The sequence below is a fragment of the Ancylobacter polymorphus genome (assembly GCF_030813495.1).
GTDB lineage: Bacteria > Pseudomonadota > Alphaproteobacteria > Rhizobiales > Xanthobacteraceae > Ancylobacter > Ancylobacter polymorphus.
The window spans coordinates 619172-665151 of record NZ_JAUSUI010000002.1 but is presented as its reverse complement, the minus strand read 5'-3'; the positions used below and the strand labels follow the sequence as shown (position 1 = coordinate 665151).

General features: G+C 68.1%; 42 protein-coding genes and 1 riboswitch (1 of these 43 cut by a window edge). Of the genes, 18 read left to right on the top strand and 24 right to left on the bottom strand.

The genetic code is table 11. The features are described from left to right. The 4 genes from J2S75_RS07330 to J2S75_RS07315 form a co-directional block, all read right to left on the bottom strand. The coding region (locus tag J2S75_RS07330; protein WP_307019141.1) for a con-10 family general stress protein at nt 1–278 on the bottom strand (278 nt) is incomplete at its 3' end. A gap of 216 nt (nt 279–494) precedes the next feature. After that, the gene (locus J2S75_RS07325; RefSeq protein WP_307019140.1) at nt 495–1373 is read right to left on the bottom strand and encodes an efflux RND transporter periplasmic adaptor subunit; all 879 of its coding nucleotides are present in this window, start codon (nt 1371–1373) and stop codon (nt 495–497) included. After that, entirely contained in the window at nt 1370–1603 is a 234-nt protein-coding gene (locus J2S75_RS07320) for a DUF1656 domain-containing protein (RefSeq protein ID WP_244378850.1), read from the bottom strand. Before J2S75_RS07320 ends, J2S75_RS07325 begins: the two co-directional genes overlap by 4 nt. Beyond that, entirely contained in the window at nt 1600–3696 is a 2097-nt protein-coding gene (locus J2S75_RS07315; protein ID WP_307019139.1) for an FUSC family protein, read from the bottom strand. The genes J2S75_RS07320 and J2S75_RS07315 overlap by 4 nt, the downstream gene beginning before the upstream one ends. A gap of 272 nt (nt 3697–3968) precedes the next feature. Between J2S75_RS07315 and J2S75_RS07310 the strand changes: the two genes are divergently transcribed. The 5 genes from J2S75_RS07310 (at nt 3969) to J2S75_RS07290 (ending at nt 9720) form a co-directional block, all read left to right on the top strand. Then, entirely contained in the window at nt 3969–4886 is a 918-nt protein-coding gene (locus J2S75_RS07310; protein ID WP_307019138.1) for a ubiquinol oxidase subunit II, read from the top strand. Next, complete coding sequence (locus tag J2S75_RS07305; protein WP_307019137.1) at nt 4883–7012, top strand: cbb3-type cytochrome c oxidase subunit I; 2130 nt, start codon at nt 4883–4885, stop codon at nt 7010–7012. The genes J2S75_RS07310 and J2S75_RS07305 overlap by 4 nt, the downstream gene beginning before the upstream one ends. Further along, entirely contained in the window at nt 7009–7641 is a 633-nt protein-coding gene (locus tag J2S75_RS07300; protein ID WP_307019136.1) for a cytochrome c oxidase subunit 3, read from the top strand. The genes J2S75_RS07305 and J2S75_RS07300 overlap by 4 nt, the downstream gene beginning before the upstream one ends. After that, complete coding sequence (cyoD, locus tag J2S75_RS07295) at nt 7638–7982, top strand: cytochrome o ubiquinol oxidase subunit IV (RefSeq protein WP_307019135.1); 345 nt, start codon at nt 7638–7640, stop codon at nt 7980–7982. Before J2S75_RS07300 ends, cyoD begins: the two co-directional genes overlap by 4 nt. Before the next feature lie 70 nt (nt 7983–8052). Next, complete coding sequence (locus J2S75_RS07290; RefSeq protein ID WP_307019134.1) at nt 8053–9720, top strand: alpha-amylase family protein; 1668 nt, start codon at nt 8053–8055, stop codon at nt 9718–9720. 110 nt (nt 9721–9830) lie between these two features. Here J2S75_RS07290 and J2S75_RS07285 read toward each other — a convergent pair whose 3' ends face one another. After that, on the bottom strand, nt 9831–11429 hold the full coding sequence (locus J2S75_RS07285) for an alpha-amylase family glycosyl hydrolase (RefSeq protein ID WP_307019133.1): 1599 nt from the start codon (nt 11427–11429) through the stop codon (nt 9831–9833). A gap of 31 nt (nt 11430–11460) precedes the next feature. Further along, nucleotides 11461–12453 (bottom strand): TIGR03885 family FMN-dependent LLM class oxidoreductase, encoded by a 993-nt coding sequence (locus J2S75_RS07280; protein ID WP_307019132.1) that lies wholly within the window; start codon nt 12451–12453, stop codon nt 11461–11463. Between the two features lie 205 nt (nt 12454–12658). On the opposite strand from J2S75_RS07280, the gene J2S75_RS07275 reads away from it, so the two are divergent. The 5 genes from J2S75_RS07275 (at nt 12659) to J2S75_RS07255 (ending at nt 16797) form a co-directional block, all read left to right on the top strand. Continuing rightward, nucleotides 12659–12886, top strand: a complete 228-nt coding sequence (locus tag J2S75_RS07275) for a cysteine rich repeat-containing protein (RefSeq protein ID WP_307019131.1) — start codon at nt 12659–12661, stop codon at nt 12884–12886. Between the two features lie 98 nt (nt 12887–12984). Beyond that, a complete protein-coding gene (gene osmF, locus J2S75_RS07270; protein WP_307019130.1) occupies nt 12985–13908 on the top strand; it encodes a glycine betaine ABC transporter substrate-binding protein OsmF in 924 nt (307 codons plus the stop codon). Next, entirely contained in the window at nt 13905–15107 is a 1203-nt protein-coding gene (locus J2S75_RS07265) for an ABC transporter permease (protein WP_307019129.1), read from the top strand. Before osmF ends, J2S75_RS07265 begins: the two co-directional genes overlap by 4 nt. Beyond that, nucleotides 15104–16039 carry an ABC transporter ATP-binding protein gene (locus tag J2S75_RS07260; RefSeq protein WP_307019128.1) on the top strand — a complete coding sequence of 312 codons (936 nt, stop codon included), beginning with the start codon at nt 15104–15106 and terminating at the stop codon, nt 16037–16039. Before J2S75_RS07265 ends, J2S75_RS07260 begins: the two co-directional genes overlap by 4 nt. Continuing rightward, on the top strand, nt 16036–16797 hold the full coding sequence (locus J2S75_RS07255; RefSeq protein ID WP_307019127.1) for an ABC transporter permease: 762 nt from the start codon (nt 16036–16038) through the stop codon (nt 16795–16797). Before J2S75_RS07260 ends, J2S75_RS07255 begins: the two co-directional genes overlap by 4 nt. An 8-nt stretch (nt 16798–16805) precedes the next feature. Here the strand turns inward: J2S75_RS07255 and J2S75_RS07250 are convergent, their stop codons facing one another. Then, nucleotides 16806–17096: a hypothetical protein gene (locus tag J2S75_RS07250; protein WP_307019126.1), complete on the bottom strand. Its 291-nt coding sequence runs from the start codon at nt 17094–17096 to the stop codon at nt 16806–16808. 199 nt (nt 17097–17295) lie between these two features. On the opposite strand from J2S75_RS07250, the gene J2S75_RS07245 reads away from it, so the two are divergent. Then, a complete protein-coding gene (locus tag J2S75_RS07245; protein WP_307019125.1) occupies nt 17296–18771 on the top strand; it encodes a methyl-accepting chemotaxis protein in 1476 nt (491 codons plus the stop codon). Between the two features lie 9 nt (nt 18772–18780). Here J2S75_RS07245 and J2S75_RS07240 read toward each other — a convergent pair whose 3' ends face one another. The 4 genes from J2S75_RS07240 to J2S75_RS07225 all read right to left on the bottom strand — a co-directional run bounded on the left by J2S75_RS07240 (nt 18781) and on the right by J2S75_RS07225 (nt 23242). Continuing rightward, nucleotides 18781–19611 (bottom strand): ABC transporter permease, encoded by an 831-nt coding sequence (locus tag J2S75_RS07240; protein WP_307019124.1) that lies wholly within the window; start codon nt 19609–19611, stop codon nt 18781–18783. Nucleotides 19612–19773: 162 nt separating this feature from the next. Next, nucleotides 19774–20625, bottom strand: coding sequence for an ABC transporter permease (locus J2S75_RS07235; RefSeq protein WP_307019123.1), 852 nt, complete (start codon nt 20623–20625; stop codon nt 19774–19776). Nucleotides 20626–20788: 163 nt separating this feature from the next. Continuing rightward, nucleotides 20789–22096, bottom strand: coding sequence for an ABC transporter substrate-binding protein (locus J2S75_RS07230; protein WP_307019122.1), 1308 nt, complete (start codon nt 22094–22096; stop codon nt 20789–20791). Nucleotides 22097–22147: 51 nt separating this feature from the next. After that, nucleotides 22148–23242, bottom strand: a complete 1095-nt coding sequence (locus J2S75_RS07225; protein ID WP_307019121.1) for an ABC transporter ATP-binding protein — start codon at nt 23240–23242, stop codon at nt 22148–22150. Between the two features lie 331 nt (nt 23243–23573). Between J2S75_RS07225 and J2S75_RS07220 the strand changes: the two genes are divergently transcribed. Then, nucleotides 23574–24548: a Bug family tripartite tricarboxylate transporter substrate binding protein gene (locus J2S75_RS07220; protein ID WP_307019120.1), complete on the top strand. Its 975-nt coding sequence runs from the start codon at nt 23574–23576 to the stop codon at nt 24546–24548. A gap of 139 nt (nt 24549–24687) precedes the next feature. Here the strand turns inward: J2S75_RS07220 and J2S75_RS07215 are convergent, their stop codons facing one another. Further along, nucleotides 24688–25914, bottom strand: a complete 1227-nt coding sequence (locus J2S75_RS07215) for a URC4/urg3 family protein (RefSeq protein WP_307019119.1) — start codon at nt 25912–25914, stop codon at nt 24688–24690. Between the two features lie 136 nt (nt 25915–26050). Continuing rightward, the gene (locus J2S75_RS07210; protein ID WP_307019118.1) at nt 26051–27319 is read right to left on the bottom strand and encodes a GTP cyclohydrolase II; all 1269 of its coding nucleotides are present in this window, start codon (nt 27317–27319) and stop codon (nt 26051–26053) included. Between the two features lie 215 nt (nt 27320–27534). Between J2S75_RS07210 and upp the strand changes: the two genes are divergently transcribed. The 4 genes from upp (at nt 27535) to hemA (ending at nt 31721) form a co-directional block, all read left to right on the top strand. Beyond that, entirely contained in the window at nt 27535–28197 is a 663-nt protein-coding gene (upp, locus tag J2S75_RS07205) for a uracil phosphoribosyltransferase (protein WP_307019117.1), read from the top strand. A 100-nt stretch (nt 28198–28297) separates the two neighbouring features. Next, nucleotides 28298–28409, top strand: a riboswitch (guanidine-I (ykkC/yxkD leader). A 94-nt stretch (nt 28410–28503) separates the two neighbouring features. Then, complete coding sequence (locus J2S75_RS07200) at nt 28504–29709, top strand: agmatinase family protein (RefSeq protein WP_307019116.1); 1206 nt, start codon at nt 28504–28506, stop codon at nt 29707–29709. Nucleotides 29710–29844: 135 nt separating this feature from the next. Continuing rightward, complete coding sequence (locus tag J2S75_RS07195; protein ID WP_307019115.1) at nt 29845–30360, top strand: hypothetical protein; 516 nt, start codon at nt 29845–29847, stop codon at nt 30358–30360. Between the two features lie 134 nt (nt 30361–30494). Beyond that, nucleotides 30495–31721 (top strand): 5-aminolevulinate synthase, encoded by a 1227-nt coding sequence (gene hemA / locus J2S75_RS07190; RefSeq protein ID WP_307019114.1) that lies wholly within the window; start codon nt 30495–30497, stop codon nt 31719–31721. A gap of 93 nt (nt 31722–31814) precedes the next feature. On the opposite strand, the gene J2S75_RS07185 is transcribed toward hemA, so the two are convergent. Then, on the bottom strand, nt 31815–32924 hold the full coding sequence (locus J2S75_RS07185; protein WP_307019113.1) for an AbrB family transcriptional regulator: 1110 nt from the start codon (nt 32922–32924) through the stop codon (nt 31815–31817). Between the two features lie 122 nt (nt 32925–33046). On the opposite strand from J2S75_RS07185, the gene hemN reads away from it, so the two are divergent. Next, the gene (gene hemN / locus J2S75_RS07180) at nt 33047–34369 is read left to right on the top strand and encodes an oxygen-independent coproporphyrinogen III oxidase (protein ID WP_307019112.1); all 1323 of its coding nucleotides are present in this window, start codon (nt 33047–33049) and stop codon (nt 34367–34369) included. Nucleotides 34370–34600: 231 nt separating this feature from the next. On the opposite strand, the gene J2S75_RS07175 is transcribed toward hemN, so the two are convergent. The 10 genes from J2S75_RS07175 to mscL form a co-directional block, all read right to left on the bottom strand. After that, nucleotides 34601–35242, bottom strand: a complete 642-nt coding sequence (locus tag J2S75_RS07175; RefSeq protein ID WP_307019111.1) for a Crp/Fnr family transcriptional regulator — start codon at nt 35240–35242, stop codon at nt 34601–34603. Between the two features lie 132 nt (nt 35243–35374). After that, nucleotides 35375–35722 carry a response regulator gene (locus tag J2S75_RS07170; protein ID WP_307019110.1) on the bottom strand — a complete coding sequence of 116 codons (348 nt, stop codon included), beginning with the start codon at nt 35720–35722 and terminating at the stop codon, nt 35375–35377. Between the two features lie 112 nt (nt 35723–35834). After that, nucleotides 35835–36452, bottom strand: a complete 618-nt coding sequence (locus tag J2S75_RS07165) for a response regulator transcription factor (protein ID WP_307019109.1) — start codon at nt 36450–36452, stop codon at nt 35835–35837. Nucleotides 36453–36464: 12 nt separating this feature from the next. Further along, the gene (locus J2S75_RS07160; protein ID WP_307019108.1) at nt 36465–37640 is read right to left on the bottom strand and encodes a two-component system sensor histidine kinase NtrB; all 1176 of its coding nucleotides are present in this window, start codon (nt 37638–37640) and stop codon (nt 36465–36467) included. Between the two features lie 78 nt (nt 37641–37718). Next, entirely contained in the window at nt 37719–38933 is a 1215-nt protein-coding gene (locus J2S75_RS07155) for a pyridoxal phosphate-dependent aminotransferase (protein WP_307019107.1), read from the bottom strand. A gap of 110 nt (nt 38934–39043) precedes the next feature. Further along, entirely contained in the window at nt 39044–39916 is an 873-nt protein-coding gene (rfbA, locus tag J2S75_RS07150) for a glucose-1-phosphate thymidylyltransferase RfbA (protein ID WP_307019106.1), read from the bottom strand. Between the two features lie 21 nt (nt 39917–39937). After that, on the bottom strand, nt 39938–40825 hold the full coding sequence (gene rfbD / locus J2S75_RS07145) for a dTDP-4-dehydrorhamnose reductase (RefSeq protein ID WP_307019105.1): 888 nt from the start codon (nt 40823–40825) through the stop codon (nt 39938–39940). Next, nucleotides 40822–41901 (bottom strand): dTDP-glucose 4,6-dehydratase, encoded by a 1080-nt coding sequence (rfbB, locus tag J2S75_RS07140; RefSeq protein ID WP_307019104.1) that lies wholly within the window; start codon nt 41899–41901, stop codon nt 40822–40824. The genes rfbD and rfbB overlap by 4 nt, the downstream gene beginning before the upstream one ends. A 4-nt stretch (nt 41902–41905) precedes the next feature. Then, nucleotides 41906–42481, bottom strand: coding sequence for a dTDP-4-dehydrorhamnose 3,5-epimerase (rfbC, locus tag J2S75_RS07135; protein WP_307019103.1), 576 nt, complete (start codon nt 42479–42481; stop codon nt 41906–41908). A gap of 93 nt (nt 42482–42574) precedes the next feature. Next, complete coding sequence (gene mscL / locus J2S75_RS07130) at nt 42575–43003, bottom strand: large conductance mechanosensitive channel protein MscL (RefSeq protein WP_307019102.1); 429 nt, start codon at nt 43001–43003, stop codon at nt 42575–42577. 169 nt (nt 43004–43172) lie between these two features. On the opposite strand from mscL, the gene J2S75_RS07125 reads away from it, so the two are divergent. Further along, nucleotides 43173–45980 carry the 5' portion of a PAS domain-containing hybrid sensor histidine kinase/response regulator gene (locus J2S75_RS07125; protein ID WP_307019101.1) on the top strand. The gene runs 732 nt beyond the window's last position, so only the first 2808 of its 3540 coding nucleotides appear in the window; it begins with the start codon at nt 43173–43175; its stop codon lies off the right edge, out of view.

Below are 45980 nucleotides of genomic sequence, written 5' to 3'. Positions count from 1 at the left end.
GTGGAACCGCCGTGCTGGCGCTGATCGCCGCCGGACTGGCTGTGCTGCCCGGAATGCGAATTCTCGCCACCCTTGCGGCCGGCTTCGCTCGCCTTCTCACGATCATTGGCGAAGTTGCCGGGATTGTCAGTGGAACCGCCGTGCTGGCGCTGATCGCCGCCGGACTGGCTGTGCTGCCCGGAATGCGAATTCTCGCCACCCTTGCGGCCGGCTTCGCTCGCCTTGTCGCGATCATTGGCAAAGTTGCCGGAACCGCCGCTGTGCTGCTGGTTCGCCATGGGGAAATCTCCTTCCTGGATTTCGCCCCCCGCTGAACCAACCGAAGCCCCGCACCCTTGTTCCAAGGTAAAATCCGCCCCGCCGTGGGCGCCGGTCAGCGCCTTCAAGGCGGGCTAAGCAGGTTCGGTGAATTCACATTCATCGGACCTGCTCTAGCTCTCTGACTCTGCGCAATTCCGGTCGCAAAACCGCTCTGCGCTTTTGCGGGAATTGCTTCAGGGCGCCGCTTCCGCCGGCTTTATCACCACCGTCGCCGACATGCCGGCGGCGAGGCGCACATCGGGCGGCAGCGCTTCAAGTTTGATCCGCACGGGAAGACGTTGGGCCAGACGGATCCAGCTGAACTGCGGATCGACCCGCGCCAGCAGGCCGGCCGCATCGTCGGGATTGGCGATGGCGCGCGCCATTCCTTCCACCACCCCGTCCAGCACAAGGTTCCCCGCCATCAGCTCCACCTTGGCCGGGGCGCCTATCCTGATCTGCGGAACCTTGGTTTCCATGAAGTAGCCATAGACATAGAAGGAGCTGGAATCGACGATCGCCAGCACCCCCTGCCCCGCCGTGGCGAAGTCGCCGGCGACGGCGGTCAGGTTGGTGACATAGCCGCTCACCGCCGCATGCACGCGGCTGCGGCGCATGTTGATTTCCGCGATGGTCAGCTCAGCCTGCGCCACACGCAGCGCCGCCGCCGCCTCGGCGGCGCGGGTCTGCATGCTTTCGCCGGCCTCGATGGAAAAGCCCGGGCTGTCCTCGCGCTGCAGTGTCTGGAAGCGGCGGGCATTTTCCTGCGCCAGCGCTGCCGCTTCCGCCTTCATCGCCACATCGGCGCGGGCGAGGTTCAGCGCGGCCTGAAACCGCTCCGGGTCGATCTCGAACAGGAGGTCGCCTTTCTGCACCGTCTGGTTGTCGCGCACATGGATGGTGCTGATGAGGCCCGACACATCGGGCGCCACGCGCAGCACATCGGCCAGCACCCGCGCGTCGCGGGTCCAGGGCGAGAGCAGGTAATAGGTCCAGAACTGCCACCCGGCGAAGGCGGCGACGGCGACGGTGGCCACCGTCACCGCGACACGGATCACGCTGCGCCCGCTCATGCCGGCCCTCCTGTCAGCAGCGGCAGCCCGAGGGTGAGGGCCACCAGGACGATCACATAAAGTGCGGCATCGAACAGCGGACGATGCCAGACGAAGGCGTAGAGCCCGCATGCCTGCGCCAGCCGGCTCAGGGCGAAGAAGGGCAGCAGGGCCACCAGCGCCCAGAGCAGCACCGGCGGCAGGTAGAAGCCGAAGAGATCGAGGGTGTGAAACAGCGGATTCCACGTCATGCGCGTTCCTCGCCAAAGACGAAGGCGCGGAAGGCGTGGTCGCGACTCAGCCGGTCCTCCAGAAAGCACAGGCTGGCCGCCGCCTCCACCAGCAGCGGCGAGGCCGGGCCTTCCGGCCACGCCTCCCCCGCCAGCGCGGACCTGATCCGCGCCAGAGCCTCTTCAGCCGCCAGAGGCGGCCCGCCGGGAGCGGCGGCGAAAATGGCAAGTCCGTCGCGCATGGTCCCGCGCAGCCGCTCCGGCAGAGCCGGGCTGTCCGCGATCCGCCTCAACCGCCCGAGTTCCCACGCGCTGGCGGCGCTGGCGAGAAGGCCGCGCGCCAGCATGTCGTGAGCGGGGCGCGCCAGCGACATCTGCGGCAGCAGCGCGCCGAGCGATTCCAGTATCTCGCGCGACGCCGGCGCGGCGGGCCGCAGGCCGCGTGCCACGTCGGGAAGAAGCGCCGCGCGCGTGCGCGCCGCCACGCGGCGGCGGGCGCCCTCCGCCGTCACCGGCACGAGGCGCGCCACCATGAGGCAGACGAACATGCCGAAGGCGAGGGCGAAGCAGAAATTGGCGAAGGCCAGCGGGTCGGGGGTGAAGACATTCCCCGTCGCTGCCGCCGCGACATAGAAGATGGTGAACGTGCCCGCCGCGCGGGCATAGCGCGGCGTGCCGATGAGCAGCCCCGCCGGCACCAGCACCGCCAGCAGGAACAGCGCCAGCGCCGCGAAGCCTTCGAGCCAGGGATAGATGAAGCCCATCGTGGCATAGGCGGCGAGGCACGCCGCCGCCACCGCCCGCAAATAGGGCCAGCCGAGCTTGGCCGGATCGTCAGTGTTCACGCATTGATAGTTCATCAGCGCGAGGCCGGTGATGCCGGCAAGGCCCTGGTCCCATTGCGTGGCGTACCAGATGGCACAGAACACCAGCAGCGCCAGCGCGGCCCGGGCGCCCTGCATGACAGCGGAGGCCTGGGCGCTCCGCCGCGCCTCCTTGCTCGGCGCAGCGCCGGCGGGCTGCGGCCGAAACACCGCGCCTTCGGCCACGAACAGCAGCGCGAGGCCGCGCAGCATTTCCGCCGCCTGCCGGCAGATCAGCACCGCCTCCGCCCGCGCCTCGAACGGCAGGCCGTGCTCCGTCTGCGCGATCTGGCGGCCGAGGGCGGCGAGGTCGCGGCGCAGGCGGGACAGTTCGGCGCAGCCTGCGCGGTTCTCCGGCAGGGCAGGCGCCGCCGCGCGGCGCTCCAGCACCGCCGCCGCCCGCTCCAGCGCCGCCCGCATCGGGGCAAGCTCCGGCGTGTCGGCCATGCCGCCCCCGGCGAGCCGCAGATGCAGCAGGCGCGCCTGCGCCAGTACGCCGAGAAAGCGGCGCGTGACCTCGTCCATGCGGGCGCGGTCGGCGCGCATCTCCACCGCCTCGAAGCGGCTATAGGAGCGCAGCGCGTCGAACTTCACCAGAAGCGGCAGCAGGGCGTTGCGATCGTCGATCACCCGCGCGCCGGGGCTCGCCGCCCGCAGGGCGAGGGCGCAATGGGCGGCAAGGGCGCGGCGCGATGTGGCCATCAGCCCACGCAGCTGCGTGCCGGCATGGTCCGGCACCACCAGCGCGCCGGCGAGCGTGGCGCAGGCAATGCCGATGCTGATCTCGCTCACCCGGTCCAGCGCCACCAGCCAGGCCGCATCCGGCGCAGCCGCACCCTGAAAGATCACCAGCAGCCCGGTGAAACCCGCGAGCATGAAGCCATAGGCGGTGAAATTGCGCGCCCGCGCGGCGCCGTAATAGCACAGGAAGGTCCAGCCCATCGCGCTGCCGACGAGGAGAAGCGGGTCCTGCGAGAACAGTTTGACGGCCGTGAGGCCATAGAGCGCGGCGAGGATGGTGCCGAGGAAGCGGAACGCCCCCTTGGCCAGCGCCGCCCCGGTCGAGGACTGGGTGAGCAGGTAGACGGTCAGGATCGCCCATTGCGGCTCCTGAAGCTCAAGCCAGTAAGCAAGGGCGAGCGCGACGATGGCTGCCACCGCGAGGCGCGAAGAGAACAGAAGAGTGCGCCAGTTCGGATTCAGTAAAAATCCGGGTCTATTGTCACGCGGCAAAGAGTGACTAAGTCGCACCTAGAACCTGCCTTCAACGTGACGCTGCGTCGCGCGATTATAGCCATCCTGTCCGGATTGAACAGTCGCCCTTCCCCCGCCGGAGCGAGCGAGCCGCCCCCTCGGCCACGTCCCCGCCATCCGGCGGTCATGACTTTTCCGCAATCTGCTCCGCGGGGGACGGTGAATTCCGTCGCCTTTCGTGCTTTTCTGCAAGCGGGGAACGGGTCGATGTCTTCACATGAGAGGCGCGCGACAGTCGCAAGGGGGCCGTGTTGAGGTTGAGGGGATTGATGGCCGGAGTAACGGCCCTGGCCATGCCATGCGCGGCCTCCGCCGCGGGCTTTCTCGAACCCGCCGGGCCGGTGGCGGCGGCGCAGCTCTCGCATTTCGGCACGATCAGCGCGCTGATGCTCATCGTCATCGTGCCGATGTTCGTCGCCCTGCCCCTCGTGCTGCTGCGCTACCGGCGCGGCGGCAAGGGCACCTACCGCCCGGACTGGGAGTTCAACTGGGGGCTGGAACTGCTCATCTGGGGCATTCCGGTCGCGCTGGTGGCCGCGCTCGGCACGGCACTGTGGAATCACACGCTGAAGAACGACCCCTACCGCCCGCTCGGGCCCGCACCGCTGGTGGTGGAGGTGATCGCGCTCGACTGGAAATTCCTGTTCCTCTATCCCGAACAGGGCGTGGCGACGCTCGATCTGCTGGTGCTGCCGAAGGACCGGCCGGTGACGCTGAAGCTGACCAGCGGCACGGTGATGCAGTCCTTCATCGTTCCGCGCCTCGCCGGCCAGATCTACGCCATGGCCGGCATGCAGACCCAGCTCAACCTCATCGCCGACGCGACCGGCGACTTCACCGGGCGCAACACCCAGTATAACGGCCTCGGCTTTGCCACCCAGTCCTTCACCACCCGCGTGGTGAGCGCGGAGGATTTCGCCAGCTGGGTGACTGGCGCCAAGGCGCAACCGGCCGGCCTCGACGCCGCCGGCTACAAAGCGCTGCTGCCGCCTTCCGTGGTGAACGAGCCCGTCATCTATGGCCGGTTCACGCCGGGCCTGTTCGACCAGATCATCGCCAGCTTCGCGCCCGGCATGGCCGGGGGCCATCAGGGCCACGAAGCGCCGGCGGGAACGGGCACGCCCGCCGCCGCTGCGCCGGCCGCCGCCCATCAGCATGACGCCCACACGCCGGAGGCCGCACAATGAATTGGGAGCTGATCTTCGGCCAGATCAAGTGGACCTCCTTCGTCTTTGCCGGGATGATCGAGAATCCCTCGCTCAGCGAGGCCATCGCCTCGGGCGCCGGCTCCATCGCCGTGCTCGGCGCGCTGGGCACGGTCGTCCTGCTTACGGTGAAGGGCTGGTGGGTGCCGCTGTGGCGCGACTGGCTGACCAGCGTCGACCATAAGAAGGTCGGCATCATGTACATCGTCCTCGCGCTGGTGATGTTCGCCCGCGCGGTGATCGAGGCGGCGCTGATGCGCGCCCAGCAGCTTGCCGCCACCGATGGCGGCGGCTTCCTCTCGGCGGATCATTTCGGCCAGCTGTTCAGCACCCATGGCACGATCATGATCTTCTTCGTCGCCATGCCGTTCATCACCGGGCTGATGAACTATGTCATGCCGCTGCAGATCGGCGCGCGCGACGTGTCCTTCCCGCTGCTCAACGCCATCTCGCTGATGCTGACCATGGCGGGCGCGGTGCTCATCATGGTGTCGCTGGTGGTGGGCCAGTTCTCCACCGGCGGCTGGAGCGCCTATCCGCCCTTCACCGGCATCGAGTTCAGCCCGGGAGAGGGCGTCGACTACTGGATCTGGGCGGTGTCGCTCGGCTCCATCGGCTCGACGCTCACGGGTCTCAACTTCGCCGTCACCATCTACAAGAAGCGCTGCCCCGGCATGTCGCTGTTCCGCATGCCGCTGTTCACCTGGACGACGCTATGCACGTCGATCCTGATGATCTTCGCCATGGCGCCGCTGACCGCCGCCACCATCATGCTCGCCCTCGACCGCTATGCCGGCTTCCATTTCTTCACCAATGGCGACGGCGGCAACATGATGAACTACGCCAATCTGTTCTGGCTGTTCGGCCACCCCGAGGTCTACATCCTCATCCTGCCGGCCTTCGGCGTGTGGTCGGAAGTGGTGGCCACCTATTCCAGCAAACGCATCTATGGCTACACCTCGCTGGTCTACGCCACCATGTGCATTGCCGTGCTGTCCTTCGCGGTGTGGCTGCACCACTTCTTCACCATGGGCCAGAGCGCCAATGTGAACGCCATTTTCGGCATCGCCACGATGATTATCGGCGTACCGACGGGGGTGAAGGTCTATGACTGGCTGCTCACCATGGTGGGCGGGCGCATCCGCCTCACCACGGCGATGCTGTTCCACATCAACTTCCTGCTCACCTTCATCCTCGGCGGCATGACCGGGGTGCTGCTGGCCAATCCGGGCATCGACTTCCAGGTCCACAACACGCTGTTCCTGGTGGCGCATTTCCACAACATGATCATCCCCGGCGTGCTGTTCGGCATGTTCGCGGCGGTGCAGTTCTGGTTCCCCAAGGCGTTCGGCTTCCGGCTGCATGAGGGGCTGGGCCGCGCCTCCTTCTGGTGCTTCGCGCCCGGCTTCCTGCTGGCCTTCTTCCCGCTCTACTGGCTCGGGATGATGGGGGCGACGCGGCGCACCTTCACCTGGTCCAACCCCGACTATCTGCCCTGGTTCGCCCTTGCGATGCTCGGCGCGGCGCTGATCCTCGCCGGCTTTGCCTTCATGGTGATGCAGATCGTCGTGTCGGTGCGCCGGCGGGCCGAACTCGCGGCGCCGCTGGGTGACCCCTGGGACGGGCGGGCGCTGGAATGGTCGATCCCCTCCCCGCCCCCGGCCTGGAACTTCGCCGTGCTGCCGCAGGTGACGGCGCGCGACGCCTTCTATGAAGCCAAGAAGGACGGCACCGCCTATCGCTCCCCGGCGGCCTATGAGGATATCGAGGTACCGCGCAACACCGCGACCGCGCCGCTTATCGGCCTGTTCGCCTGCGCCTGGGCCTTCGGCCTCGTCTGGCACATCTGGTGGCTGGTGATCGTCTCCTTCGTTCTCATCTGGGCAGTGGTGATCGCCCGCTCCTTCGCCACGCACACGGAAGAGATCGTGCCGGCAGCGACGGTGAAGGCGGCGAACGAGGCCTTCCTCGCCGCCGTGCGCGCCACGCCGGGCGTGACCCGCGATCAGGAAATGACGGCGGCGAACCGGGGCCGTGCCATCCCGGAAAGCCTGGAAGCAAGCGCCGGCGCCCTCGCCGCCGGCGCAGCCGTGGAGGTGACGCGATGAGCCTTTCCGAACGCCTCCATCCCGGCATCAATCTCGCCGGCACCGATCCCGAAAGCCACGAAGCCGCCGAAGAGGTGCTGTTCGGCTTCTGGATCTTCCTGATGAGCGATCTGGTGCTGTTCGCAGTGCTGTTCGCGACCTATGCCGCGATGAGCGTGCAGGGCATCGCCGAAGGCCCCCGGCCCGCCGAGGTGTTCGACCTCACCGCCGCCTTCCTGGAGACGCTGCTGCTGCTGTTCTCCAGCTTCGCCTTCGGCTTCGCCATGCTGGAGATGAAGTACCGCGAGAACCGGCGCGGCGTGCTCGGCTGGCTGCTCGTCACCGGCCTGCTCGGCGCCGGCTTCGTGGGCATGGAGCTGCACGATTATTACGTGATGGTCACCGCCCACGGCGCCACGCCGCAGACCAGCGGTTTCCTCTCCGCCTATTACCTGCTCACCGGCACCCATGCGCTGCATGTCTCGTCGGGGCTGGTGTGGATGGCGGTCATGGCGGTGCAGGTGGTGGTGTTCGGCCTCAGCCCGGCGGTGAAGCTGCGGCTGATGCGGCTCGCTTTGTTCTGGCACATGCTGGACGTGGTCTGGATCGGCATCTTCACCTTTGTCTACCTCTACGGGGTGGTGTCATGAGCAACCGCGCTCCCGCCAACTTGCCGGCCAGCGACATCGAGGACGAGGGCCATGAGCGCCGCTCCTATGTGATCGGCCTCGTTCTCGCGCTGGTACTGACCACCGGCGCCTTCGCCGTGGTGTGGTTCGATCTGTTCAGCGGCGCCGCCGCCCTCGCCGCTTTGGGGCTGCTCGCCGTGGTGCAGGCGGTGGTGCATCTGCGCTACTTCCTGCACATCGACCTTCAGCGCTCGCACCGCGACGACCTCCTGCTCATCCTGTTCACCGTGCTGATCCTGCTCATCATGGTGTCCGGCACCATCTGGATCCTCTACGACCAGCACATGCGCATGATGCCCTGACGGCGCGCGAGGAACGCTTGCGCCGCATGAAACGTTGCGCCCCGGGACTTTCTTTCCGGGAGCGCCGCGCGTGATCACCGATCTCTGGTACAAGAACGCCATCGTCTATTGCCTTTCCGTCGAAGGCTTCATGGATTCGAACGGCGATGGGACAGGCGATTTCCGCGGCCTGATGCGGCGGCTCGATTATCTCCACGGCCTCGGCGTCACCGCCATCTGGCTCATGCCGTTCCAGGTCTCGCCCGGCGGCGACGACGGCTATGATGTCGCCGATTATTACGGCATCGATCCGCGCTACGGCACGCTGGGGGATTTCGTCGAATTCACCCACGCCGCCCGGCAGCGCGGCATGCGGGTGCTGATCGACCTCGTGGTCAACCACACCTCGAACCAGCATCCCTGGTTCAAATCCGCCCGCTCGGACCCCAACTCGCCCTATCGCGACTGGTATGTGTGGTCGAAGAAGAAGCCGAAAAACGCCCATGAGGGCATGGTCTTCCCCGGGGTGCAGAAAACCACCTGGACCTATGACAAGGTGGCTAAGGAATATTATTTCCACCGCTTCTACGATTTCCAGCCCGACCTCAACACCGCCAATCCCGACGTGCAGGCGGAAATTCTGCGCATCATGGGCTTCTGGCTGCAGCTCGGCGTGTCCGGCTTCCGCATGGACGCGGTGCCGTTCGTGATCGCGGAGAAGGGGGCGGAGGTCGGCGGCACGCCGGTCGAGCATTTCAACATGCTGCGCACCTTCCGCGAATTCCTGCAGTGGCGGCGCGGCGACGCGATCATTCTCGCGGAAGCCAACATCCTTCCCGAAGACGACAAGAAATATTTCGGCGAGGACGGCGACCGCATGCACATGATGTTCAATTTCCAGGTCAACCAGTCGCTGTTCTACGCGCTCGCCAGCGCCGACATGAAGCCGCTGGTCAAGGCGCTCAATGCCACGCGGCCGGACTATGCCACCGCGCAATGGGGCCTGTTCCTGCGCAATCATGACGAACTCGACCTCGGCCGGCTGACCGAAAAGCAGCGGGAAGAGGTGTTCGCCGCCTTCGGGCCGGACAAGTCGATGCAGCTCTATGACCGCGGCATCCGCCGCCGGCTGGCGCCGATGCTCAAGGGCGACCGCCGGATGATGGAACTGGCCTACAGCCTCATGCTCTCGCTGCCCGGCACGCCGGTGCTGCGCTATGGCGACGAGATCGGCATGGGCGACGATCTCAGCCTGCCCGAGCGCTACTGCGCCCGCACGCCCATGCAATGGTCGAACGAGAAGCAGGGCGGCTTCAGCTCGGCGGAAAAGACCTATCTGCCGGTCATTTCCGAGGGCGTCTATGGCTGGGAACAGGTCAATGTCGCCGACCAGCGGCGCGACCCGGACTCCTTCCTCAACTGGATGGAGCGGATGATCCGCACCCGGCAGGAGACGCAGGAAATCGGCTGGGGCGCGTTCGAGGTGGTGGATGTCGGCCACGACGCCGTGCTGTGCCTGCGCTATGAGTGGCGCAACAACGTCGCCGTGTTCCTGCACAATTTCCACCCCGAGGGGGTGACCGTCCGCTTCTCCCTGGTGGCGCCGGAAGGCGAGCCGAACCGGCTCGTCAACCTGCTCTCGGAAGACCACGCCCAGGGCGACGCCAAGGGCCGCTACGAGCTCACCCTGGAACCCTATGGCTATCGCTGGTTCCGCATGGGCGGGCTCGACTATGCCTATCGGCGCACGGAGCTTTAGAGTGCGATCCGATCAGATTGAATCAATCTGATCGGTAAATCGCCCTCTAACTCTAAGATAGAGAACGCGTTATCCGATCAGCTTGCGATGCAAGCTGATCGGCGCGTGCTCTAGCCCCGCGCGTCGAGCGCGACGATGACGCCTTCATAGGGCCGCAGGGAGAGGTGGCCTTCCACCCGCTCGGCGCGGCCCGGCTCGGTGGAGAGCAGCACCTGCCCCTGCGTGTCGGGCGGCAGGGGAATGTCGTCCTGCGCATTGCCGGCGAGGTTGAGCGCCACCAGCACGCATTCCGCCGCGCTCTCGCGCAGGAACACCAGCACATCCCCCAGCGCGGTGATCTTGCGATAGGTGCCTTCATGCAGCACCGGATGGGCGCGGCGCAGCGCGATGAGGTCGCGGTAAAGGTTCAGCAGCGAGGTCGGCTGCTGCATCTGCACGGCGACATTGCGGGTGGCGAAGTCCGCCGCCAGCGGCAGCCAGGGGCGGCCATTGGTGAAGCCGGCATGGGGCGAGGCGTCCCATTGCATCGGCGTGCGTTCAGGGTCGCGGCCGAGGCCGAGGCCCGGCTCGTTCTTCTCCCAGGGGTCGTGAGCGTCCTCGGTGGCGATCGGCACATTCTCCATGCCGATCTCGTCGCCATAATACAGGGTCGGCGTGCCGCGCAGGGTCAGCAGCAGCATCGCCGCCACCCGTGTGCGCGCCGCGCCGATGCGCGAGGCGATACGCGGCTGGTCGTGATTGCCCAGCACCCAGTTCGGCCAGCCGCCCTCCGGCACCGCCGCGTCATATTCGGCGATCAGCGCCGCGAGTTGCGGGGCGGTCCAGCTGGCATGGATCAACTGGAAGTTGAACGGCAGATGCGCGCCTTCCAGGTTCTCGCCGTAATAGGCCACCAGCCGGTCGATCGGCAGGTAGATCTCGCCGATCAGCACCCGGTCCTCGAACTCGTCGATGACGGCGCGCAGCTCGGCGATGATGTCGTGAACATCGGGCTGGTCGGTGGAACGGGTCTGCAGGAAGCGGCGGATGTCGCCGTCGCCGGGCGCATATTCCGGGTTGGGTGGGTTGTCGCGGAATTCCGGGTCCTTCATCAGGTGCCAGATCACGTCGACGCGGAAACCGTCGACCCCGCGCGCCATCCAGAAGCGCAGCACGTCGTGCATCGCCGCCCGCACGGCCGGATTGCGCCAGTTGAGGTCCGGCTGCTCCTTGAGGAAGGCGTGGTAGTAATACTGGCCGCTGGCGGGATCGAGCGTCCATGCCGGCCCGCCGAAATTGCTCATCCAGTTGTTCGGCGGCCCGCCATCGGGCGCGGGATCGCGCCAGATGTACCAGTCGCGCTTGGGGTTGTCCCGCGCGGCCCGGCTCTCGGCGAACCAGGGGTGCTGGTCGGAGGTGTGGTTGGGCACGAAGTCGAGCACGATCTTCAGCCCGCGCGCATGCACCTCCGCCACCAGCCGGTCGAAGGCGTCGAGATCGCCGAACATCGGGTCGATGCCGCAATAATCGGCGACATCATAGCCGAAATCGGCCATGGGCGAGGGGAAGATCGGCGAGATCCACACCGCGTCGACGCCCAGCGTCACGAGATGGTCGAGCCGGGCGCGAATGCCGTCGAGGTCGCCAATGCCGTCGGCATTGCTGTCCTGAAACGAGCGGGGATAGACCTGATAGAAAATCCCGCGCTGCCACCAGCGTGTCTGCGCCATCCGCGCCTCCCTTGGGCTTGGTCAGGTTTGGTCAGGCCCCGCGCCGCAATTGCGGCAGCACGCGGGCGCCGAACGTCTCAATGAACGCCGACTGGTTTAGCCCGACATTGTGAAGGTAGATGTCGTGGAAGCCGAGTTCGGCATAATCCGCCAGCCGCGCCGCGTGCCAGCCGGGATCGTCGGAAATGAGGATGCTCTCGTCGAGGTCCTCCGGGCGCACCAGACGTGTGGCGGCGTCGAACTGTTCGGGCAGTTTCAGTTCCGCCGCGACCGAGGACGACAGCGTGTTGAAGCGCCACTGGTCATGGGCATTCGCGCGCGCCTCCTCCTGTGTCGGCGCGTAGGAGACATGCACCTGCAGCACCAGCCGGCGCCCCTCGCCGCCGCCCTCGCGGAAGGCGTCGAGGATCGCCCGCAGCCGCTCCGCCGGCTGGTTGATGGTGACGAGCCCATCCGCCCATGCCCCCGCGCGGCGCGCCGTCTCCGGCGTCAGCGCGGCGGCGATGAAGGCCGGCGGCACGTTCGGCCGGGTGTAGAGCCGGGCCTCCTCGACATCGATCAGCCCTCCGCGCCGGCTCACCGTTTCGCCGGCAAACAAGGCGCGCATGATGTCGACCGACTCGCGCAGCCGCGCGTCGCGCTCCGCCTTGGCCGGCCAGCGCTGGCCGGTCACGCGCTCGTTCAGCGCCTCGCCGGAACCGAGCGCCAGCCAGAACCGCTCGGGAAACATCTCCGCCAGCGTTGCCGCCGCCTGGGCGGTGAGGGCGGGGTGGTAGCGGCGGCCGATCGGCGTCGTCACCACGCCGAAGGAGAGCGAGGTGGTCGCCAGCGCGGCGCCGAGCCAGCTCCAGGCGAAGCCGGAATGCGGCTGGCGCACGCTCCACGGGGCGAAATGGTCCGAGCACATGGCGGCCGCGAAACCCGCCTGTTCGGCGGCGCGGACGCAGCCGAGCAGATCGCTCGGCGCGAACTGCTCATGCGAGGCGTGGTAGCCGATGCGAAGGCGGGCGGGCGCGTCGGTCATGGAAGCGATCCGAAAGGGCGGGAGGGCGCGCAGGGTTGCACGCGGGGTCGGGGAGAACGCCTCAGCCGGCCAAGTGTTTCCTTCCGCAGTGCCGGGCGGCCCGCGCGAGCGGCGCGACGCCCAATTTCGCCATTCAATGCGGCGCGCATCCGCTCTACAGTGAGCGGGATCGCGCAAGACGATCAGCCAGGGAAGGGAGCCCCCCATGCGCGCCGTTGTTCTCACAATGTCGCTGTTGACCGCCCTTGCCGCCGGCACCGCCGCGCAGGCTCAGGCGCCGCAGAACGATCTCGCCAAATACTGCCAGGCCGACATCAAGCGGCTGTGCCCCACCGTGCAGCCGGGCGGCGGCCGGGTGATGCAGTGCCTGAAGGCGCACAGCAAGGAAATGTCGGTGGGCTGCGCGCAGGCGCTGCAGAAGATGAAGAGCTGAACCCCTCTCAGCGCGGCCCTCGCCGCAGGGGTGGAACTATCGTGCCCGCGCCGGCTTTTGTCGGCTGCATCTCGACACCAGTGACAGCGGGGGATTTCATGGTCACATCCATCAGCCGGCGCGGTCTTCTGGCCACCCTCGCGGCGGCCTCACTCCTGCCGGGCACCGCCGCCCGCGCCGCCGCGCCTGTCGTGGTCGCGTCCAAGATCGACACGGAAGGCGCGGTGCTCGGCAACATCATCGCGCTGGTGCTGGAACATGCCGGCATTCCGGTGACGCGGCGGCTGCAGCTCGGCCCCACCAAGATCGTGCGCACGGCGCTGCTGGCGGGCGAGATCGACCTCTATCCCGAATATACCGGCAATGCCGGCTTCTTCTTCGCCATGGCGGATGATCCGCTGTGGAAGAACGCCACCGCCGCCTATGAAAAGGCCCGTGATCTCGACGCCGCCAACGGCCTCGTCTGGCTCGCCCCAGCCCCGGCGGACAACACCTGGGGCATCGCCGTGCGCGGCGATGTCGCGGCGCGCGAGAAGCTGGCGACGCTGGAGGATTTCGCCCGCTGGACCAAGGACGGAAAGGTGAAGCTCGCCGCCTCGGCCGAATTCGTGGAAAGCGCGGCGGCGCTGCCCGCCTTCCAGCAGGCTTACGCTTTCAAGCTGTCGGGCGACCAGCTGCTGGTGCTCTCGGGCGGTGACACCGCTGCCACCATCAAGGCGGCGGCGGAAGGCACCTCCGGGGTCAATGCCGCCATGGTCTATGGCACGGACGGCGCCATCGCCGCGCTCGATCTCAAGGTGATGGCCGACACCAAGCACGTGCAGCCGGTCTATCAGCCGGCGCCGGTGATCCGCAAAGGCGTGCTGGACGCCCATCCGGAGATCGCCGCCAAGCTCGCGCCGGCCTTTGCCGGCCTCACCCTGCCGACGCTGCAGCAGCTGAACGCGCAGGTGCAGCTTGAAGGCCGAGATGCCGGCGCCGTCGCCGAGGCCTATCTGAAGGCGCAGGGGCTGCTCGGGTGAGACGCCTCGCCGGCCGCGCGCCGGCGCCCCTGTCGCCCGCGGCGGCCGGGGTCGAGGCCCTGCCCCTGCTGCTCGCCGCCGTCGCCCTCGCGGCGCTGCTCGCCTGCGGCTTCGTCGTGGTGGCGCCCAACCGACTGCTGTCGGGAGCCCCGCTGCCGCTGTGGGACGCGGCGGGGCTCGGGCCGACCCTTGCCATGCTGGCGCTGCTGGCGGGGATCGCCGCGCTGGCGCTGCGCCCCGCCCTCCCCGCCCAGCCGGCCCTGCTCGGCCTGTGTGCCGGCGCGCTGATGCTGGCGGCGCTGGCGCTGGCGGGGCAGGCGGCCGGGGAACAGGCCGTCGCCGCCGGGCCGCTCACCCGCGTGTCGCTCGGCGCCGGCTTCTGGGTGGTGTTTGTCGCGGGGCTGCTGCTGCTCGCCGACCGCGCCGAGCGGGCGCCGGGCCGTGCCGGCAAGGCCGTGCCGCCCCTCGCGACGCTTTCCGGCCTCGCCGCGCTGCTCGCCAGCGGCACCCTCGCCCCGCTGTCACTGGCGCGCGAATATGCGGTGCGCCAGCAGGCCTATCTCGACGAGGTGCTGCGCCATCTCCAGCTCACCGGGGCGGGGCTGGCCCTGGCGCTCCTCGCCGGCGGGGCGATCGGGCTGATGGCCTATCGCCGGCCGGGGCGGGCCGCGCCGGTGTTCGCCGTGCTCAACATCGTCCAGACCATCCCCTCGCTCGCTCTCTTCGCCCTCCTCATCGGTCCCATCGTCCTCCTCACCGAACTCGTGCCCGGCCTGCGCCAGCTCGGCATTTCCGGCATCGGGGCGACGCCCGCCATCCTCGCGCTGGGGCTCTATGGCCTGTTGCCGGTCGCGCGCGGCGTCCATGCCGGGCTTTCCAGCGTCCCGCCAGACGTGGTGGAAGCGGCGCGCGGCATGGGCATGACACAGGTCCAAATCGTGCGTAACATATTGATTCCGCTTGCTTTACCGACGCTGCTGCAGACGCTGCGCCTCACTTTGGTGCAGCTCATCGGCCTCGCCGTACTGGCGGCGCTGATCGGCGCCGGCGGGCTCGGCACCTTCATCTTCCAGGGGCTGGGGCAGACCGCGGCCGACCTCGTGCTGCTCGGCGCGCTCTCGGCCATCGCCCTCGCGCTGATCGCCGATACCGCCTTGCGCGGCCTCGCACTTTTCCTCGTGCGGAGGCCCCGGCCATGATCCGGTTCGAGGCCGTTTCCAAGCGCTTCGGCGCGGTATCCGCCGTGGACGAGGTCACGCTCGACGTGCCGCGCGGCACGCTCTGCGCGCTGGTCGGCACGTCCGGCTCCGGCAAGTCGACCCTGCTCCGCCTCGCCAACCGGCTTTTGGAGGCCGATGCCGGGCGCATCCTCGTCGACGGCACCGACATCGCCACACTCCCCCCGGTCGAACTGCGCCGGCGAATGGGCTATGTCATTCAGTCTGTTGGTCTTTTCCCGCACTGGACCGTGGCGCGCAATGTCGCCACCGTGCCGACGCTTCTCGGCTGGCCGGCGGCGCGGATCCGCGACAGGGTTGCCGAACTGCTCGACCTCGTCGGCCTGCCGGCCGAAAGCCATGCCCACCGCTACCCGGACGAACTCTCCGGCGGCCAGCAGCAGCGCGTCGGCGTGGCGCGGGCGCTGGCCGGCGATCCCGAAGTGTTGCTGATGGACGAGCCGTTCGGCGCCGTCGACCCGCCGACCCGGCGCGGCCTGCAGGACAGCCTGCGCGACATCCAGCGGCGCACCGGCACCACCATCCTGCTCGTCACCCATGATGTGGAAGAAGCGATCCGCCTCGGCGGCACCTTCGCCGTGCTGCACCAGGGACGCCTGTTGCAGACGGGCACGCCGGCACAGGTACTTGCCCACCCCGCGAGCGAGGAGGTGGCGCGCTTCTTCGGCGGGCCGCTGCTGGGGCTGAACCGGCTCAAAGCGCTGTGCGTCGGCGACCGCGCCGATTTCACCGCCCCGCCGCCAGCGGTCGACGGCGCGCCGATCGCCGCCGGGGCGACACTGGAAGAGGCCCTGGCCCGCATGGTGGCGGAAGGCCGCGCGCAGCTGCCGGTCCGCCGCTCCCCCGACGGGCAGCCCGGCGTGCTCACCCTTGCCGATCTGGTCCGGCCATGAGGCAACCGCCCGCGATGGCGGCGGCGGCGTGGATCGCCCGCCGGCCGGTGCTCTGGGTCGGAGCGGCGTTCCTTGCCCTCACCCTCAATATGGACGCGCTCGCCCCACATCTCGGCTTTCTGTTTCCGCCGGGCACGCGTCTCGTCTACAGCCGCGCCAGCTTCCCTGAACTCGTCGCCGCGCATGCGCTGCTGACCGGCGCGGCGAGCCTTGTCGCCATCACGCTCGGCATCGCCGCCGCGCTGTTCGCCACCCGGCCGATGGGCCGCGCCTATGCGGGAACGCTGGACCGGCTGGGGGCGCTTGCCCAGACCTTTCCGCCCGTCGCCGTGCTGGCGCTTGCCGTGCCGAGCCTCGGCTATGGGGCCCTGCCCACCGCCTTCGCGTTGGTGCTCTATGGCGTTCTGCCGGTGATGGGGGCGGGCATGGCGGGGCTTCGCAGCGTGCCGGCGCCGGTGCTGGAGGCCGCCGATGGCAGCGGCTTCTCGCCCGCCGGCCGGTTGTGGCGGATCGAACTGCCGCTGGCGGCGCCGATCCTCTTTGCCGGCATCCGCACTTCGGTGACGATCGGCATCGGCACGGCCACCATCGGCTCGACGGTCGGCGCGCTGACGCTGGGCTCGCCGATCATTGACGGACTGTCAGGCGGCAATCCGGCCTATGTGCTGCAGGGCACGGTGCTGGTGGCACTGTTCGCCGTCACCGTCGACCTCGCGCTCGCCGAGGTGCAGCGCGCGCTCACCCGGCGCGCGCGCTGACGCCCAACTCAGTTGCCGTGGCCCTCGCGCTCCTGGCAATGATAGCCGGCAAGACACTGGCTCTGGTCCTGCGAGGGAATCCAGCTCGGCGCACCGTCGTCGGAAGCCATGCACAGGCTGGGATTGGAGACGACGCGGCTGAGATTGCCGCCACCCGTGTCGAACACCACCTGGCCGCGCTGCTGCACCAGCGCGTTCACCTGCGCGCAGCTCATCGTGGTGGAGCGCGGGTTTTCCTGCGCCTGCGCCGAGGCAATGCCGAGAACCAGCGCGGCAGAGAGAAAGAGAACGCTTCGCATTGGGAGCTCCCGAAAGCACAACGCCACGCACCTCTCGGCGCGGCGAGCGGCTCTTGGGAGCCGCTGCGACATCCTAGCAAATCGCCCGTGGAGCGATAGCCAAAGTCGCGTGAGGCCCACCGCGCGCAATCCTGAAGCAAGCCTCGCCTTCTAGCGAAACGCAATCGCCGCACGCGGGCGGCGATGTGGAGAGCGCTGAATGCACCTGCTGTCGAACCGCCACGCCCTTCGGACCCTCGAAGCCCTCGACCGCTCGCTCGCCGTCGTCGAATTCACACCGGACGCGCGGGTGATCACCGCCAATGCGAATTTTCTCACGCTCATGGGCTATGAGTTGGCGGAGATTGCGGGGAAGCCGCACACGCTGTTCGTTCGCCCGGACGAGCGCGCGTGCGACGCCTATGCCGCGTTCTGGGACGATCTGCGGAGTGGCGCGTTCAAATCGGCTGAATTCCACCGCGTGACCAAAGAAGGCCGCTCCGTCTTCATCCAGGCGACCTACAATCCCATCGTCGTGCGCGGCAAAGTGGTAAAGGTCATCAAGTTCGCCTCCGATGTCTCGGCGCAGAAGGCGCGAGAGGCGGAGTATGAGAGCCTGATCCGCGCCGCCAACACCTCGCAGGCCCTCATCTATTTCACGCCGGACGGCCATGTGCTGGACGCCAACGCAAATTTTCTGAACGCGCTCGGCTACACGCTCGACGAGATCCGAGGCCGGCACCACTCGCTCTTCGTACCGCCGCAGGAGCGCGACACACCCGCTTATCGCCGTTTCTGGGCCGAGCTGCGGCGGGGAACCTTCCAGGCCGGCGAGTTCCGCCGTATCGCCAAGGATGGGCGGGATGTGTGGATCCGGGCCAGCTACAATCCGGTGTTCGATGCCACCGGGACACTGACCAAGGTGGTGAAGTTCGCCACCGACACCACCGCCGAGGTGGTGCGGCGACAGCAGCGTGAAGCGTTGCAGGGCCTGATCGGCACGGATATCGAGCGCATCACGCGCGAGATAAGCGACACCAGCCATCAGGCTGCCACCGCCTCGCAGGCGACCGAGCAGACATCCGTCGGGATCAATGCGGTAGCCTCCGGCGCGGAAGAACTCTCCGCCTCGATCAGCGAAATCAGCCGGCAGGTCGCGGTGGCGCTGGAAAATTCACGCGGCGCCGTGGCGGAGAACACACGCGCGCACGAGGTCGTCACCGCCCTCACCGACACCGCCCAGCGCATCGGCCTCGTCATCGATCTGATCACCAAAATCGCCGGCCAGACCAATCTGCTCGCCCTGAACGCCACCATCGAGGCGGCACGGGCGGGCGAGGCCGGGCGCGGCTTCTCGGTGGTGGCGACGGAGGTGAAGGAGCTCGCCGGCCAGACGGCGGACGCCACAGGCCAGATCACGGCGCAGATCGCCGCCATTCAGGACTGCACGCGGCAGACCGCGCAGGCGCTCGCCGCCATCGGTCAGCGCATCGGCGACATTGATGCGATTTCGACCGGCATTGCCGGCGCGGTGGAGGAACAATCGGCGGTGGCGCGCGACATGTCGCTGAGCATGCAGGAGGCGGCAAAGAGCGTGGGAACGATCACCCGCAGCATGGATGCCATTGCCGCCTCGACGCATCATCTGGAAACCGCGTCCGCGGCCCTGCGCACCCGCTCGCGCGAGATCGCGTGAGACGCCGGCTCACCCCGCCAGCCGGCGGGCGCGGCGCTTGCGCAGCACGGCGATGGTCGCCAGCGCGATGAGGATCACCGCGAGCGAGAACAGCGTCGTCACCGTGCCCAGCGCATAGAGCACCGGCGTGGTGACATTGGTGGTCATGCCGTAGATCTCCAGCGGCAGCGTGTTGAAGCTGCCCGAGGTCATCAGCGTGCGGGCGAATTCGTCATAGGAGAGGGTGAAGCCGAACAGGCCGACGCCGATGAGGCTCGGCAGAATGATCGGCAACACCACATGGGCGAAGGTCTGCCACGGGCTGGCGCCAAGGTCGCGCGCGGCCTCCTCATAGGCCGGGTTGAAGCGGTTGAACACCGCGAACATGATGAGCAGGCCGAAGGGCAGCGTCCAGGTGAGGTGCGCCCCGAAACCGGAGGAATACCAGGCCGGCTCCAGCCCGAACACGTTGAAGGCGAGACCGATGCCGAGCGAGATCAGGATCGAGGGCACGATCAGGCTGGCGATGGTCAGGTAGAACAGCGGCCCGCTGCCGAGAAAGCGGCGGCGGAAGGCCAGCCCCGCCAGCAGCGAGACCACCACCGTGGTCAGCATGGTCATCAGGCCGAGAAGGAGCGAGCGCGAGAAGGCGCCGCCGAAATCGCCCACCGCCTGCTGCTCGAACAGCAGGTTCTCGAACCAGCGCAGCGACACCCCGTTCATCGGGAAGGTGAGCCCGCCATTCGGCCCCTGGAAGGACAGGATGAAGATGGTCGACAGCGGCCCGTACAGGAACAGCACGAACAGGATGAAGAAGGCGGTGAGCACGTAGAAGCCGGGGCCGCGCTTTTCTGAAGTCATGGCTGCGTCTCCCTGCCCAGCGGGCCTGGCCTCCCATCCTCGTCATCCCGGAACCGCCAACAGGCCGTATCCGGGATCGCGTGCCCCATTTCGGGAAGGATCCCGGCTCTCCGGCTTCGCCTCCGGCCGGCATGACGGCAGCGATTGGACATGCCGACCATCTCACAGCTCCTTGCGGATGTTGACGATGCGCAGGATGGCGGCGACCAGCAGCAGCACCAGCACCAGCAGGATCACCGCGTTCGCCGCCGCCGCCGGGTATTGCAGCAGCGCGATCTGGTTCGCCATCATCAGCCCCACCGAGGCCGACTGGCCGCCGGACATGAACCGCACGGTGATGAAGTCGCCCATGACCAGCGTCACCACGAAGATCGAGCCGATGGCGATTCCGGGCTTGGCGAGCGGGATGATGACATTGGTGAGGATCTGGAAGGCGCTGGCACCGGCATCCCGCGCCGCCTCGATCAGCGCCCGGTCGATGCGCATCAGCGTGTTGAAGATCGGGGTGACCATGAACAGCGTGTAGAGATGCACCATGGCCAGCACGACGGCGAAATCCGAGAACAGCAGGAATTCCAGCGGCTGATCGATCACGCCCATCGACATCAGCGACTGGTTCAGGAGCCCGTTGCGGCCGAGGAACGGAATCCACGAGATCATGCGGATGATGTTCGAGGTCAGGAACGGGATGGTGCAGATGAGGAACAGCACCATCTGCATGGTCGCCGAGCGGATGTGGAAGGCGAGGTAATAGGCGACCCAGAAGCCGACGACGAGCGTCACCGCCCAGACGATGACGGTGTATTTCAGCGTGTTGAGATAGGTGCTCCAGGTCACCGGCGAGGTGATCGTCTCCTCGTAATTGGTAAAGACGAAAGCCGGAAAGATCTGGATCGAGTCATAGTCCCAGAAACTCACCATCACGATGGTGGCGATCGGCAGCACCAGGAACGCCGCCAGGATCAGCGTCAGCGGCGTGGCCTGCAGATAGGGCGCGATCCGGGAGAGGGTCATGCGGGGGCTTCCGGTGAGCGAACGTCCGGGACGAAAGCCCTCTCCCCGTCGGGGAGAGGGTTGGGTGAGGGGAGCATGCGGCGGCACCGGAGAGGCGCCTCACCCCAGCCCTCTCCCCCACGGGGAGAGGGAGCCGGAGGCGCCTCTCGCAACCACCTTTGCCTCACGCGGCGATGAACTCGTTCCAGCGGCGGACCATGTAGCGGTCCTCGTCCATGACCGAGTTCCAGCAGGCCACCGCGCCCATGCGCTGCTCGAACGAGCCGCCGTCGCGCACCGCACCGGCCGTGTACATCACCTTGCCCTCGGGGGAGAGGATGTCGGCCTTGGCCGGCTGGCCGAGCATCCAGAACGCCCATTCGTCCGGCGTCATGTTCTTCTCGGCGGTGGAGAGCACGGCGGAATAATAGCCCTGCCGGTTGAGATAGGCGCCGACCCAGCCGGAGAGATACCAGTTGATGTATTCATAGGCGGCGTCGAGCTGCGCGCCCTTCAGGTGCTTGGCGATGCCGAGGCCGCCGCCCCAGGCGCGATAACCTTCTTCCAGCGGCTGGTAGACGCAGGCAACGCCCTTGGAGCGCACCGCCGCCACCGCCGGCGACCACATGGACTGGATCACCACCTCGCCCGAGGCCATGAGGTTCACGCTCTCGTCGAAGGTCTTCCAGAAGGCGCGGAACTGGCCGGCCTTCTTGGTCTTGATCAGGAAATCGATCGTGGTGTCGATCTCCGCCTTGGTCATGTTGCCCTTGTCGCCATATTTGATGATGCCGGCGCTCTCGCAGATCATCGCCGCGTCCATGATGCCGATGGACGGAATATTGATGATCGAGGTCTTGCCCTTGAAGGCGGGGTCGAGAATGTCCTTCCAGTTCTTGATCGGCCGGCCGACGAGATCGGGGCGGATTCCCAGCGTGTCGGCATTGTAGATGGTCGGGATCAGCGTCATCCACTGGGTCGGCGCCGGGGCGAACTTCTTGGAATCCGGTCCCTCGACGAAGCCGACCGTGTTGGGCGCGGTGCCCTGCGCGATCTTCGACTCCGGGGTCAGCTTGCCGGTGGTGAAGATCGGCACGATCTGGTCGTAATACTTGATCTTGTTCACATCCATCGGCTGCAGCGTGCCGGCGGCGAACACCTTCTTGCAGATCCAGTATTCGATATCGGCGATATCGAAGGAATTGGCCTGCGTCACCACGCGCTGCGACACCGCGTCGGAATCGAGCGCGGTCATCTGCAGGGTGATGCCGAGATCCGCCTTGCACTTCTCGGCGATGGCGTTGAGGTTCGACACGCCGGTGCCGAACTGGCGCAGCGTGATCGGGTTCTGCGCCCAGATGGTGGGAAAGCCGGTGACCGCCTGCCCGCCGACGGCAAGCCCGCCCAGCGCCGCCGCGCCTTTCAGCAGTCCGCGGCGGCTGACGCCCTTGGCGCCGGCGGCTCCGGTGCGATCCGTGGTCTTCTTGCTCATTGCAGTCTCCCGAGCGTTGTGCGGCGGGGTGAGCCGCCGATGTGTCTGGTGTCAGGCGGAAGGCGAAGGCTGAAGGATGTGAACGTCCTGCGGCGTCCAGCCGAGCGGCACGGCATCGCCGATGCTGAGCGGGGCGGCGAAGAAGGCGGTTTCCGGCACCTGAACCGAGAATTCCGACACGCCAGGCGCGGCCAGCGCCACCTGCACCTTTTGGCCGTGATATTCGATGTTCTGCACGAGACCGGTGAGGCCGCACCCCGGCATCGCCCCGGCGCCGAGCGTCACCCGGTCGGTGCGCACCGCGATCTCCACCGGCGCGCCCGGCTCCAGCCCCGGCGCGGTGGGGGCGCGGAAGGAGGTGCCGCCCGGCACTTCAAACGTCACCTGCTCGCCGCCGAGCTGCGTCACCCGCCCGGCGATCACATTGTGGTCGCCCATGAAGCGGGCGACGAAGGCGGTGGCGGGGCGGTTGAACACCTCGCGCGGCGGGCCCGCCTGCTCGATCCGCCCGCCATTCATCACCACCACGAGGTCGGAGAGCGCCATCGCCTCCTCCTGGCTGTGGGTGACGTGAATGAAGGAGATGCCGAGCTGAAGCTGCAGCTTCTTCAGCTCCTGCCGCACCTTGATCTTGAGGAAGGGGTCCAGCGCCGAAAGCGGCTCGTCCAGCAGCAGCGCCTGCGGATCGGTAATCAGCGCGCGGGCCAGCGCCACGCGCTGCTGCTGGCCGCCGGAAAGCTGGGCGGGGCGGCGCTCGGCCAGATGCTCCATCTGCACCAGCTTCAGCATCTCCATCGCCCGCGCCCGGCGGGTCGGCTTGTCCACGCCCTTCATCTTCATGGAGAAGGCGACATTGTCGACGATGTCGAGATGGGGAAAGAGCGCGTAGCTCTGGAACATCATCGCCGTGCCGCGCTTGGCCGGCGGCAGGTCCGTGACCACGGTGGGGCCGAGGCGGATGTCGCCTTCGCTGACGCTCTCATGGCCGGCGATCATGCGCAGCGTGGTGGTCTTGCCGCAGCCGGAAGGGCCAAGCAGGCAGCAATAGGTGCCGGCCGGAATCTTCAGCGAGACGTGGTCCACTGCCATGGCCTGCCCATAGCGCTTGGTCACGTCGATGAGTTCGATCTCGGCGCCTTTGCTCATGTGGTCGGCATGGCTCCCCTTCGGCTGCGAACAGGCGGCTCGTCACGCAAGCGATATGCCAGCCGGGGCAACCCTGCCGCGAATCCCGGCCCGTCTCGCTCGCGCCGACGCCCCGATGACAGGACGCGGAGCCCGTTACCGCACGCCCCCTGTCGCTGCCCAGCAAACAGGCAGTTCGCGCATCCGATGCCCAGTTAGCGTCCGCCCGCGCGCTATCGCCTCAGACAGATGGCGGATTGAGCATGACGCGGCGATGTCGCACTCTATCTCCCACCAAGGGTCCGCAGAGGCCCATCGCGCGCATGGGGCGCGCTGAAGGAGGAAACGCCGCATGAAACGCACCTTTTTTGCCGCCGCTATTGCCGCGCTGTCCGTCGCGCTGGCCCCGGCCGGCCCGGTCGCCGCGCAGGATTTCCCCACCCGCCCGGTGACGCTGGTCATTCCCTTCGCCGCCGGCGGCTCCACCGATCTCGTCGGCCGGCTGATCGCCGAGCGCATGGCGGCGGAGCTGGGCCAGCCAGTGGTGGTGGAGAACAAGGGCGGGGCCGGCGGCAATCTCGGCGCGGCGCAGGTCGCCAAGGCGAACCCGGATGGCTACACCATCCTCATGGGCACGGTCGCCACCCATGCGCTGAACCCGGCGCTGTACAAGAAGATGCCCTATGACCCCGTCACCAGCTTCGCGCCGGTGTCGCTGCTGGTGGTAGTGCCGAACGTGCTGGTGGTGAACCCGGATTTCCCGGCCAAAACGACCGAGGAGCTGATCGCGCTGCTGAAGAAGGACCCGGGCAAGTATTCCTACGCCTCGTCGGGCAATGGCACGCCGCTGCATCTCTCCGGCGAGCTGTTCAAGAGCATGGCGGATGTCGACATGCAGCACATTCCCTATCAGGGCGCCGGCCCGGCGCTGGTCGATGTGCTCTCCGGCCAGGTGCCGATCATGTTCGACAACCTCCCCTCCTCCACCAGCCACATCAAATCCGGCAAGCTGCGGGCGCTGGGCGTGACCACGGCCAAGCGCGCGCCCTCCTTCCCCGACCTGCCGGCCATCGCCGAAGCCGTGCCGGGCTACGAGACCTACACCTGGAACGCCGTCTTCGCTCCCGCCGGCACGCCGCCGGACGTGGTCGCCAAGCTCAACGCCGCCGCCAACAAGGCGCTGGCCGACCCGAAGGTGCAGGCCCGCCTCGCGGATTTCAGCGCCGTCTCGGTCGGCTCGACGCCGGAGGAACTGGGCGAGCATGTGAAGAAGGAAATCGCCAAATGGGCGCCGATCGTGAAGGCGTCCGGCGCGCAGCTGGATTGAGGCAGAAGCCGCTCGTCCGTCGCCCTCCCTCTCGCCATTGGGGAGAGGGAGCCCACGAAGCGGGTCGGTGAGGGGCAGGCACCTCTTTACGCCCCTCACCCCCAACCCTCTCCCCGACGGGGAGAGGGGGTAGGCCCCTTCAGAACACCGTGCCGTCGGCGATGATGGCGAGCGGCGGCGGGCCGGCGGGCGGGCGCCGCTCGGCGGCGATGCGTCGTCCTGCGCTCCAGGTACCGCCCTGCAGCAGCTTGGCGAGCGGGAATTCCGACGCATCGAGCCCCAGCCGCTCGCGCACCCGGTCGGCCAGCAGGTCCATCAGCGCCACGGTCAGAGCCCGCCACTCGACCACGAGCTCGGATGTCACCTCGTGCTTGTGCGCGGGGTCGAGCGGCTGGCGCGGCAGAACCGCACCGAGATCGATCAGCAGCCCGCCATTGCGGTATTCCGGCAAGGCGGTGAGCGCGTCGAGATCGGTGATCGCGAGGCCGGAGGCCTCGAACGGCTCCAGCAGCGAATAGGTCAGCCATTGCGACAGCTTGTGAAACGGCACGAGCTGGTCGGAACGATCCTCCACCCGCACCGCCGGATGGCGCCCGACATCGCCCAGCGCCACCCCCGCCACCTCAAGGCCCGATGGCCAGATGACGGAAAGCCCATCGAGCAGCGCTGTGAGGATGGCTTCCGCCGGCAGCCGGCCGATCCGCGCCTGCGGGGCGAGCGTGTCGTAGAGGCCGCCGGGCCGGCCACTCGGGCCGAAAATGTCGGGCCGCGCCGCCACCGCCGCGCCGAGCCGGTTCAACAGCGCGGCCCGCCCGGCGAGACCCACGAGCGGATTTTGCTCCGACACCTGGAAGAACCGGCCGAGCGTGGCCGCGTCGAGACCGATCAGCGCGGAGGCATCGGCGCGCAAAGGCCGGTCGGGTTCGGCCGAGAAGCCGCCGGCCGCGAACATGTTGACGCTCGCCACCGCCAGCCCTTCCGAGCGGCCGATGGAAAGCCCCGTCGCGTCTTCATGATAGCGCCAGGCGTCCCCGGCCCCGGCGTCGAGCAGCACGCTGACCACGGCGAGGTCGATCATCGTGCGCGCCCGCTCGGCGGCGTCCATACCCTCAAGGCGCGGGGCGAGCGCCTCCCAGCGCGCCACCCCGCCGGCATCGAAGTGCCGCCAACGGCTGTGATAGGGAATGTCGAGGCTGGGATAATCCTGCCGCGTCACCTCAGCCACATAGTCGGCCACCGCGTCGAGCGCGGCGAGATCGAGCGTGAAATGCGGCGAGCGGCCCTCCCGCACATGGTCGAGCACCTGGTGGCTGCGGGCCCGCACGGCGGCGGGCGAGCGCAGGGCGGCGAGTTCGGGGGGGATCATATCCGGCACGTGCTTCCGTTTGCTGTCATCCCGGACGGGCCGGCGGCCCGATTCGGGATCGCATGAAAATGGGAGGCGATCCCGGCTCATGGCTACGCCATGTCCGGGATGACGAAGGTGGAAAGGCGCGGGCGCTTTACTCCTCCAGCCTGCGGCCCTGCGTCTCCTCGAACCGGCTGTCGAAGCCGACGCCGTAATAGCCGGCGGAAACCTTGGCCTCCATCTCGACACGGGCATCGGGCGGGATCAGCTCGGCGGGGATCGGCACGCGCTCCACCACCTCAATGCCGGCGCGAGCGAGCGCATTGAACTTCATGTCGCTCATCGAAGCGAAACGGTCGATCTTCGAGATGCCGAGCCAGTGGAACACGTCCGGCATCAGTTCCTGGAAGCGCATATCCTGCACGCCGGCGACGCATTCGGTGCGCTTGAAATAGGTTTCGGGCAGATCGCCGCCCTTCTGCCGCTTGCGGGCATTGTAGACGAGGAACTTGGTCACCTCGCCCAGTGCGCGCCCTTCCTTGCGGTTATAGACCACGAGGCCGGTGCCGCCCTTCTGCGCCATCTCCACGCACATTTCGATGCCATGGGCGAGATAGGGACGGCAGGTGCAGATGTCGGAGGAGAAAACGTCCGAACCGTTGCACTCGTCATGCACCCGGCAGGCGAGCGGGGTGACGCCGTCGCCGATCTTGGAAGGGTCGCCGAACAGATAGAGCGTCATGCCGCCGATGGGCGGCAGGAACACCTTGAGGTCGCCGCGCGTCACCAGTTCCGGGAACATGCCGCCCGTATGCTCGAACAGCGCCCGGCGCAGCGCGCCCTCGGAGACGCCGAAGCGCGCGGCGATGCCCGGCAGATACCAGACCGGCTCGATCGCCGCCTTGGTCACGCGCACATCGCCCTTCGGCCCGATGATGTCGCCGTCGATCTTCAGCCGGCCGGCGCGCAGCGCGTCGCGGATTTCCGGCATGTCGATATGGGCGCGGGTGATGGCGATGCTCGGGCGCACGTCCAGCCCGGCCGCGACCTCGGCGCCAAAGGCTTCGCCGATCATGTGGCCGAACGGATCGAGCGAGACGATCTTGGCGGGGTCGCCCCATTGCGGATGCGGCCCGATAATGTCGGAGGGCGCGGTATTGGTGAGGTCGGCCTTGAAGTCGGCCGGCAAGGCGCCGGCAGCGATGGCAAGCGCGCGATAGACCGAATAGCCGCCGGCATGAGTGCCGATGGCGTTGCGGCGCTTGGGATCGGTGAGGGTGGCGACCACGGGCCCGCGCAGGGCCGGATCGGGCGCGCCCCAGTTCAGCGCCGGGCCATCGGCCGCGACGCCGGTGGGCGCGCCATGAGAGGTGAGGACGATGTGGTTGCGGGAACGACCGCCTGCACTGGCATTGACGGACATAGGGGGCTCGCTTCAAGTCCGGCGGACATCGCCGGCGTCCTGGAAGCAACCTATGTGAGCGTGAAAACGCCGCTTCCGCAAGGGGGGCGATGCGCCCGGCCGCGAAAAAACGGACGGGATGGTCCGTTTCTTGAATCGGATTTCGCGCTATTGTGAATGCGTGACGGGGGCGGGCACCGTGCCGCGCCTGAGTACCATGCGAGGACGACGCCGAGATGAACGCCCCCACCAGCCCGAAAGCCGCCCTGCCGTCCAACACCGTCGTCGTCGATCACCCGCTGATCCAGCACAAGCTGACGCTGATGCGCCGCTCGCGCACCCCGGCGAACGAGTTCCGGCTGCTGCTGCGCGAGATCAGCATGCTGCTGGCCTATGAGGTGACGCGCGACATGCCGACCGAGACGATCGAAATCGAGACGCCGCTCACCACGATGCAGGCGCCGATCCTCGCCGGCAAGAAGCTGTGCCTGGTCTCCGTGCTGCGCGCCGGTGGCGGCATTCTGGAGGGCATGCTGGAAATCCTGCCCGCCGCCCGCGTCGGCCATGTCGGGCTCTACCGCGACCCGGTCTCGCTGGCGGCGGTGGAATATTATCTGAAACTGCCGCGCGACATTTCCGAGCGCACCGCCATCGTGCTCGATCCCATGCTCGCCACCGGCAATTCGGCGGCAGCGGCGGTGTCGGAGGTCAAGGCGGCCGGCTGCCAATCGGTGAAGTTCGTCTGCCTCATCGCCGCGCCGGAAGGGCTGAAGACGCTGCACGACGCCCATCCCGACGTGCCGGTCTATACCGCGGCGGTCGACAGCCACCTCAATGACCACGGCTATATCGTGCCGGGCATCGGCGATGCCGGCGACCGCATCTTCGGCACCAAATAGCGTGAGCGGCGGCGCCACGGCGCCGAAAATCTCGGCAACGCGCCGGTGCAACTGCCTGCCATACGGGCTTTGACGGGAGGGCGGACCGTTCTACCCTTCGGGCAAATGTCCCTAGGGTTCCGGCGCCGCGTCTCTGTGGCGTGCTGGTCCGAGAGGGACAGCCGGGCGCGCCGCCAGTGCCCGGTCCACGGCGGGACAAAAGCCCGGGAGGCTCGCGCGGCGGCATTCGCGGCGAAGACCCTCTCGCTTCCGCGCCGGGGTCTCCCCGCGAAGGCCGTCAGGCCCTTCGACGAACGGAGACACGATATGCGCCGCTCCCCTACCCGTTCCCGCCGCTATGCCGGCCTCGTCCCCGCACCGCAGCGCCTGCGCCTTCATCACCCCAATTTCGAAATCCGGGGCATGCAGGGCTGGAAGGCGCTGGAGGCCGAGGAAAAGCTCTCCGAGGATGGCTGGCGCAAGGAGCAGCAATGGGCGCTCGACATGGGCCTGCCCGGCGCGGATTCGATCACGGACAAGTCGATCCCCACCTTCGCGCGCGGCGAGCTGCCGCATTTCGCCGGCATCAACACCTTCATGAAGGCGCCCTATGTCGAGAATGTCCGCGATGTCGGCAAGTATGACGCCGCCGTGCTCGGCATTCCCTTTGACTCTGGGACCACCTACCGCCCCGGCACGCGCTTCGGGCCGCAGGGCATCCGGCGCATCTCCGCGCTCTACACCCCCTATAATTACGAGCTGGGCGTCGACCTGCGCGAACAGATGACGCTGTGCGACGCCGGCGACGTGTTCACCATTCCCGCCAATCTCGAAAAGAGCTTCGACCAGATCTCCAAAGGCGTGAGCCACGTCTTCTCCTCCGGCGCTCTGCCGGTGATGCTGGGCGGCGACCATTCCATCGGCTTTCCCTGCGTGCGCGGCATCGCCGAATGCACGTCCAAGCGCATCGGCATCATCCACTTCGACCGTCATATCGACATCCAGGAAAAGGATCTCGACGAGCGCATGCACACCACGCCCTGGTACTGGGCGACCAACCTGCCGAATGTCTCGCCGAAAAATCTCGTGCAGCTCGGCATTGGCGGCTGGCAGGTGCCGCGCTATGGCGTGCAGGAAGCGCGAAAGCGCGGCACCAATGTGCTGACCATCGACGATATCGAGAAGATCGGGCTGGAGAAGGCGGCGGAGATCGCGCTCGAACTCGCCTGGAAGGACGCCGACGCGGTCTATATTTCCTTCGACGTGGATTCCATCGACTGCGGCTTCGTGCCCGGCACCGGCTGGCCGGAGCCCGGCGGCTTCCTGCCGCGCGAGGCGCTGAAGATCCTCGGCCTGGTGGCGGCGGAAGGGCTGTGCGGGCTGGAGGTGGTGGAGGTGTCCCCGCCCTACGACACGTCCGATATCACCGCCCTGTTCGCCACCCGCGTGGTGGTGGAGGCGCTCGGCTCCATGATCGCCCATGGCAAGCTGGGGGCGCACAAGCACATCATCGACAAGCCGGTGAGTTTCTGAGCCGCCGACGTCATCCCGGACGGCCGCAGGCCGATCCGGGATCGTTCGCCAACATGGCGCCTCACTGTCACGCGGTCCCGGATCGACGCGCCTGCGGGCCTCGTCCGGGATGACGACCCTCGAAAGGCAAAAGCGATGCATCGCGGCCACGACCATCACCACCATGACCACGGCGCCGGCGGGCACAGCCATTCTCATGCCCATGCCGAGGCGCACGCCCACGCTCATTCCCACGGCCATAATCACGGCCATTCCCCGCGCCCGGCGGCGCAGTGGCAGACGCCGCATCTGCCGCACGGGCCGGAAGCGGACAACCACGGCCACCCCGAAACCGATCTCGATCTCGTGGAAAAGGCCTTCGTCGAAGGCTTCGCCACGGCGAGTGATCCCACCAGCTTCCTGCGTCTCGCCCGCATCCCGTTCGATACGGTCACAGCGGAAGGCGCGCGTGTCAGCCTGCTGCGGGTCGAAACCGGGGAGACCACGGATATCGGCGCGGTGATGCCGCATCTCGGTGGCGGCAGCTTCCGCTACGACCCGCTGCCGGCGGCCATGACGTCGCGCCGGCGCACGCTGCGCTTCGTCTATTTCGACGGTTCGGCGACCCTGCCGCTCACCTTGGCGCAGGTGCGCGCCCTCGCGCAGACGTGAGCGCCGGCTTTTTCCGATAGGCGCGCCCGATCGCCGCGTCCGGGCTTTGCCGGGTTGATCGGAACCGCTCCAAAGTTCATGGTGCCGACACAGTGCCTCGCTGGTCCGCCGGCGACGCCCAGTTGGGATGCGCCATGGACTACGCCCGCTTCTTCCAGGATGCCGTCGACACGCTCAAGAATGAGCGTCGCTACCGCACCTTCGCCGAAATCGAACGCGACACCGCGCGTTTCCCGCACGCCGTCTGGCACACGCCGGAAGGCAAGCGCGACATCGTCATCTGGTGCTCCAACGACTATCTCGGCATGGGCTGCCATGAGGACGTGGTCGAAGCGATGTGCGCCACTGCCCGGCAGGCCGGCGCGGGCGCGGGCGGCACCCGCAACATTTCCGGCAACAGCCATGCCGTCGTGGAGCTTGAAGCCGAGCTCGCCGATCTGCACGGCAAGGAAGCCGGCCTCGTCTTCACCTCGGGCTATGTGTCGAACCAGACCGGCATCGCCACGCTGGCGAAGCTGATCCCGAATTGCCTCATCCTCTCCGACGCGCTCAACCACAATTCGATGATCGAGGGCGTGCGCCAGGCCGGGCGCGACAAGGTGGTGTTCCGGCATAACGACCTCGCCCATCTCGAAGAACTGCTGCGCGCCGCCGGCGACCGGCCGAAGCTGGTCGTGTTCGAGAGCATCTATTCCATGGATGGCGATGTCGCCCCCATAGGCGCCATCTGCGATCTCGCCGAGCGCTACGGCGCCATGACCTATCTCGACGAGGTGCACGCGGTCGGCATGTATGGCCCGCGCGGCGCCGGCGTCGCCGAGCGCGACGGGGTCATGCACCGGATCGATGTGATCGAGGGCACGCTGGGCAAGGCGTTCGGCGTGGTCGGCGGCTACATCACCGGCACGCGGGCGGTGATGGACGCGGTGCGCTCCTACGCGCCCGGCTTCATCTTCACCACCGCCCTGCCCCCGGCGGTGGCGGCGGCGGCGGCGGCCTCGGTGCGCCACCTCAAGGCCTCGCCCCATGAGCGCACCCGCCAGCAGGCGCAGGTCGCCAAGGTGAAGCGGGTGCTGGATCTCGCCGGGCTGCCGCAGATGGTGACGGATACCCATATCATCCCGATCATGGTCGGCGACGCCGAGGCCTGCAAGGCGGCGAGCGATATGCTGCTTCAGGACCACGGAATCTATATCCAGCCGATCAACTACCCCACCGTGCCGCGCGGCACGGAGCGGCTGCGCATCACCCCCGGCCCGTTCCATGACGATGCGCTGATCGCCCATCTCGCCCATGCGCTGAGCGATGTGTGGGGCCGGCTCGGGCTCGGTTTTGTCAAGCGGGCGCAAGCGGCGGAATAAGCCGCCGCACGACGCGAAATTCCGGCGGAGTAATCCGCGGCGAAGGACAAAGCTCTGGCGGATTAGTCCGCCGCGAGCGACGAACGCCCGCGCTCAGTCCTTCGGCTCGGTCTTGTCGATCTCGACATTCTCGGACGGAATTTCCGCCCGGCCGAAGAACAGCCGGGCGATTACCGGGATCGCCAGGGCAAGGCCGAGGAAGCGCATCAGATGGTGCGCGGCGACGAAGGCCGGGTCCATGCCGAGCACGAAGGCCATGATGGTCATCGCCTCCAAGGCGCCGGGCACATAGGACACCAGCACCTTGGGCAGCGGCTCGCCGGAGAGCCAGGCGCCGAGCACGGCGAAGGCCAGCGCGATCACCGTGGCGATCGCCAGCGCCGCCAGCGAATCCACCAGGAAGTGACGCAGCGTCGCCACTCGTGTGCCGGCGAAGCGGCTGCCGGTATTGGCGCCGAGCACCACGAAGCCGATGATGAGGAAAATATCGGGCAGCCGCCCCTCGATCAGCCCGAAGCCGTGCACCAGCGCGCTCGCCAGCATCGCCCCGACCATGGCGCCGCCGGGAAAGCGGCTGCGCTCGGCGAGCAGCCCGCCGAAAATGCCGACGCCGAGCGAGGTGAGAAAGCTCGTCATGTCGGGCACCACGGGGGTAATGGGCAGCGTGCCGGAGGGCTCGTGCCCCAGCCCGCCGATCGCCGCCGGCAGCAGCGCCACCAGCACGAACAGCCGCAGCGACTGGCCGAACACCACCCGCCGCGTATCGGCTCCCGAGCTTTCCGCCATGACCAGCACGGTGGAGAGCGCGCCGGGCGCGGCGGCGAAGAAGGCGCTGCGCCGGTCCCAGCCGGCGACCTTCTCCAGATAGGCCATCACCGCCACCATCATGACCGGCAAGGAGGCCACCAGCACGCCCATCGTCACCGGCCAGGTGGTGATGCCGCGCAGCGTCTCCGGCGTGATGGCCGAGCCCATGGAGGTGCCGAGGATCATATAGACGCCGAGCCGCGTGTTCTTTTCCACCCCCACCGGCGCGCCGAGCAGCGCGGCCAGCGCGGTCGCCACCAGCGCACCGGAAAGCCAGCCCGCCGGCATGGCGAGCCAGGCGAAGAAGCCGCCGCCGGCCAGAGCCAGCGCGAGCGTGCCGACATACCAGGCGTGGCGGCGGACGGCGGGGGATTTCACGAAGGCGGGAAGCGGCATCAGGCACAACCAGGGAACGGGAGCCCCCGGGCACGCCCGCAGGGCCTGCGCAAGAGCCCGCGACGCGGCGACATTTGCGGCGGATCAATGCGACGAATGCCGGATCGGGTCAAATCCTCTCCATGCATAACGCAACGCTCATCCATGCAGAGCGGGCCGTGCCCCGCTACACCTCCTACCCCACCGCGCCGCATTTTACCGGCGCGATCCGGGCCGGCGCGCATGCCGACTGGCTCGCCGTCCTGCCGGCTCAGGCGAGCGTCTCGCTCTATCTGCATGTGCCGTTCTGCCCGGCGCTGTGCTTCTATTGCGGCTGCACCACCAAGGCGACGCGGCGGCCCGAGCCGGTGGCGGCCTATGCGGACCGGCTGGAGCGCGAGATCGACCTCGTCGCCGACCGCATCGGCGGGCGCCGCGTCACCCACATCGCCTGGGGCGGCGGCACGCCCAGCCTGTTGGGGCCGGAGCGGCTGCGCAAGCTCGGCGAAAAGCTCGCCGAGCGATTCGAATTTGACCACCTCGCCGAATACGCCTTCGAGCTTGATCCGCGCGAGACCGACGAGCCGCTCGCCGATGCGCTCGCCGCCATGGGCGTCGACCGCGTCAGCCTCGGCGTGCAGGATTTCAGCGTCCATGTGCAGAAGGCGATCGGCCGCGTCCAGCCCTTCGCCACGGTGGAGCGCGCCATGCGCCTGCTGCGCGAGGCCGGCATCTCCTCGATCAATCTCGACCTGATGTACGGCCTGCCGCACCAGAGCGAGCGCGACATTCGCCGCACCACCCAGCTCGCCACGCTGCTGGCGCCGGAACGGCTGGCCTTGTTCGGCTATGCCCATGTGCCGTGGATGCGCGCCAACCAGAAGATGATCGACGAAGCCGCCCTGCCCGGCGCCGCCGAGCGGCTCGACCAATCCGAAGCGGCCCGCGAGGTGCTGCTGGCCAATGGCTATGTCGCCGTGGGGCTCGATCATTTCGCCCGCGCCGACGATGCGCTGGCGCGCGCGGCGGCGACCGGCCAGCTGCGGCGCAATTTCCAGGGCTATACCGCCGACCAGGCGGACGTGCTCATCGGCATGGGCGCCTCGGCGATCAGCCGCTTCCCGCAGGGCTTCACCCAGAACGCGCCGGATGCCGGCTCCTATATGCGCGCCATCGACGAGGGCGGCTTCGCCACGGTGCGCGGCATCGCCTTCACACCGGAGGACCGCCAGCGCGGCGCGCTGATCGAGCGGCTGATGTGCGACCTCGAAGTCGATCTCGATCCCTCGACGCTGGCCGAGGCCGCCCCGCGCCTCGCCGGCCTCGCCGCCGACGGGCTGCTGACGCTGGAAGGCGGGCGCATCGCCATGACCCCCGGCGGGCGGCCCTTTGTGCGCCTCGCCGCGGCGGCGCTGGACCACAGGCTGCAGAGCCAGACCACCGCGCGCCATTCCGCGGCCGTGTGATCGGTCGCCGCTCGGTCCGCCAGCGCATGCCGCAAAAGCAAGGGCGCCCCACAAGGGGCGCCAAAAGCCACAAAAGAACAGGCGCCACGCAAGGGGCGCCAAGAGCCACAAAGAAAAGGCGCCCTGCAAAGGGCGCGACGAACCGACAAAGAATGGGCGCCCCGCGAAGGGCGCCCAGTTGCTGGAGGGCGTCGCCGCACGGGAGATGCGGCCCGCTGAAGAATCCGAAGGCTACAGCGCCCCGGCGAGGCGGCGCATGCTGCCGCGATCCTGGATGCGGACCTCGTCGGCGCGTTGCAGCACCACGAGGCCGCGCCGCTTGAGTTCGGAAAAGGCCCGGCTCACCGTCTCCAGCGTCAGGCCGAGGAAATCGGCGATTTCCTGTCGCGTCATCGAGAGGTGCAGCGTGCCGCCGACCATGCCCTCGGGCATCAGCCGCAGCAGGAAGAAGGCGACGCGCTCCAGCGCCGACATGCGGCCGAGCACCAGCGCGTGGGAGTGCATGACGCAGAGCTGCGCCTCGAAACGCCGCAGCAGCCGGGCCGCGAGCACCGGGTCGCGCTCCAGCGCGCTGCGGTCATGGGTGTTGATGGTGGCGGGGGTCAGCGTCTCGGCCGAGCAGGCATAGAGATCGCTGTGGGCGAGGCCGAACACGTCGCCGGGGCCGAGCAGTTCCACCACCTGGCGGCGCCCGTCGGGCAGCAGCTTGCTCAGCATCACCGCGCCGTCGACCACTTCCATGATGCGGCGGGCGGGATCGCCCTCATGCAGCACGGTGACATGGGCGGCGACCCGCATCGTCGGGCAATGCGGGTCGGTGCCATGGGGCGGGCGCACGGTGCCGCCGGTGCGTTCGTCGATGATCTGTCGCATCTGTCTCGCTCCACCCCTTTGATCTTGCGCAAGGCTAAAGGGCAAAGAGCGGCGGCACAGTTCGGTGGGCTGCGTAAGTGACTTTCCGGAAGCGCGCCGACGATGTTTCGGCCGCGCGCCGATTCCCGTGCCTCAGGCGTGCGGCAGCACACGGGCGATGGCGTCGACATCGAGCGGCTTGCGCATTACCCCGTCCGGCATAAGGCCGCGCAGCTGGTGATCGATGAAGCCCTGCGACTGGCCGGTGATGACCACCACGCGCGGCGGCGCGGCGAGGTTCAGCAGCCAGCGCACCAGCTGCGCGCCCGGTATGCCGGGCAGGCTGAGATCGACGATCACGGTATCCCCCGCCTCCGGCACCGGGCCCTTGAACAGGCTCTCGGCGTCGCGATGGGAGACCACGTCGTGGCCGATATTGCGCAGGATGAGGGCGAGCGAATCGCTCACACCGGCATCATCCTCGACCACGTGAACACGCAAGGGCTCTCTCCCACTGTTTTCGCTGACAGTGTGAAAGAGCGCCGGCATCAGCAATTCGTAGGGATGCGTAGACGGCCGCGTCCTGCACGGGCGCGACGAGGCGGGCGCAGGCTCAGTCGCGCATATCCTTCAGCACGATGCGCACGAGATCGGCGGCGTTCTTGGCGCCGAGCTTTTCCATGATGCGGGCGCGGTGCACCTCGATGGTGCGCGGCGAGATGCCCAGCGTGCGGCCCGCTTCCTTGTTGGAGGCGCCGGAGGCGATCTGCACCAGCACCTCCCGCTCGCGCGGGGTGAGCAGGTCATGGCCGGGGAAATGCGCGGTGAGCAGGTCGCCCGGCTCGGCCGAGGCGCGCCGTCCATGCGCGGCGATGGCATCGCGCACCCGCTCCAGCACGGTGTCGGCGTCGAACGGCTTCTCGATGAAGTCGAGCGCCCCGTGGCGGATGGCGTCCACCGCCATGGGAATGTCGCCCTGGCCGGAAATGATGAAGATCGGCGCCGGGTAGCGGTCGGCTTCCAGCTCTTTCAGAATGTCGAGCCCGGAGCGGCCGGGCATGTGAACGTCCAGCACGATGCAGGACGGCACATGGCCGCGCGCCACCGCGAGAAAGGCCGCGCCGTCGGAGAAGCCGCGCACATGGTAGCCCTCCAGGCTGAGCACGAGAGAGAGCGCATCGCGCACCGCAGCATCGTCGTCGACGATGAAGACCTCACCCAGATGTGCCATTCACGGCTCTCCTCACCCGACCTCATCCGGCACCGGCGCCGCCGGCAGCACCAGCGTGAAACACGCGCCCCTGCCATTGCCGCCGGGATCGACCAGCAGGTCTCCCCCGTGGTTCTGGGCGATCGTCCGCGAAATCGCAAGGCCGAGCCCCATACCGCGACGTTTTGAACTAGCGAAGGCCTCGAACAGCTTGGGCAGCGCTTCGGGCGCGATGCCGGGGCCGTTGTCCTGCACCTCCAGCCGGACGCTGCCGTCACTGGCCAGGGTGCGGATGCGGATCGCCGGATCGGGCGCCCCGGCGGCGGCCTCGATGGCGTTGCGCACCAGATTGACCACGATCTGCTGCACCTGCACCGGATCGACCGAGACCGGCGGCAGGTTCTGGCCCGCTTCGCGCTCAATGCGGATGCGGTGGCGCTGGCCGAGCAAGGTGAGGTCGATCGCCTCGTCGATCAGCGGATCGAGCGCGCGCGCATGGCGCTCGGGGTCGCGTTTCTCCACGAACTGGCGCATGCGCTGGATGATATGCCCGGCCCGCTCGGCCTCGCCCGCCGCCTTGTCGAGAATATCCCCCACCACGGTAACGATATCGACGCCGCGGCTATGGGCGCGGCGGATCGCCTGCAGATAGAGCATCAGCGCGGTGAGCGGCTGGTTCAGCTCATGGGCGATGGCGGCGCCCATCTCGTCGATGGCGGAAACGCGGGCGAGATGGACGAGTTCGCTCTGCAGATCGGCGAGGCGCTGCTCGCTCTCCTTGCGCGGGCGCAGGTCACGCAGAATGCCGATGAACTGCCGCCCGTCCGGCGTCGCCGCCTCGCCCACCGACAGCTCCAGCGGAAACACCGTGCCGTCGGCATGGCGGCCCTGCACCTCGCGGCCGATGCCGATGATCTTCTTCACCCCGGTGCGGATATAGCTGCCGACATAGGCGTCGTGCTGGCGCGCATATTCCGTCGGCATGACCAGCTTGACGTTCTGGCCCACCGCCTCGGCGGCGGAAATGCCGAACATGCGCTCGCAGGCCTTGTTGAAGATCAGGATGCGGGCATGCTCGTCGATGACGATGATGCCGTCGGCCGCCGTGTCCAGCACCGAGAGCAGCCGCGCCTCCGACACCGTCGGGGGGTGCGGCGCGGTTTCGGGCGAAGTGGGGAGCGACGCCGGCGGGGAGGCAAAATCCTTCATGATTTCAGTGTGCTCCCGCCACCCGCGCGCCGCAACCGGCCGTTGCGCGATTTCGCCGGCGCCGACGGCGCGGACAACTCATTTCTGCAGCCAGCGCACGAGCCGGTCGGTCGCCTCCGCCATCTGCGCCTCGCCGCGGGCAAAGCACATGCGGATATAGTTTTCCCCGCCGGGGCCAAAGGCGGTGCCGGGGGCGAGGCCGATGCCCGCCTCGTCCACCAGCTTGAGCGCGAGGGCGCGCATGTCCGGCTCGCCCTCGACGCCGAAGAACATGTAGAACGCCCCCGGCGGCGTGGCGAAGCGCACGCGGTTGGAGGAGGCGAGCCCCTTCGCCACGATGTCGCGCCCGCGCCGCGCCCGCTCGATCTGGTGGGCGACGAAACTCTCGCCGCGCTCCAGCGCCGCCACGCCCGCCCGCTGCATGAAGGCAGCGACGCCGGAGGTGGAATACTGGATCAGGTTCTCCAGCACCGGGCCGAGCGAGGGATGCGCCTCGATCCAGCCGAGCCGCCAGCCGGTCATCGCCCAGTTCTTGGAGAAGGTCTGGACGAAGAGGATGCGGTCGTCCTCTTCCATCACATCGTGGAAGGACGGCGCCAGCGCCGGGCCACCCTCCTCCGCCGCGTAGAAGAAGCGGCCATAGATCTCGTCGGCGACGATCCACAGCCCATGCCGGCGGGCGATGTCGAGCACGCCGCGCAGCGTGTCCACTGATGCGACGAAGCCGGTGGGGTTGGCCGGGGAGTTGAGAAAGATCACCCGCGTGCGCGGCGTCACCGCGCTCTCCAGCCGGTCGAGATCGAGCCAGAATCCGCGCGTCTCGTCGAAGGAGAACGGCACGAAGACCGGGCGCGCGCCGACGACTTCCGCCGCCGCCGCCGCATTCGGCCAGGAGGGCGAGGGGATGAGGATTTCCTCGCCCGCCGAGAGGGTGAGCGCCAGCGCTACCTGGATCGCCTGCATGCCGGAGCCGGTGACGTAATAGCGCTCGGGATCGTCGGCCACGCCATAGAGCCGGTGCATGTAGCCGGCAATCGCCGCGCGCAGTTCCGGTATGCCGCGCTGCCAGGTGTAGAAGGTCTCCCCCGCCGCCAGCGAGCGGGTCGCCGCCTCGCTGATGAAGGCGGGGGTCGGTAAATCGCCCTCACCGGCCCAGAGCGGGATCAGCCCCTCTTTGCGGCGGCCATAGTTCATCACCTCGACAATGCCGCTCTCCGGCAGGGACAGGGCCTGCGGGCGGATGTGATCGAGCAGCGAGGGCGCGGGGAGAAAGGGTGCGGCGTCGGCGGACATGAGGGGAACCTGGGAAAGGGCGGGCGGCCAGTCTACAACCGGGCGACGGCGCCCCCTCATTCAAAGAGGTGAAGCGGCGATGAAAAAAGGCGATGGATCGTGCCGCCCGCTTAGCCGGCCTCCTCCACGACGCGCAGCAGATAGGCGCCATAGGCCGACTTCTTCTGCGCCTCGCCGAGCGCGCGCAGCTGCGCGGCATCAATGAAGCCGGCGCGGAAGGCGACCTCTTCCGGCGAGGCGATACGCAGGCCCTGCCGGCTTTCGAGGATCTGCACGAACTGCGCCGCCTCGATCAGCGATTCCGGCGTGCCGGTGTCGAGCCAGGCGAAGCCCCGGCCCATCATCAGCACGTCGAGCTCGCCCCGCTCCATATAGGCGCGGTTCACATCGGTGATCTCGATCTCGCCGCGCGCCGAGGGTTTCAGCCCGGCGGCGATCTCCACCACGCGGTTGTCGTAGAAATAGAGCCCCGTCACCGCGAGATTGGAACGCGGGTCGGCGGGCTTCTCCTCGATCGAAATCACCTTGCCGCCCGGCCCCATCTCCACCACGCCATAGCGCTCGGGATCCTTGACGGGATAGCCGAACACGGTGGCGCCGGTCTCGCGCGCGGCCGCCTTGCCGAGCAGTTCCGGCAGGCCGTGGCCGAAGAACAGATTGTCGCCCAGCACCAGCGCCACGGGGTCGTCGCCGATGAAGTCGCGCCCGACGATGAAGGCGTCCGCCAGCCCGCGCGGGCTCTCCTGCACGGCGTAGCTGAGCCGCAGGCCGAATTGCGACCCGTCGCCCAGCAGCTTCTGGAACAGCAGGCTGTCATGCGGCGTGGTGATGACCAGAATATCCCGGATACCCGCCATCATCAGCGTGGTGAGGGGATAGTAGATCATCGGCTTGTCATAGACCGGCAGCAGCTGCTTCGACACCACCAGCGTGATCGGGTGGAGCCGCGTGCCGGAACCGCCGGCGAGGATGATGCCCTTCATATGCGTGCGTGTCCTGTGAAATCAGCCGGCCGGCGAGGCGAGAAGCGTGTCGACCACCTCGACCACCCGGTCCTGCCACGGCGCGGCGCGGATGCCGCTGGCCTGCGCGAAGGCGGCGCTGGAAAGTTCCGAATTGGCCGGGCGGCGCGCCGGAGTGGGGTAGTCCGCTGTCGTGATCGGCACGACCTCGGGATGGCGGCCGGTATGCAGGCCCGCCCGTTCGACGATGGCCGTGGCGAAGTCGAACCAGCTTGTCGCCCCGCTGCCGGCAAAATGATAGGTGCCCGGAGCGAGCGTGCCGGCGGCGAGCAGAGGCGCGGCGGCCAGCAGGCCGTCGGCGATGTCGCGCGTGGCGGTGGGGCAGCCGCGCTGGTCGGCGACGATGGTCAGCCGGTCGCGCTCGGCGGCGAGGCGCAGCATGGTCTTGAGGAAATTGGCGCCATAAACGCCATAGACCCAGGAGGTGCGGATGATGAGATGGCGCGCCAGCGCCGCGCGCACCGCCCGCTCGCCCTCTTCCTTGCTGGCGCCATAGACGCCGAGCGGGGCGACGGGATCGGTCTCGACATAGGCGCCCGGCTTGGTGCCGTCGAACACATAATCGGTGGAGAGATGGATCAGCGCCGCGCCCTGTTCGGCGCAGGCCTGCGCGATCAGGCCCGGGGCCACCGCATTGATGAGATGCGCGCGCTCCGGCTCGCTCTCGGCGCGGTCCACCGCCGTATAGGCGGCGGCGTTGATCACCACCTCCGGCCGGGCGGTGGCCAGCGCCCGCGCGAGCGCGGCGGCATCCGTGATGTCGAGCCCGGCATGGTCGAGCGCCACCAGCTCATGGCCGGCGCCCGCCGCCTGCGCCGCGATTTCGCGGCCGACCTGCCCGCCGGCGCCGAGGAGCAGAAGCCGGCTCATGTCGCGAGCCCGATGCGCTGGCGGGCGTAACGCGCCTTCAGCGGTTCCCACCAGCCGGGATTGTCGAGATACCAGCGCACCGTCTTCTCGATGCCGCTCTCGAAGGTTTCCGCCGGCACCCAGCCGAGTTCGCGCGTCAGCTTGCTCGCGTCGATGGCATAGCGCGCATCATGGCCCGGCCGGTCGGTGACGAAGCGGATCAGCCCCTCGCGCGGGCCGATTTTCGCGTCGGGCACCACGCGGTCCATGATGGCGCAGATGGTGCGCACCACGTCGATGTTGCGCCGCTCATTATTGCCGCCGACATTGTAGCTCTCGCCGAGCCGGCCGCGGGTGGCGATGAGGTCGAGAGCGCTCGCGTGGTCGTCGACATAGAGCCAGTCGCGCACATTCTCGCCCTTGCCGTAGACCGGCAGCGGCGCGCCCTCCAGCGCGTTGAGGATGGTGAGCGGGATCAGCTTTTCCGGGAAATGATAGGGCCCGTAATTGTTCGAGCAGTTCGACATCACCACCGGCAGCCCATAGGTGTGGAACCAGGCCCGCACCAGATGGTCGGAGGAGGCTTTGGAGGCCGAGTACGGAGAATTGGGCTGATAGGGCGTGTCCTCGCGAAACAGCCCTTCCGCACCCAGCGTGCCATAGACCTCGTCGGTGGAGATGTGGTGGAAGCGAAAGCGCCCCCGCGCCGCGCCGTCGAGGGAGCGCCAATAGGCCAGCGTCTCTTCCAGCAGCGTGTAAGTGCCGACAATATTGGTGCGGATGAAGTCGCCCGGCCCGTCGATGGAGCGGTCGACATGCGATTCGGCCGCCAAATGCATCACCAGATCGGGCCGGAACTCCGCCAGCGCGGCGCGGAAGGCCTTGCCGTCGCAGATATCGGCCTGAAGGAAGCTGTGGCCGGGCAGATTGTGCACCTCGCCCAGCGAGGCGAGATTGCCGGCATAGGTCAGCTTGTCATAGGTCAGCACCTGCCGGCCCTGCCGCACCAGCCGGCGCACGACGGCCGAACCGATGAAGCCGGCCCCGCCGGTGACGAGAACGCGCTGGGCGGGAACGCCCTGGAGGGAAGCGCTCATGCTCTCACGCTCCCGACGGCTGGAAGGTGAAGGGCGACGCATAGTCGCGCAGCAGCGGCGCCGCCCGGTCCTTGCCCGAGAGGATCGCCGCCCCGGCCGCCAGCGGCCAGTCAATGCCGAGGTCCGGGTCGTCCCAGCGTATGCCGGCATCGTGCGGCGGCGAGTAAGGCGCGTCGACCTTGTAGGCGACGATCGTATCGGGCTCCAGCGTGCAGAAGCCATGGGCGAAGCCGTGCGGCACCAGCAATTGCTCGCCCTTGGCCGCCGTCAGCGTCGCCGCCACCCAGCGCCCATAGGTGGGGGAACCCTTGCGGATATCCACCGCCACATCGAAGATGGCTCCGCGCACCGCCCGCACCAGCTTGGCCTGCGCCATGGGCGGGGTCTGGAAGTGCAGCCCCCGCACCACGCCGACCTCGCGCGAGAGCGATTCATTGTCCTGCACGAAGGCGATGTCGAGGCCGAAGGCGTCGAATTGCGGCTTCTTGTAGGTCTCGCAGAAATAGCCGCGATCGTCGCCATGGCGGACCGGCTGGACGAGAACGACATCGGCGATGGCAAGGCGGGTGAAGGTGGTCATAGGGCTCGGTACTCGTCGGAATTGCCCGCTTCTAACCGGTCTCGCGCCCGCATCACAGCCCTCCCATGGCCGTAGATGCCGGCGGGCCGCGCTTCAGACCTTCTTTGCCAGAAGGTCGCGGATTTCGGTGAGCAGCACCTCTTCCTTGGTCGGCGGCGCGGGCGCCGGCGGCTCCTTGGCCGCGTTGCGGCGCAGCCGGTTGATGCCTTTCACCACCATGAAGAGGATCCAGGCGATGACGAGGAAATTGATCACCACGGTGAGGAAATGGCCATAGGCGAACACCGCGCCCTGTTCGCGCGCGGCGGCGAGCGAAGTGGCGGTGACATTGGACGAGAGGCCGACGAAATAGTTGGAGAAGTCGAGCCCGCCGAACACCGCGCCGACCACCGGCATGAACAGGTCGGTGACGATGGAGGAGACGATCTGCCCGAAGGCGGCGCCGATGATCACGCCGATGGCGAGATCGACCACATTGCCCTTCACCGCGAATTCGCGGAATTCGGTGAGAACCTTGCTCATGCGACCTCCGATGCACTGTCTGACGACCACGCCACTGTGATACGCGCCGCAGGTCGCGGCAACCCTTGCGGCACCCCCATGCCGTGGACAGGTGCCGCCGCGCCCCATCTTGCCGGCGCGGGCGGGCGCGGCGCATAAAGACGAAGGCCCCTCGCCGCCGGGAGAGTGCATGCTTCAGGCATGGTCGATCATCGCCGTCGCGCTCGTCTATATCGGCTTCCTCTTCGCCGTGGCGAGCTTCGGCGACCGGCGCCTGCCGCGGCGCGGACGCGAGGGGCGGCCCTATATCTATTCGCTCTCGCTGGCGGTCTATTGCACGTCCTGGACCTTCTTCGGCTCGGTGGGCCTTGCCACCACCCAGGGCATCAACTTCCTCACCATCTATATCGGCCCGATCCTGGTCTTCGCGCTGGGCACGCCGTTCCTGCTGCGGCTGGTGCGGCTCGCCAAGGGGCAGAACATCACCTCGATCGCCGATTTCGTCGCCGCCCGCTACGGCAAGAGCCAGGGCGTGGCGGCGCTGGTGGCGGGCGTCGCCATCGTCGGCTCGCTGCCCTACATCGCGCTGCAGCTGAAAGCGGTGTCCGCCGCCCTGCTCGCCATGCTCGGCGATTTCGAGGGGCTGGGGCTGCATTATCCGCTGGTGGGCGATCTCGCGCTCACCGTCGCGGTGGCGATGGCGGTGTTCGCCGTGCTGTTCGGCACCCGCCACATCGACGCCACCGAGCATCAGGAAGGGCTGATGCTGGCGGTGGCGACGGAATCCATCGTCAAGCTGGTGAGCTTCCTCGCGGTCGGCCTGTTCGTGGTCTTCGGCATGTTCGCCGGCCCGTGGGACCTGTTCGACAAGGCGGCCGAAAAGGGCGTGCTGCCGGTGCTGACCGACGGCTTCAGCCTCGGCAGCTGGGCGGCGATGACCCTGCTGTCGGCGCTCGCCATCCTGCTGCTGCCGCGCCAGTTCCATGTCGCCGTGGTGGAGAACACCTCGGAAAGCGAGATCCGCACCGCCCGCTGGCTGTTCCCGCTCTATCTCGTGCTGATCAACCTGTTCGTCATCCCCATTGCGGTGGCCGGTCTCGTCGCCTTTCCGCCGGGCTTCATCGATGGCGACATGTATGTCGTCACCCTCCCGCTCTCGGCGGGGGCGCAGCTGATGTCGCTGGTGGCCTTTGTCGGCGGGCTTTCCGCCGCCACCGCCATGGTGATCGTCGAGACGGTGGCGCTCGCCGTCATGGTGTCGAACGACATCTTCATGCCGCTGATGGTGCGCGGCCGCCGGCTGCGCGACGGCGACGAGGCGGGGCGCACTGGGGCCGCGCCGGAGCATGTGGATATGGGCCACCGGCTGCTGACCGTGCGCCGCATCGCCATCTTCGCCATTCTGCTGCTGGCCTATCTCTATTACCGCGTCACCGGCGAGGCGCAGCTGGCGCAGATCGGCCTGTTGTCCTTCGCCGCCGTCGCCCAGTTCGGGCCGGCGCTGCTCATCGGCCTCGTCTGGCGGCGCGGCACCGGGCTCGGCGCGCTGGCCGGCATCGCCGCCGGCATCGCGCTCTGGGCCTATACGCTGCTGCTGCCCAATCTGGTCGATGCCGGCCTGTTCAGCCCGGCGCTGGTGAGCGAGGGGCCGATGGGCCTCGCCTTGCTGCGGCCGCAGGCCTTGCTCGGCGTGCAGGCGAGCCCGCTGGTGCATGGCGTGCTGTGGAGCCTCACCGTCAATGTGCTGGTGTTCTTCGCCGCCTCGATGATCCGCCGGCCGACCCCGATCGAGCGTCTTCAGGCGAGCGTGTTCGTGCAGAGCGAGCACGCCCCCTCCGCGCCGAGCTTCCGCCTCTGGCGCTCGCCGGTGACGGTGGGCGAGCTGATCGCCACCGTCGCCCGCTATCTCGGCGAGGAGCGCACCCGCGCCTCGTTCGAAAGCGTGGCGGCGATGCGCGGCGTGTCGCTGGAGCCGGGGCGCGAGGCGGATTTCCAGCTCATCCGCTATGCCGAGCATCTGCTCGCCTCGGCCATCGGCGCCGCCTCCTCGCGGCTCGTGCTGTCGCTGATGCTGCGCAAGCGCACCGTCTCGACCAAGGCGGCGCTGAAGCTGCTCGACGACGCCTCCGCCGCCATCCAGTACAATCGCGAGATCCTGCAGACCGCGCTCGACCATGTGCGCCAGGGTATCGCGGTGTTCGACCGGGACCTGCGGCTCGTCACCTGGAACCGGCAATTCGGCGAGATGCTGGACCTGCCGCCGGAAATCCTGCGCATCGGCATCGGTATCGATCAGATCATCCGCTTCAACGCCGTCGCCGGCCAGTTCGGTCCTGGCCCGGTGGAGGAGATCGTGCGCGAGAAGCTCTCGCGCTATGCCCGGCGCAACGTCGCCTTCCAGGAGCGCCTCGCCCCGCGCGGGGTGGTGATGGAAGTGCGCGTCAGCACCATGCCGGATGGCGGGGTGGTGGTGACCTTCACCGACATCACCCCCAGCGTGGAAGCCGCCGAGGCGCTGGAGCGCGCCAATGAGACGCTGGAGCGGCGGGTGCGTGAGCGCACCAAGGCGCTGGAAAACCTCAACGCCCAGCTGGCGCAGGCCAAATCCGAGGCGGACGAGGCCAACATCTCCAAGACCCGCTTCCTCGCCGCCGCCAGCCACGACATTCTGCAGCCGCTGAACGCGGCCCGGCTCTACGCCACGAGCCTGGTCGAGCGCGCCGAGGGCGGCGACGATGCCCGGCTCGCCCGCAATGTCGATGCCTCGCTGGAAGCGGTGGAAGAGATTCTCGGCGCCCTGCTCGACATTTCCCGCCTCGACGCGGGCGCCCACAAGCCGGAATTCGCCGCGCTGCGGCTCGATGAGATCTTCCGCCAGCTCGATGTCGAATTCGCTCCCATGGCGACCGAGAAGGGGCTGCGCCTCACCTTCGTGCCGAGTTCGGCCGCCGTGCGCTCCGACCGGCGACTGCTGCGCCGGCTGCTGCAGAACCTCGTC

What these genes read in the sequence shown, in the direction of transcription:
- J2S75_RS07325 (WP_307019140.1), bottom strand. Translation starts at nt 1,373, where the DNA reads ATGAGCGGGCGCAGCGTGATCCGTGTCGCGGTGACGGTGGCCACCGTC.
- J2S75_RS07320 (WP_244378850.1), bottom strand. Translation starts at nt 1,603, where the DNA reads ATGACGTGGAATCCGCTGTTTCACACCCTCGATCTCTTCGGCTTCTAC.
- J2S75_RS07310 (WP_307019138.1), top strand. Translation starts at nt 3,969, where the DNA reads ATGGCCGGAGTAACGGCCCTGGCCATGCCATGCGCGGCCTCCGCCGCG.
- J2S75_RS07305 (WP_307019137.1), top strand. Translation starts at nt 4,883, where the DNA reads ATGAATTGGGAGCTGATCTTCGGCCAGATCAAGTGGACCTCCTTCGTC.
- J2S75_RS07300 (WP_307019136.1), top strand. Translation starts at nt 7,009, where the DNA reads ATGAGCCTTTCCGAACGCCTCCATCCCGGCATCAATCTCGCCGGCACC.
- cyoD (WP_307019135.1), top strand. Translation starts at nt 7,638, where the DNA reads ATGAGCAACCGCGCTCCCGCCAACTTGCCGGCCAGCGACATCGAGGAC.
- J2S75_RS07285 (WP_307019133.1), bottom strand. Translation starts at nt 11,429, where the DNA reads ATGGCGCAGACACGCTGGTGGCAGCGCGGGATTTTCTATCAGGTCTAT.
- J2S75_RS07280 (WP_307019132.1), bottom strand. Translation starts at nt 12,453, where the DNA reads ATGACCGACGCGCCCGCCCGCCTTCGCATCGGCTACCACGCCTCGCAT.
- J2S75_RS07275 (WP_307019131.1), top strand. Translation starts at nt 12,659, where the DNA reads ATGCGCGCCGTTGTTCTCACAATGTCGCTGTTGACCGCCCTTGCCGCC.
- osmF (WP_307019130.1), top strand. Translation starts at nt 12,985, where the DNA reads ATGGTCACATCCATCAGCCGGCGCGGTCTTCTGGCCACCCTCGCGGCG.
- J2S75_RS07260 (WP_307019128.1), top strand. Translation starts at nt 15,104, where the DNA reads ATGATCCGGTTCGAGGCCGTTTCCAAGCGCTTCGGCGCGGTATCCGCC.
- J2S75_RS07255 (WP_307019127.1), top strand. Translation starts at nt 16,036, where the DNA reads ATGAGGCAACCGCCCGCGATGGCGGCGGCGGCGTGGATCGCCCGCCGG.
- J2S75_RS07250 (WP_307019126.1), bottom strand. Translation starts at nt 17,096, where the DNA reads ATGCGAAGCGTTCTCTTTCTCTCTGCCGCGCTGGTTCTCGGCATTGCC.
- J2S75_RS07245 (WP_307019125.1), top strand. Translation starts at nt 17,296, where the DNA reads ATGCACCTGCTGTCGAACCGCCACGCCCTTCGGACCCTCGAAGCCCTC.
- J2S75_RS07240 (WP_307019124.1), bottom strand. Translation starts at nt 19,611, where the DNA reads ATGACTTCAGAAAAGCGCGGCCCCGGCTTCTACGTGCTCACCGCCTTC.
- J2S75_RS07235 (WP_307019123.1), bottom strand. Translation starts at nt 20,625, where the DNA reads ATGACCCTCTCCCGGATCGCGCCCTATCTGCAGGCCACGCCGCTGACG.
- J2S75_RS07230 (WP_307019122.1), bottom strand. Translation starts at nt 22,096, where the DNA reads ATGAGCAAGAAGACCACGGATCGCACCGGAGCCGCCGGCGCCAAGGGC.
- J2S75_RS07225 (WP_307019121.1), bottom strand. Translation starts at nt 23,242, where the DNA reads ATGAGCAAAGGCGCCGAGATCGAACTCATCGACGTGACCAAGCGCTAT.
- J2S75_RS07220 (WP_307019120.1), top strand. Translation starts at nt 23,574, where the DNA reads ATGAAACGCACCTTTTTTGCCGCCGCTATTGCCGCGCTGTCCGTCGCG.
- J2S75_RS07215 (WP_307019119.1), bottom strand. Translation starts at nt 25,914, where the DNA reads ATGATCCCCCCCGAACTCGCCGCCCTGCGCTCGCCCGCCGCCGTGCGG.
- J2S75_RS07210 (WP_307019118.1), bottom strand. Translation starts at nt 27,319, where the DNA reads ATGTCCGTCAATGCCAGTGCAGGCGGTCGTTCCCGCAACCACATCGTC.
- upp (WP_307019117.1), top strand. Translation starts at nt 27,535, where the DNA reads ATGAACGCCCCCACCAGCCCGAAAGCCGCCCTGCCGTCCAACACCGTC.
- J2S75_RS07200 (WP_307019116.1), top strand. Translation starts at nt 28,504, where the DNA reads ATGCGCCGCTCCCCTACCCGTTCCCGCCGCTATGCCGGCCTCGTCCCC.
- J2S75_RS07195 (WP_307019115.1), top strand. Translation starts at nt 29,845, where the DNA reads ATGCATCGCGGCCACGACCATCACCACCATGACCACGGCGCCGGCGGG.
- hemA (WP_307019114.1), top strand. Translation starts at nt 30,495, where the DNA reads ATGGACTACGCCCGCTTCTTCCAGGATGCCGTCGACACGCTCAAGAAT.
- J2S75_RS07185 (WP_307019113.1), bottom strand. Translation starts at nt 32,924, where the DNA reads ATGCCGCTTCCCGCCTTCGTGAAATCCCCCGCCGTCCGCCGCCACGCC.
- hemN (WP_307019112.1), top strand. Translation starts at nt 33,047, where the DNA reads ATGCATAACGCAACGCTCATCCATGCAGAGCGGGCCGTGCCCCGCTAC.
- J2S75_RS07175 (WP_307019111.1), bottom strand. Translation starts at nt 35,242, where the DNA reads ATGCGACAGATCATCGACGAACGCACCGGCGGCACCGTGCGCCCGCCC.
- J2S75_RS07165 (WP_307019109.1), bottom strand. Translation starts at nt 36,452, where the DNA reads ATGGCACATCTGGGTGAGGTCTTCATCGTCGACGACGATGCTGCGGTG.
- J2S75_RS07160 (WP_307019108.1), bottom strand. Translation starts at nt 37,640, where the DNA reads ATGAAGGATTTTGCCTCCCCGCCGGCGTCGCTCCCCACTTCGCCCGAA.
- J2S75_RS07155 (WP_307019107.1), bottom strand. Translation starts at nt 38,933, where the DNA reads ATGTCCGCCGACGCCGCACCCTTTCTCCCCGCGCCCTCGCTGCTCGAT.
- rfbA (WP_307019106.1), bottom strand. Translation starts at nt 39,916, where the DNA reads ATGAAGGGCATCATCCTCGCCGGCGGTTCCGGCACGCGGCTCCACCCG.
- rfbD (WP_307019105.1), bottom strand. Translation starts at nt 40,825, where the DNA reads ATGAGCCGGCTTCTGCTCCTCGGCGCCGGCGGGCAGGTCGGCCGCGAA.
- rfbB (WP_307019104.1), bottom strand. Translation starts at nt 41,901, where the DNA reads ATGAGCGCTTCCCTCCAGGGCGTTCCCGCCCAGCGCGTTCTCGTCACC.
- rfbC (WP_307019103.1), bottom strand. Translation starts at nt 42,481, where the DNA reads ATGACCACCTTCACCCGCCTTGCCATCGCCGATGTCGTTCTCGTCCAG.
- mscL (WP_307019102.1), bottom strand. Translation starts at nt 43,003, where the DNA reads ATGAGCAAGGTTCTCACCGAATTCCGCGAATTCGCGGTGAAGGGCAAT.